Genomic DNA, 57,671 nt, shown 5'->3' on the forward strand with positions numbered 1-57,671 from the left:
GAAGCTTTTTCCGGCTCATTTAACCCGTTGTAAGTATTAACCAATTCCGAATAAAAACTGGTTTCCATTACACGGTCATCGATCAAATAATCCAATCCAAAAAGCAGACTTTCCTCGGCTTCCCGGTACTTCTTCAATTCATTCAGCGCTTTCCCTTTAAAAAGGTACAACATAGGTTGGGACGGAAAGATCTCCAGGGCTTTATCACTTAATGCCACCGCTTCTTCATTCTTATCGAATTCCAGTTGCAGTTCCAGCACGTCGCGGTAAAGACCAAAATTATCGGTTTCTGTCTCAAGCGCCAGTTCGAAGTACTTCAAAGCCTGTTCCTTTTTTCTCTTTTCAAGAAAAAAAGTTCCTAGTTGCCCATAAACCTTGGTATTATTTTCCTCCTCTGAAAAGATTCCAACGAGCGTAATAAGCTCATCCTCCAGCGTTGGGTTTTCTGAAACATACAGCAGAAAATCGTTCAACGCCTGATATTTAGTCGATTCATCTATTTCCCCACTGGAGAGCACGACCTTCATCGATTCAACGGCCTCTTCCGTTTCATTCTCATTGAGATGAAATTTATAAAGCGCCAGGTGCACCAATTCTGATTCGGGATCCATTTCAAGGAGTTTTTTGGCCGTTTCAAAAGCCTCCTCGGGGCGCCCATTCTCACTGTATACAAAAATGAGATTCAGATAACTTTTCTCATCGGTAGAATCTTTAGCGATGTTGTCCTGCAACTCTTTAAGTTGTGCATCTACATTATTGGTTTGGGAATATACCTGCCTTCTCAAACTATCGCGACTGGTACTGGAGCCTTTTTTCGCATCTAATGAATCCAGGAGTTTTATGGCGATATCAAAGTTTTCATTCAGAATTTGAAGGTTCACCAGGTCTTCGGAATAAGAAGTATCCAGAATGGCCAGGGTCTTCACTACCGGTAACGCTTTTTCGAAGCTCCTGCTTAAAAAATACGATTTATAGAGCTCCTGTAAAATCGCCGTATTCTTGGGAACTTTTTTGCGTCCCGTTTCAAGATAAGCAGCTGCTTCATCAAACTGCTGTAAGGCATTGAAGTTCTTTCCTAGCTCAAGGTAAACTACCGGTCTCGCCTCCAGAGAAAGGCTTTTAAGCAAGGCATCTATAGCCTTCCCGTAATTCTCGATTGCCTTTTGTTTAAGAGCTTCAAAAAAGTATTCCTGGAATGCATCTTCTACATCGCCCAGAGAATCTGAAGCAACTTCCACCACAGGTTTTCCCTTTTCCTGAGCATTGACTGAACCGGAAAAAGATAGCAAGGCGAAAAAGGTGATTATCAGGAAATATTTCTTCATACTTTTTTCGCCTTATGTTTTAATTATCTATTCTAAAACCGAATAATCGCCTATGCTGATCTCAGTAAACTCACCATTAAATTTAGCAAAGTTTCCTATCATGGCGTTCTTAAGTTTGGCATTTTCAACTTCCGAGAAGGTTTGGATCAAACTGTTCTCAATAGTCGAGTTCGTGATCTTACAACCATTTCCGATGGAAACATTCGGACCAATTTTCGCATTTTTAAGCACCACGTTCTCCCCAATAAAGCAAGGTTCAATGATCTCTGAATTTTCCATTTTCAGATCTTTAGAAACCAGTTCTTCCCCGTCTTCCTGAAGGAAATTGAGCATGCGGGTATTGGTTTCAACAGTCACCTGTTTGTTCCCGCAGTCCATCCACTCATCCACTTTTCCGGGAACAAAGATCTTCCCTTTCTGTTTCATGGCTTCGATCCCGTCATTGATCTGATACTCCCCGCCTCTTATGATGTTCTTATCCAGAACTTCCTGAAGTTCATTCTTCAGGACTGCAACATCTTTGAAGTAGTATATCCCGATCACAGCAAGATCTGAAACGAACTCAGATGGCTTTTCTACCAGGTCAACGATCTGTTTTTTGTCATTCAGCTGCACTACGCCATACGCTGAAGGGTTTTCTACCTGTTTTACCCATATCACCCCATCTGCATCTTTATCTAACGTAAAATCGGCTTTAAAAAGTGTATCTGCATAAGCGATCACCGCGGGACCCTCAAGTGAATCCTTTGCACACATGATTGCGTGACCGGTACCAAGGGGTTTGTCCTGGTAGTAAATGGTTCCTTTCGCACCCAATGCCTGGGCAATATCCTTAAGGTCTGATTCCACTTTTTCTCCGAAATCCTCCCCGATTATAAAGGCGATCTCATCGATCTTCTCATCCAATACCTTGGCAATATCTTCCACAAGACGGTGGACAATAGGTTTTCCTGCAATTGGAATTAATGGTTTAGGTACTGTTAGGGTATGGGGGCGAAGACGCGAACCGCGACCTGCCATAGGTACTATAATTTTCATTATTTCAGATTTGAGTATTTAGTCGTGAGAATTGAGTTGAATTTTTTAGCACAATTCTCCCGGTATATTTTTGTTAACTGTTAATTGATCATTGTTTATTGTTCATTGACCCTTGTTACTTTGTTCCGGTGCTGCCAAAGCCGCCTGCACCACGTGATGTTTCTTCAAGCACTTCAACCTCTTTCCAGAAAATGTGCTCATGACGTGCGATCACCAGCTGGGCAACGCGCTCTCCGTTCTCAACAGTAAAAGCATCATTTGAAAGGTTTACCAGGATCACCCCTATCTCACCACGGTAATCTGCATCGATTGTGCCCGGAGAATTCAGTACGGTAATGCCTTTTTTTGCTGCCAGTCCGCTTCTTGGTCTCACCTGGGCTTCATATCCAACTGGGAGTTCAATAAAAAGTCCGGTTTTGATAATGGCTCTTTCAAGAGGTTTTAAAGTCACCGGTTCAGAAAGGTTCGCTCTCAGGTCCATTCCTGCTGAACTTCCGGTCTCATATGCCGGCAAGTCGTGCTGGGACTTGTTGATAATCTTTACGTTCATGTGTTTTGATTTTCTTCGGAAGCTATGTTTGAGGCTTCTTCAAAAGTTGTTTTAATTGGTCTTTTTCAGCAAAATATATTAGGCCGAAAAAGATAAGAATTAATATACTGCCTAAATAATAATTATTTCTAAAAACATAGAAATAGACCGCCGAAAAAGTAATGGAAAGCAGCAGGTAACTGCCTATTCTTTTAAGGTCATAGGGAATGGGATAATATTTTCTTCCAAAATAAAAAGACAACAACATCATGCTGCCGTATGCCGCCATGGTGGCGATCGCCGAACCGACATAACTGAAATAAGGGATCAGCCAGAAGTTCAACACCAACGTGACCACCGCTCCGAAAATGGATATATAACCCGCGAACTTTGTACGATCACTCACCTTGTACCAAACCGAAAGGTTATGATAGATCCCTAAAAAAAGGTTTGCCATCAAGATCATTGGCACCACTTTCATCGCTTCCCAATAAGAGGAATCGCGGATCAATAAAAGTTTGAGCAGGTCTGAAAATACCGTGACAGTAATAAGGATGGCTGCTCCAAAGATCACAAAATACTTGGTGATCATTGCGTATGTTTTGGTAGCGTCCTTCTCTTTAGCATGACTAAAGAAGAAGGGCTCGATTCCCATTCTAAAAGCAGTTGCGAACAGCGTCATAAACAGGGCGAGCCTGTAACACGCGGCGTAAGCTCCCACTTCAGACTTTGCGATATCTTCAGGAAGCAGCTTACCTAAAAGGATCTTATCGAAAACCTCATTAATTACAAAACCAATCCCGGCGATAAGAATCGGGCTTCCGTAGCGAAGCATCTTTTTCCATAGCTGTGTATTGAATTGATATTTCAGCTTCAGGTAGAACGGAAGCATTACCAGTAAAGTAAGCGCACTTGCGATTAAGTTGGAGATGAAGATATATGCGATCTCAAAATCCGGTTTGTAGATCTTTTGAAGCATTGCGCTGTCTTCTGCCCAAATTGGGAGGAAAACGATAAAGAAAATATTCAGTCCCAGATTTACGGCAACGTTTCCAATCTTGACCAGAGCGAAAACCATGGGACGTTCTGTCGCCCGTAACCAGGCAAACGGAATTGTCACCAGGGCATCCAAAGCGAGAATCAATAATACATAGACGATATAATGCGAAGCGATATCGGTTGCTTCGGAAAGATCATCCTTCAGCAGAAAACCTAGCGCCAGAAATATTGTCGTGGTTCCAATTAGAGATATGGAAGAAGTGGAGACAACCTCTTTCCTGAAATCTTCCTGGTGGAAAAACCTGAAAAAAGAGGTTTCCATACCATAGGCCAGCAAGACATTAAATACGGCGATCCAGGAAAATACAATGGCTACTTCTCCAAAACCTTCGGTAGGCAGATAGGCGGAGTACAGCGGCAACAACAGAAAGGATAACATCCTTGGTACCACCGTGGCTACGCCATAAATAAAGGTTTGCTTAAATAGTTTTTGAAGGAGGGCCAATAGTAATTTGGTTGAGTTTTATCTCACAAATGTACTATAGGTGAGCTTAATGCCGAATATTTTCAGGCTTTTTTATTTTGACACCGGTTGAATCACGCTTCTTAATACCCGTGATCCTGAAATATTTCACCTTTCCGTGTTTTGTATAACGAACGACAGCCTCATCTTTTTCCATCCCAAAAGGCATTTTCTCAAGTCTCTCCGGAGCGGGGTTTCCAAATTCCTTTTTCGGGTCTTCATGCATGATCAATTCCGGAGCTTTTCCTTCCGCTGAAGGGATCTTAAAGGTCGCTATATAAAGATTTGGATGTTGTGAATCCTTCTGGAGTACCGCTTTTCTTCCGCGGAAATAAACCGTGTCCATATCGATCTTTGCACCTTTCTCAACCGGGATGAATAAATTAAATCCGGAATCGGCTCCTTTTACCCCACCGGTCCAGCTCGTATAATAAGCCTGTTCTAATGTGACAGGTGGTTCTTCCTGAAGCTTTTTGCCATTCGCGCAGTTGGCGAAAATGAATAAAAAAGTACAGAAAAACAGGATGTGCAAAAATGGTTTCATGAGCAGGGTTAGATTGGTTCATAAAATTGGAATCAAATTTAATACCAATTAAAAAAGAAAAACCCATACCAATCGGTATGGGTTTTCAAAAATCTGAATTTCAGACGATTATATTTTTAAAAGCCGCGCTTTTATTTATTTAAAGCTTCGGTTTTTTGATAATTTGACTCCGCTAACGCGTCGTCCAATTGATCTCAGCCCCGCTTTTATTTATTTAAAGCTTCGGCTCCACCAACAATTTCTAAGATCTCGTTGGTAATAGATGCCTGACGGGCTTTGTTGTATGATAATTTCAACGAATCACGCAATTCGGTCGCGTTATCGGTAGCTTTATGCATCGCGGTCATACGCGCACCATGCTCAGAAGCGAAGGAATCACGAAGAGCCTTAAAGATCTGCATTTTCAAAGACTTCGGGATCAATTCAAGAACGATCTCCTCTTTAGAAGGCTCAAAAATGTAATCAAGCACAGCTTCTTCATCGGTCTCAACAGGAACGATAGGTAGAAACTGCTCCTTCATCACGATCTGGGTAGCAGCATTCTTGAACTGGTTGTATACAACAACGATCTTGTCATATTTCCCGTCCACGAACTGCTTCATAAGATCTTCAGCAATGGCAGCCACGTTATCGTAGCTAAGATCGTCATAGATGGCATTGTCGTTCTTATAAACCTCAAAGGTCTTAGAAAGAATGTCATTCGCCTTCTTACCAATGGTCATAATCTCTACATTCTTACTGCTGAAATCCTCTGCAGCTAGCTGCTTGACAGCTTTAACAATGTTAGAGTTAAAAGCGCCGGCCAATCCTCTGTTAGAAGAAATAGCTACAATAAGGACATTATTGACCTCACGTTGCTCTGCATATTTACTGCTTTGATCACTATCTAAAGTAGCACTCAGGCTTTGAAGTAATTCAGAAAGCTTTTCGGCGTAAGGTCTCATCGCTGTAATAGCATCCTGAGCCTTACTCAACTTAGCAGCCGACACCATTTTCATGGCACTGGTGATCTGCATGGTTGAGGAAACCGATGTAATCCTACTTCGTAGTTCTTTTAAGTTTGCCATTTCTTAGTACTTGGTATTGAGAATTGAGTAGTGAGAAGATCCCACTACTCAACACAAACTTGTTTATTAGGCTTTAAATTTCGCTGAAAGTTCTTTAGAAACTTTAGTCAAGGTATCTGTAACCTCATCTGTAAGTTTTCCGGCTTTCAACGTATCAAGGATATCTCTGTGCTTAGCGTTAAGATACTCCAGGTAATCTTTTTCGAAATCTCTTACTTTCTCAACCGGCACATCTCTCAACAAGTTCTTAGAACCTGCATAGATGATAGCGATCTGCTCTTCAACCGGGTAAGGGTTGTTTTGAGCCTGCTTAAGGATCTCAACGTTACGTCTACCTTTCTCGATCACGCTTAAAGTAGCGGCATCAAGGTCTGAACCGAACTTGGCGAAAGCTTCCAATTCACGGAATTGTGCCTGGTCAAGTTTCAAAGTACCTGCAACTTTCTTCATAGACTTGATCTGAGCAGCCCCCCCAACACGAGATACAGAAATACCTACGTTAATTGCAGGACGAACCCCTGAGTTGAACAAATCTGAAGTTAAGAAGATCTGACCATCGGTAATCGAAATTACGTTAGTCGGGATATAAGCGGAAACGTCACCAGCCTGAGTCTCAATAAGCGGAAGTGCGGTTAAGGAACCACCACCTTTCACTTTATCTTTCAATACATCTGGAAGATCGTTCATGTTCTTCGCGATACTGTCATCAGCGATCACTTTTGCTGCACGCTCCAGTAATCTTGAGTGAAGGAAGAAAACGTCTCCAGGGTATGCCTCACGTCCCGGTGGACGACGAAGAAGCAAAGATACCTCACGGTAAGCTACCGCCTGCTTAGAAAGATCATCATAAACGATCAATGCAGGACGACCTGTATCCCTGAAATACTCACCGATCGCAGCACCTGCGAAAGGAGCATAAACCTGCATAGGAGCAGGATCTGATGCGTTAGCGGCAACAATAGTAGTATAAGCTAAAGCTCCTTTATCTTCAAGAGTCTTCGCGATACCGGCTACAGTAGAGGCTTTTTGCCCGATTGCCACATATATACAATAAACAGGTTCCCCTGCATCATAAAATTCCTTTTGGTTAAGGATGGTATCAATAACCACAGCAGTCTTACCTGTCTGACGGTCACCAATTACCAACTCCCTTTGTCCACGACCAATCGGCACCATGGCGTCGATCGCTTTAATTCCTGTTTGAAGAGGTTCAGTTACCGGTTGACGGTAAATTACTCCTGGAGCCTTACGTTCCAATGGCATCTGGAAAGTCTCTCCTTCAATAGGTCCTTTTCCGTCAATTGGCTGACCAAGGGTGTCAACTACACGACCAACAATTCCTTCTCCTACATTGATAGAAGCAATACGCTGTGTTCTTTTCACAGTTGCTCCCTCTTTCACATCCTTGTATGGACCTAAAAGTACCACCCCAACGTTATCTTCCTCAAGGTTAAGTACGATCCCTTCCAATCCGCTTTCGAATTCAACCAACTCACCGTATTGTGCGTTAGCAAGTCCGTAAACGTTGGCAATACCATCACCTACATTTAGTACAGTACCAACTTCATCCAATGAAGCTTTAGCTTCGAACCCGGAAAGTTGTTTTTTTAATATTGCTGATACTTCAGCCGGATTTATTTCTGCCATAATTATTTAGAATAAAATGCCACTTGACAAGTGACTGTTTTAATTAAATTTTTGAAACGTATGCGTTGTTTTTAAATTCCCTTTTCAGGTTGCTGAGTTGAGCTTTGACACTTCCGTTATACTGGATATCGCCAACTCTTAATATGAAACCACCAATGATGCTCTCATCAATGATGTTCTGGATCTTAGCCTCATTCCCGGTCAATTCCTTTACTTTCCCCTGAATCTTAGCTTCTAAAGCAGGGGTTAAAGGAAAAGCGGTAGTAACTTTGGCTACCTGTACATTGTTCATCTCATTATAAAGAGCTCTGTACTTAGAGGCCACCAAAGAAAGGATCTCAATCCTGTTATTCTCAATCAATAGTTTAAAAACCTCTACAGTAACCGGATTCACATTTTTAAAGATCTCTAAAAGAGCGTTCTTTTTAATGTCATTCTTGATAACCGGACTCTTAAGGAAAGTTCTCAATTCATCATTTTCTGAGATGGTCTCATTAATAAGCCCCATATCCTCATTGAGTTCCTTGGTAAGGTTTTTATCTTTCGCAAGGCTTATTACCGCCTTGGCATATCTTAAAGCTGCTTTGCTTCCCTGCATAATCTTAGTTTAAGGTAACGTCATCAAGCATGTCCTCTACCAACTTCTCTTGCTTGGCGTTAGAAGAAAGCTCTTCACGAACGACTTTCTCTGCGATCTCCACAGAAAGAGCTGCTACTTTATTTTTAAGCTCTGCTAATGCAGCATTCTTTTCATTTTGAATAGTGGCTTTAGCCTGTACAATCATTCTCTCGCCTTCTGCCTGAGCTTCTTCCTTAGCTTCAGCGATCATCTTGTCTTTGATCTCTCTGGCTTCTTTGATCATGTTGTCACGCTCAATACGAGCTTCCTTAAGCAACTTCTCATTATCAGCCTGAAGATTTTGCATCTCCTTACGAGCATTTTCAGCTGACTCAAGCGCATCCTGAATTCCTTGCTCACGTGCATTAAGCGCATCTAAGATCGGCTTCCATGCAAACTTCTTAAGTAAAAGAACAAGTACTACCAGAATGATGATCTGCCAGAAAAATAACCCAAAAGAAAAATCGTTAACTAACTTTTCCATATTCTATCTAATTTCTTGTATTGTTTAATTTTTTAATAATTCAAGCCTTGCAGCCAACCGCTGCAAAGCTTGAAGTTTCTCTGATTGATTAAACTGCGAAAAGAGCAGCAAAAGCAACACCTTCCAAAAGTGCAGCGATAATAATCATTGCAGTTTGGATTTTTCCGGCAGCTTCTGGCTGACGTGCAATTCCTTCCATTGCGGCGCTACCAATCTTACCTAGACCGAAACCGGCTCCAATAATAATTAAACCAGCTCCAATCATGTCTAAATTTAAGGCTTCCATACTTATTTATTAAAAATTAAACTTACTCTTATTTACGTTGATATATTATTAAATCACAGGGATATCTTCATTGTCTGCAGGGTGGTGATGATCGTGTTCTTCAACAGCCATACCAATGTACAGAGCACTTAATAAAGTGAAGATATAGGCTTGCAGGAACGCTACAAGCAATTCAATTACCGAAATGAAAATTGTGAATCCAAAGAAAGCAGGACCGGCGATCCAGTTCTGGAAGATCACGATCAATCCTAACAGGGTCATTACGATCACGTGACCTGCCGTCATGTTGGCAAAAAGTCGGATCATAAGCGCGAAAGGTTTGGTGAACATCCCCAGCACCTCAATTGGCGCAAGGATGATCTTCATCGGCACAGGCACTCCCGGCATCCAGAAAATGTGTTTCCAGTAATCTTTATTTCCGCTGAACTGAACGATGATGAAAGTTACCAGCGCAAGTGCGAATGTCACGGCGATATTACCGGTAACGTTCACCCCTAGCGGAGTCATCCCTAAAAGGTTCAGGATCCAGATGAAGAAGAATACCGTTAAAAGAAATCCGGTATACTTTCTATAATTCTTACCAATATTTGGTTTTGCTATTTCATCGCGAACATATAATACAAGCGGTTCAAGCACACGTCCAAATTTCTTCGGAAGTGGCTTATTTTTATATGTCTTAGCTAATTGAGTAAAAAGGACGAACATCAAAAGACTCACAAACAACATCATCACAACATTCTTAGTGATCGAGAAATCCCATGGTCTTTCATTACTTGGAAAACCAGCCTCATTGTAGTTAATTGTCCCTTCAGCATCGGTCTTATAAATGTGAGAGTGGTACAAACGATAAGTTTGTCCATCAACCTCAACTAAGTCCTCCCCGTGGTGGAATTTTCCGGAAGAAAATACTTTTAATCCGTTATCCCAAAGGATCACAGGAAGCGGAAAACCGTAGTGCGCACCGGTTTCACCATCTGAAAAGAAGTTAAAATAATAAGAATCCTGAAGGTGGTGGTCAATATAAGCCTGAACCTCTTCTTCTGTATTCACTTTAGCATCGCCTCCGGCTTGAGGTTCCTTAACGGAAAAAGCCTGTGAATTAAATGTCACAAACATTAAAAGGCAGGCTAACAAAAATTTCGCAACGTTTTCCTTTTGCATTTTCAGGTAAATTTCAGTCCTTTAATTTGGGTGCAAATGTACATAATTAAATAAAAAAACATACCCCTTGGGTCGGAATTGTTTTTTTCAGCCCTAAACCCAGTAATTACTTGTCTTTCCTAAAGTTAGCTCCGTTCAGGATCTTGATGACATAGATTATTTCAAGGACCACACACACCACATAAGGGATGAAAAAATGCAAAAACACAGATTTATCAATGGTGAAACCGGACGTTTTTATCAAAAATAGAAATATACCCAGTTTTACAAAGCCGCTTGCCATAAAAATAAAGCCTAACTGTTCCTTAAGTTGTTCGCTGGCGAGAATGATTGTAGTAGTAAACAAAAAAGTGATCCCTACATTGAATTTATAGGAAAATACCAGCAGGTCTAAAGGAGTTTCCGGAAAGAAATTAGTGACTGCAAGATAGTGAAGTAAATAGGTGATCCCTGCGGTTGACACCAACAGCAGGGAAAACCTTGATAAGTGTTTAAACATGAAATATTATTTATTGAAATGCTTTAACTGTCTAAGTACTACATAGACAGAAGCCACAAGCCCGAAAAGGACAAATCCAATAGTGAACCAATTCTTACCTGACGGATAGCGCTCATCAAGCTTTTTACCTATCCAGGCACAAACAAAGATAGTTGCTCCCATCTGGAAAGCAATACCCGAAAAGATAGCCCAGTTCTTAAGCTGACTTCTCTTCTTTTGGTCGTTGTTCTCCTTTTTCATTGTTTATGGCTTTCATAGCGCCTCTCATTGTACACGTAGCGTTAAAAGTCGCACCCGGTTCAACGGCCAGTTTTCCTACCACGGCCTCACCTTCAATATGAGCGGTACTTCTAAGGCTTAAAGTGCCTGAAATCTTCAGGGAGCCAGTAAATTTTCCTTCAATGTCGGCGTTTTCACATTCCAGGTCGCCATTTACAAATCCGTCTTTTCCAATGACCACCTTAGCCGGGGTCTTTATGGTTCCTTCAACGGTTCCGTCAATTCTAAAGCATCCTTCGGCTTCAATATCTCCTTTTAATCTGGTGCCGTGAGCGATCTTGTTCTGCTCCTTTGAAAGTTCAGAGGAGGGGCGGTTTTTCTTTTCTTGTGCAAACATTAGTAGTGGGGGGTTTGGGGGGTTAAATAATTTTCTAAGTTTTTATGGATCTGTATGATCCTGTAGTTTGGGGTCGTAATATAAAAAGAATTTTGCTTGATAAGATACTTCTTATTCACAGAAAGTAATTCTTTAAAACCTTCAGTCCGCCCCCTGGAGCTGAAACCGTGAACCACCACAAACACCTGCTCTGGATCGTAAACGTCAAATGACACTTTTAACTGCGTATAATCCAGTTCTTCAATGATCTCCTCCAATCTGTTTTCAAATTCAAGAGCATTTTCCCTTGCTGACACCTCAAATGGAAACACCAATTTAAATGAATTTGCAAGAGAATCAGGTGTGAATTCATTTGATGGCATGGCCGGGATCGAAACATTCAGGATCTCCTGTGCCTTTTTCCCTTCTTCAGTTTGAGGATAGTTCAATGACACAAAGTTCAGGCTTTCCTTATAGCCTTCCACACCGTAAAGCCTTCCTTTTGCCATAGCTTTCAAAAGTTCCAGTTTAGGAACGATCTCGTCTCCGGCATATTTTCGCCCTAGCTCGTTGCTTTGCACTATTACTTCGGAATAACGCTGCTTCTCAAAAAGTTTATATATTTCCTGGTAAAGGGTCGTCGGATTATTTTCATCCTCCAGTAAGCTTTCAGGGTTCTGAAGTATCGCCGCATAACGTGAATCAGGAGCCTGCGCAATTATGTCATTTTTGAGAGACTGTGCCCGCGCCAATTCTCCCATTTCCGAATAGATCTTATAAAGATTGTATTTCGCCGGAATCAATAATCGCTCCTCCGGATCATTGGCCAGAACCATTTCCAGTTTTTCGGCAGCCAGCTGGTTCTCACCGAATTTCTCGCGATAGATCAAACCAAGCTGGTAATTCGCGAAATTAAGGTCGGAAGATATACTATCGATCGCAGCTGGATCCTTCGGAATTCTTGCTATATACGTTTGCGGGTCAAATCGCGGATCGTCTTCAGAAAAACCTCCCGCACCGGTGGTATCGGTTACTGTCGCCAAACCTGACCCACCGCCTGTACGCCAGTTGTCGGTTAATTCCCTGTTGCCCCAAACTCTGAAGAATTCCTGTTTTCCGTACGCGACCGTGGTAGGATTATAAAAATAGAATGTCGAGCCAGGAGTTGGCATGCCCGGCATTCCGGTACGTTTCTTTTCGAAATAATTTTCAGCTACATTCTCTTCTGATCCTGCCTCGGTCTGTTCTAATATTTTAGTTTTCAGATCTTCAGTATAAGAATTGAAAAACGCGATTTGCTCCTCTTCGCTCATTGCCGAAAGTCTTAAAATACTGTCGGTCGACCTTGCTAAGTTCTCATAGTAGATCACGTCATCCAGGTTATCTCTCTTCCTTTTGATCTTGCGGTATTCCCTGGTATTGGGATCCAGTTTTTGAAGCGTGCTGTCGTAATAGGCTCCCGCAACTTCAAAAAGAGCGGCGTCAAAATTGATGTTTCCGAGGGTTTCATAATCCAGCGACTGCAGGTAAAGATCATTTGATGGAGCTTTAAGCGATCTATTGTAATAATCTACCGCGAGATCCAGGGAATCCATACTGTAATGGAATTCTGCCAGTTGAAAATAAACTTTATCCAGGTATGGCCTGTTCTCACGATCTTCAGCCAGATCATTCAGCCTGGCGAGCATAACAGCCTTTTCTGCCGGACTCACCTCCATATTGTTGATCTGGGCAAGATGGGCATTAATGAGATATATTCTGGGAGATCTTCTTTTAAGTTCGATCACCTCCTGAAAAGCCCAATTCGCACTGTCTTTTTTCTCAAGCAGGTTGTACAACTGCCCGGTTATGAAGTAATATCTCCCCTTATCTTTTTTAATATCGGTAAGCTCAGCTGCTTTTTTAATTTGGGTGACAGCACTATCTGGAGACGATATGTTCATATAGGCCTGACCTAACGTCGCGAGAGCCTCTGCCCTGTTCTCCTCTTCCAGCTTTTCGTTTTCGAGGATCTTTTTCAGGTTCTTGATTGCAAGCTCATTGAATTCGAGCCGCATGTTGGTCTTCTCCCGCCAGATCTTCGCTTCATTAATGGTATTTCCTAATGGATATTTGTGAAGTATGTAATTGAAAGCCTCAAGAGCAGGCACGAACCGCTGATCATAATAGCGAGCCTGTCCAAGCAATAGGTAAGCCTCGTCAATTTGAGGGTTTTTCTCCCTTTCATCGATCAACATGGAATGCCTCTGGATGGCTTTTACCGCTTTTTCTTCGGCAACCGCGAAATTTGGATTCTGATTTTCACCCGGAGCCATCACCTCTTCACTAACGTGCAGTCGTTCAACCGGCAAAATGGTCCAGTAATTATCTACGTAGGATTGCTGAAGTTCATCGATCCCTAGCTGTAAGGCAAGATTGCCATTATACAGCGTATTGTATTCAGCTGTGACCGCATGCCAGTTACGGTTGATAAAAGTGTTCTTTTTCCTTGAACAACCGGAAATAGCCGCCGCTAAAAACAGCAAACAAATAAATTTGGTTAATGCCTTCAAATCAATGCTTCATTGTTAGAAATAACTGAAAAACCTGAGATTTTAGTATAGTAAGAGTAAAAATAGGTAATTTTTCCCACCTTTAAACCCATTACCAAAACTCTTCTTTTCAATAATGAATTGAAGGCCTAATAAAGACTGAAAATAAGCGACAATTGTTCTAGGAAGATTTGAAATTAAAGATCTTTGACTTCCTGCCTTATTTGATCGCCAGCAAAATATTGTTCCAGCTCTTTTAAGGTCGCTTCGGAAGTTTTAATATCATTAACGATCTCTCCTTTGTCAAGCACCACAATCCGCTCACAAACTTCGGTCACGTGAATTAGATCATGACTGGAAATAAGTATGGTCACCTCAGGATTTTCAGAAAGCTCCCTGATGAGTGATTTCAACCTGATCTGCGTTGTTGGATCCAGGTTCGCGAAAGGTTCATCTAGAATGATCACTTCAGGATTTCCTATTAATGCGGCTACTATCCCGACTTTTTTCTGGTTCCCTTTTGACAGGTCACGAAGATATTTTCTACGACCAAGGATCTCACCATTAAAAAGATCTTCAAATTGCTCCAGGAATGAGGCCACATCGGCTTTATTTTGATTTCGTAACTCGCCTACGAAATTGAAATATTCTTCGGGAGTCAGGTATCCAATTAAAAAGCTTTCATCAATGAAAGAGGCAGTAAAAGGTTTCCATTCCTCACTTTCGCTTACGGTGATCTCATTATTAAAAACATTCCCGGTGGTAGGCTGAATAAGGTCCAGCAAGAGGCTGAAAAATGTGGTTTTCCCGGCCCCGTTATTTCCAACAAGCCCAAAGCTCTGGCCTTTCGGGATCTCTAACAAGGGAATGTTCAGAACACTGGTTCCGTTATATACTTTGGTAAGATTACTAGCTGTGATCATGTTTTTTAATTTGAATTATTCACCTGTCTGTTTAAAACCATTTATCATCGCATACTTGCTGCGTTTGTACGCTTGTTCAATTCCGTTCAATAAAGATTCTCTTATAAGGATTCCAATTGTTCCGCAGAGAAAAAGGATACCAACCGCAGCCGGGAACGACACGAATTTATAAAGTAACCAGAATAGTAAGATTGGGATCAACATCAAAGGCAAACTAATGATCCATTGCGTGGCTCCCGTCCCCTGGTAGTTCATAAAAGGACTTTTCTCCAGGTCTATTCTTTTTCGATTAAATGATCCAGCATATAAAAGTACCGGAACATTAACCCCAATATTGTAAACGGCACAGGCTATGTTTATCAATAAGATCTCCCATCCAAAATAGACGTAAGGCGTGGTCAGAATGGTTAAAACCAATATACTAAAGGTCATTAGTCCGGCTTTGGAGGCCAGGTACTTTTTAAGAGGAATGTTCTGGGACATCATCATGGAATAGTAAGATGCGTCCCAGGCCGGGATGAATTGACCAAAATTGATCATAAAGATCCCGGTCATAAAGATCCCTATGAACACGTAAAAGGCGGGCATGGTCGCATATACCTCCTGCGGATAAAAGATCATTCCATAACCCATTATCAAAAGGGAGATGAAAATGGTCGTCTTAGGGCGTTTATTACGCCAGATCAATTTGAGATCAAGCTGAAGGAAAGGTGCGATATCACCAAATTTCCGAACCCATTCAAAATCTCTGGTGTTGGCCTCCTCCACTTTTCCTTTTAAGGAACCATCCAGGTAGAACTTGCTCAATAAAGTTTTCTGGTTCCACATAAAAAGCGCAACAAGCAATATTATTGGGATTATTGCCAGCCATGGACTTAATAAGATCTCATCAAATATTCTTCCGAAGGAATCTGAAACACTAAATACTTCATAATAATCCAGACCAACAAGTGCCAGTACCATAACCACATAAGGAAGTAAAGCCTTCAGATTGTCAACAAATTTCTTCTTTAAAATGAAATTCGCGTAGTTCACACAAAGGTCGATAACATACACAGAAACCGTCCAGCCCAGCACCGAAAAAGCCGAAAATTCACCCTTATACCAGGTTATTATTCCAAAAGGAATGATCACAAGAAGTGGCAGAAAATTGAAAAAAGAAAAAAGTGATTTAGCCAGTACGTAATTGACAACTTTCACCTTTTTTATGGGTAAGCTCAATAATGGTTTGATGGAAATTACCGGCAGAGTCTGTAGCATGAACCGAACAATTAGTTCCATTGCGAACCAAATGATCAGGAAGTTGTTAACCATGTTAATTGGTGCCACATTTGGAAAGAGCTCCTTTAAAAGAGGATAGAGCCCTATCCCTAGAGAAAGAAACACTAAAGAAAAATAGATAGCTAAAAACCCCATCAAAATTTTCAAGCCCAGGCTTTTACCTAAGCTGGAAGAGCGAAAAAAGGCTTTCCACTGCAATGCAACAAAGTGTTTGAACATGCTTTTGGTTTGCTAATAGGTAGGGAAATTTACAATTTTGTTACAAATATTAAGTAGCAGACTTTGTACTTTTACGCCTAAACATTGAAATATGAGTAAGTTTTTTCCTCTAAAGATAAAAGATGTAATTAGAGAAACTTCTCAGGCAGTAAGCCTGGAATTTGAGATACCACAAGAATTAAAGTCAGAATTTAACTTTAAGGCTGGTCAATATATCACCATTAAAACACAGGTTGACGGGAAAGAAATAAGAAGAGCTTATTCGCTTTGCACTCCTCCTATAGATGAAACCTTTAAAGTGACTGTTAAGGAAGTGGAGAATGGTACATTCTCTGTGATCGCAAATAACAGGTTAAAAGCCGGTGATGTTCTTGAGGTACATCCTCCGGAAGGAAAATTCATTTTCGAACCAACAAAAGACGATCATCCTCATACATATATAGCTTTCGCAGCGGGAAGCGGGATCACCCCGGTACTTTCTATTCTGAAAACCATTCTTTCCGAGGAAAAATTCAGCCGCTTTGTTCTGGTTTACGGAAACAAAACTCCGGATGACACCATCTTTTTCAAGGAATTACTGGAACTGCAAATGAAGCATCCCGACAGGTTGTTCATTGAATTTATTTACAGCCAGGCTAAAGAAAGTGATTCTCACTACGGAAGGATCGATAAAAGCACTGTGAATTATGTCATCAAGAACAGGTTCAAGGACACCAATTTTACCAAATTCTATTTGTGCGGTCCTGAAGCCATGATCAATCACGTTACTGAAGTCCTTCTCGAAAATGGCATTCAAAAAGACCATATTTTATTCGAGTTATTTAATACCGAGGTGACCGGTGAAATAAAGTCTGATCTTTCCGGTAATACTGAACTTACAATTACAGTAGATGATGAAGAGGTTACTTTCACCATGGAGAAGAATACTACGGTACTTGAAGCTGCTTTAGACCATGGTCTGGATGTTCCTTACTCATGCCAGGGAGGAATTTGCAGTAGCTGCGTAGCCCGAATCATTGAAGGTAAAGCCGAAATGGAGAAAAATTCCATCCTGGTCGACAGTGAGATCGAGGAAGGTTTGATCCTTACCTGCCAGGCACATCCACTTACCCCTTCCCTGAAGGTGGATTATGATGATGTTTAAGATATTTTCAAAACAACAACACGCATTTAGCTGATTTTCAGGTTTTTGCATCCATCAGAATGATAAAAGTCACGTTCTAGGTTCAGAACAGATTTTATCTTTGATAAATGAAACACAACTACCTGAAAGCCAAATTATTAAACAATTTTGGCTGGGGCGCTATACTTCTAGTGCACCTGGTAGTCATTCTATTGAGATTGCTCTATGCGGTCAAGGCAGGCGTAGATCTGGATCCTGAAGAAGCCCAGTATTGGCTCTGGTCAAAACACCCAGATTGGTCTTATTATTCGAAACCCCCGTTGATCGCTTACATTAATGGATTCACCACTGGTATCTTGGGGAATTATGCCTGGGCCGTGCGACTAAACGCCATTTTATTGGGGAGCCTTATTGGTCTTCTCGTTTATCACATTACGAGAGACCTTTATAAAAGACCTAAGCTGGCCTTCGTAGTTTCAGTAGGCTTACTGTTATTGCCGGGCTTTCATTATATATCCCTCTTTTTCACCACAGATGTTCTGGCAGTTCTGGGTTGGCTGCTAACCACTTATTTATTCTGGAAAGCCATCAAAAAAGACAGTTTCAATTCCTGGGCCCTGGCTGGAGTTTTCTTCGGAATTGGACTGCTGGGAAAATATACCCTGCTTTATTTCATCCCATTTTCGTTTCTCTACCTGTTATTCACAAATCGGAGATTACTGAAAAAAAGCGGCTACTACCTTTTCCTGTTCACCGGTATATTTATCTTCCTCCCCGTTATCATTTGGAACCTTAAACACGGAATGTTAGGAGTTCTACACGTGGCACATCTTGCAGGCGCTGCAAATGAGTTTCCTGGCTGGAACAAAGTCCTCGCCTATCAAACCGAATTCTTTGGTGGACAATTGCTTCTAAACCTGCCCTTGCTATGTATTTTATTCTTCTGGAAAAAGTACGGGCTCCATGAGTATTTAAAAGGGGATTTTGAACGATACGTGCTCTCGGGGATCTTGTTTGTGGTCCTTTCCTTTACTTTCCTGGCCTTTTTTAAAAGAATTAGGATCAACTGGCTGCTTTTCTCCTATTTTCCATTGTATCTCATCCTTTTAAAAGCCATCTGGCAGTCCGGCCTGTTCAGGCGCGTAAAAGTATATATGAGCATCAGTTTTTTATTACTGGTAGGCCTCATCATCCAACCCATTTTTGCTACCCAGAGGGGGAAAGTGATTCCTGTGAAAGTAGATCCCTTCAGCAAACTTATAGGCTGGCAGCACCTTGCGGAATTTATTGACAGGGATATCAGGAAACAAACCGGAAATAAGGATTTTGTGATCCTGTCAGATAAATACCAGGTGGCAGCGCAGTTATCATTTTACACTCCCGGCCAGCCTACCACTTACTGCCTGCCGTATTCCAATAGGAGGATGAACCAATATGATGTATGGGGCATTCCGGAAGATCTTACAAATCATAACAAACCGGTGGCTTTTGTAAAAGACTTTCCGTTAGAAGATGATGAGGAACAGCATGAACTTATTAATTCCGGAAATGTGGTTTACAACACAACCTTTTCGATTAATTATAAAGGTGAAAAAGTGAAGACCTATTACATTTATTTACTGGAAAAAATGCCGGTGATCTCGAAAGAACAAACTTTGTTCGTGAGATATTAAAACAGGATCTCTTTGATCTTATCCACAACCTTGTGCGAAGGAATGCTTCTCATAACTTCCTCATAGCCTGCCGGGATATCTTTTCCGTAAATGGAAGTAGGAATTGCAGGATATTTGTCAAGGTCTGGAAGTAAAAAGTTTTCATCGGGCTGTCTGAAAGGGGCAAATCCGGTATACGGGTGTGTTAACCCCCATAAAGTGATCACAGGAACCCCAAAATTTGCTGCGAGATGTCCGTTTCCACTGTCCATAGAAACCATAGCATCTAATTGTGAGATCAGTGCCAGTTCCTCTTCAAAAGTGATCTTACCGGCAACACTTACCGCATTATCAAATTCCTCGTCCCATACCTCGAGTTCTTTTGTTTCCCGGGCGCCACCTCCAAAAAGAAAAATCTTAAGGTTGTTCTCCTTTTCAAGTTCTTTTAATACCTCTTTCATGAGGTCAACCGGATACGCTTTGGAATCATGCTGCGCAAAAGGTGCAATTCCCAGCCACTTTTTAGGCTCCTGACCGGTGATCTTTTTTACATTTTCAGAAAGCTTTCTCTTGTGAAGAACTTCCACTTCAAAAAGGTTGACAGGAAGGTTAAGAGCCGCGAAAACATCTGCATACCTTTGGTGGGTTGGCTTCAACCTTTTGAACACCTTATTGGTCTTCCTGGTCAATAACCTTCTTTCCTTCCGGCCTTTATCGATCTGTCGCACAGGAATTCCTGCCAGCTGAAAAAAGGCTTTTAAAATGTTAGATCTAAGTACATTGTGAAGATCTGCAACCGCATCAACACCCAGATTTTGAAGTTCCCTGGAGAGCTTTTTCAAACCAGCGATCCCTTTATGTTTCCCATGCACATCGGCTTCATACACCTCCAAATTCTTAATGTCTCTGAAAAGTGGCGCGAAGAATCTACGTGTCAGTACCGTGATCTTTACATCGGGATAGGTCTCGCTTACCCGTTTAATTACGGGAACGGTCATGGCAACATCCCCCATTGCCGAAAGTCTTATTACGAGAATGTGTTTGGGATGTTCCATTTTAGAGAAAGATTGAAATGAAAATGCGCTATTTTTTAGTCCCTCTAAGTACAGGGTTTAGCTCATCATCATTATACATCTTCATTTGCTTATAAACCTTCATGTACTTGTCACCATTCTCAATGTCCTGAAGTAGTTGATTGATAGCGGTAGAAAGATCTACACGTTGCTCTAAAAGTACGTCAAGTTTGGCCTGACATTTCATTTTGTGTTCTTGAGAAGCGTCCTCACGGTTCGCTTCCTCATTCATATGATAAATCTTTAAAGCAAGAATGGACAAGCGATCAATGGCCCAGGCAGGACTTTCAGAATTGATCGTAGCATCCTCTTTTGGAGTTACATCCTTGTATTTATCAAGAAAATAACTGTCAATATATTCCACCATATCAGTCCTGTCCTGGTTAGAGGCGTCGATCTGGCGTTTCAGCTTAAGTGCGGCAACAGGATCAATATTAGGATCACGAATAATATCTTCATAATGCCATTGTACGGTGTCGATCCAGCATTTTCTAAACAATAAATGTTCGATCAAATGCTCTTTTTCGTCATATGGGTTAGTGAATTCTTGTCCTACGGTGTTGATCACGTGGTATTTTTCAATTACCTCCTGAAAAACCTTGTTTGCCTTATCTGAAAACATATTCTATTTCTTTTAATAATGTGAACCGAAATACTTCCGAAGGAATCTTCGAAAAATTCGCGTTTTGCAAAGGTATTAGATTTTTAGCTTTTATACAGGTTTCTAAAGATTTTCAATTCCGTGGAAAAAAGAACAGGTCAAAAAAAGCTTACCAAAAAGACCGGAAGCAGTAGCAGTATCCACAATAATCCTTCCCTGAACCATTTGTCATCTGACACCTGAAAATAATTGGTCACTATAATAGCCAACGGTGCAAAAAAGAATAGCAGTTCACTACTGTTTTTTGTGGGAGCAACTATTGCAACTGTAATAGACAGAAGTGTGAATAAAAGGACCATAAACAAAGGAGTCTTATTCGTTGCACTGGATTTCTGGATCACACTCAGGTAGAAAAATGACGTCCATAGTGTTAAAGCCAGTAATAAGGCCAGGGGAATAAGGATCACAGGCTCACGATAAGCCGAAAAATCAAAATTACTGCTCTGAAACCAGGTTGAAAAAGTATAAAAACTGTCATAAATATAAAGATGAACCGAAGTTACAATCGATAAAAGGGTAAGAAAGGCAATGGGCGGAATCAGCCAGCTTTTAAAGCGATAGCCTTCGTGAACCAGCACTCCAAAGTAAACCAGGAACAGGAAAAGGATACTCCAAAAAAAGAACAGAGACGCTAAACAGATCCAGAAGGTAGCATCGAAGATCTTTTGGACTGTTTGTCGCTGGCTCTTTAGACTGATGATCCTACGGAGAGATAGCAATACCAGCAAGTTCGCGATGATAACGTCGTTGTTTTTCAAACTTGCCAGAAAGAGACAGGCAAAGACTGCAAATAAAATGGTCTTGTATGAATTGCGGCTGGTAAGCTCATTTCTTTTGGAAATAAAGTTGACCATCACCACACTTAGCAGTAATAAAACGAAGATCCCGGTTTCCTTGAAAAAGCTAAGCAGCGAAGTGCCAAACAGCTCGTTGAAGTTGGCGACCATAAAAAAACTCATCATGTAAACGGCCACGAGAACGAAGTTTATGGGCCTGGATTTGCTAAAAAAGCTTGTTAACATTATGGTTTTTTATATTTTTGTGGTTCTAAATATAACTACTATGAGGGATTTTTTCGAGGGTATACAGGCGTTTTTTGAGGATTTTGCATTTGCTCCTTTAGATTATTTAAGAACTCTGGAATTAGAAAGTTGGGCTTTGGCCAATATCGTGAACTGGTTGTTCATGCTAATTGGTTTTGTAGCATTCCTTTACTGGATGAAGCAATTGAAAGACATCAACGACCGTAACGAAGAGAACCGTGATTCTACGGCTCACTCGTTCTTAGGATAAATCAAATCCCAGGTCCTTTCTAAAATACATCTTATCGAAATGTAGTTTATCTGCATTTAGGTAAGATTTTTTTAGTGCCTGTTCGAAATCATTTCCAAAGGAAGTGATAGCCAAAACTCTCCCTCCACTGGTCTTGATCTTTCCATTCTCTTCGGAAGTACCCGCGTGAAAAACTATTGAATCCTCTACATTTTCAAAGCCGGTGATCTCCTTGCCTTTTTCATAAGCTTCGGGATATCCTCCTGAAACCAACATCACTGTAGCGGCAGATTCGGCTTTCAACTGAAGCTTCACTTCATTCAACTTTCCTTCAGAAACCTTTTCGAAGATCTCTACCAGGTCAGATTCTATTCTTGGCAAAACAACTTCAGTTTCAGGATCTCCCATTCGCACGTTGTATTCTATCACAAATGGATCCTCCCCTACTTTGATCAGGCCTATGAAAACAAAACCTTGGTAAGTGATCTTGTCCCTTTTCAAACCGTCTATGGTAGGTTTGATGATCCTGTTCTCGATCTTTCTCATCAAATCGGCATCTACGAAAGGTACGGGAGAAATGGCTCCCATTCCACCGGTATTCAGGCCGGTATCCCCTTCCCCTATTCTCTTGTAATCTTTGGCGGTAGGGAGAGTTATGTAATTTTTCCCGTCGGTCAACACAAAAACACTCAATTCAATTCCGTCTAAAAACTCCTCGATAACCACAGTAGCACTGGCTTCCCCAAATTTTTCATGGGCAAGCATGTTTTCCAGTTCAGTCTTTGCTTCCTCGAGATCTTTCAGGATCAAAACTCCCTTTCCGGCAGCCAGACCATCGGCTTTGAGAACATAAGGAGGTTGCAAACTTTCAAGGAATCTCTTTCCGGCATCCAGGCTTTTTTTCGTAAAACTTTGGTAAGCAGCAGTGGGAATATTGTTCATCGCCATAAATTCCTTGGCTCGCTCCTTACTTCCTTCCAGCAACGCGCCTCTTTTGGAGGGCCCAATCACAGCGACGTTTTTTAGAGCCTCATCTTCAGCAAAAAAGTCCTGGATCCCAAGAACCAAAGGATCTTCGGGACCTACCACCAGCATTTCGATGTTTTCTCTTAGTACCAGGGCTTTCACAGCCTCAAAATCGGTCACTTTTAATGCAATATTGTTCGCTATTTTTGCAGTCCCGGCATTCCCCGGAGCCACAAATAATTTATCGCATTTTGGACTCTGAGAGATCTTGTATGCAAAAGTGTGTTCACGGCCGCCCGATCCTAATATTAAGATATTCATAACTGGATTTTTTAGTTGTTGCGTCAAAAATAATTGTTTGTAAATTGAAGCGCCAATTAATTGGCATAAAAAACAAAGTATTTTAAGGTATTGAACTGGTTTAGCCTCTCTTTACAACTCAATAGATTTCCTATCAATAGGGCTAAAAATGCCCTATATGAGATCCTTCAAATTCCCGAATCGGAATTTGAGGACTATGTGGAGCGCAAAAAGAACGAGATCGTCACCTATCACCTCAATAACACTCCGTTTTACCGGGAATTCTTCGGAAACAGAGGTTTTGGCGACTGGGAAAACGTTCCCATCATGCAAAAAGCCGATCTGCAACGGCCTCTAAAAGGTCGTTTCAGCAAAGGGTTTTCCTCCAAAAACGTTTATGTAGGTAAGACTTCCGGGTCTAGCGGTCATCCCTTCATCTTTGCCAAAGACAGGTTTTGCCACGCCCTTTCCTGGGCCGAGTTCAATGACAGATACCAGTGGTATGGCATCAACCTGGACAGCTCTACCCAGGCACGGTTCTACGGAATTCCGTTAGATAGCTTCGGATATTTTAAGGAACGCCTTAAGGACCGCTTCGGATTCAGATACCGATTCCCGATTTTCGACCTCAGCGACCGAAAAATGGAAGAGTTCCTGAAGGATTTTCAGAACAAGAACTTTGATTACATCAATGGGTACACAAGTTCAATAGTTTTGTTTGCGAAATTTCTTCAGAAGAAAGGTATCATTTTGAAAGATGTAAACCCCAACCTGAAGTTGTGTATCGTGACCAGTGAAATGTTCTTTGAAGAAGACAAAAAGCTGCTTGAGAAACAATTTGGTGTGCCGGTAGTAAATGAATATGGAGCCAGCGAACTGGGATTATTGGCTTTTCAGAATCCACAAGGGGAATGGGTGCTCAACAGCGAAACCATGTTTGTGGAGGTAGTCGATGAAAAAGGAAAAGTTGTGCCTCACGGGGAACAGGGTCGTATCGTTATTACCTCACTTTATAACAAGGCCCATCCATTCATTCGCTATGAGATAGGGGATACAGGATCCATGTCACCTAAATCGACCTTCAAAAAACCGATTTTACAAGACCTACTAGGAAGGACCAATGATGTTGCGGTACTGCCCAGCGGAAAAGTGGTTCCCGGGCTCACATTTTACTACGTGACCAAGAGCGTGATCGAAAAAGATGGTTTTGTTAAGGAATTCATAGTCCAACAAACAGCTCCAGGCGCATTTAAAATAAGCTATGTATCAGAAGATCCGCTTTCTGCTGATAGGCTAAGAAAAGTAGAAAAAGCCATGGAAACCTACCTGGAAGAAGGGCTCGATCTCACCTTTAATCATAAGCGTACCCTCAGCCGGAATAAAAGAGGGAAATTAAAGCAGTTCGAGATCCTATTTTAAGCTCACTTTTTGACGGCTTTTCACGAAGAATTGCTCCCATAAGAACAACAACATCCTAAATCCGCTTTTTAGAGCAGAGAATCCCAGCACCTTTCTATAGACTTGATAATTGTAACTTAGCATTTCCCACTTGTTCCCTGAAATGGAATGCTTTCTCATTCGGTAATAAGCCAGGGGCTTTGAAATTCCCTTAGCATTCCCGGCCTTTTTGGTGGCTAGCAGCCACAAGCCCCAGTCCTGTCTTTTCCTAATTAGCGGACAATAGATCTTGCCCAGCTTTTTGGCATTATAGATCCCCGTAAGGTTGCCAACATAATTGGCTTTCAGCAATTTTTTAAAAGGAAGGTCAACAAGAGCCTTGATCATTTTGTGGAGGCGTTTTCCCTCTTCGTTTATAAGTTCATAGCTGGCATAACATACCTCAACATTATTCTTGTTCATAAAATCAAGTTGCACTTCCAGTTTTTCAGGTTTCCAAAGGTCATCAGCATCCAGGAAACAAATGTAATTGCCTTCAGAGGCTTTGATGCCTATATTTCGGGCAAATCCCGCCCCTTGATTAGTGGGTAAGGGATGTAGTCTGATCCTTTCGTCCTTTTCAAGCAATGCCTTAACGATCTCTATTGTCCCGTCTTGAGAAGCATCGTCGATTACCAGTAACTCCCAGTTTTCAAAGGTTTGTTCCTGTACGGACCGAATACTTTCAGAAATAAAATGAGCCGAATTATAGGCCGGCATCACAATAGAAACTAGAGGATTATTATTCATTAAATGAGTTTTGAGTTCATTCCCTGCTTCTATTATAAAAATATCTTTTGAACGACCAAATTCCCTCGGAAGGATCCCATAAACTTGTTATTTCCTGATGTGTTCTGAAAAATCCTTGTGAGCGCTTTTGTGAAGTTCTTCTTCAGTAAGCCCTTTAAAATATTCGTAGGTCTTCTGCATACCTTCACTTCTGGATACTTTCGGTTCCCATCCCAGGATGTCTTTTGCCCTTGTAATATCAGGTTGACGCTGCATAGGGTCGTCTTCCGGAAGCGTTTTATAAACCACCTTTTGATCTGTACCTGTAAGTTTGATGATCTCCTCTGCAAAATCCCTGATGGTGATCTCATGAGGATTACCAATATTTATAGGATATACATAATCGCTCAATAACAAACGGTAAATACCGTCTATTTGATCATCTACATAGCAGAAGGAACGGGTTTGAGAGCCGTCCCCAAAAACAGTAAGATCTTCCCCTCTTAAAGCCTGACCAATGAAAGCGGGGATCACCCTTCCGTCATTCAGCCTCATTCTTGGGCCATATGTGTTAAAGATTCGAACGATCCTTGTTTCCAGTCCGTGATAACGGTGATAAGCCATGGTAATGGATTCCTGAAAACGCTTGGCCTCATCATAAACTCCGCGGGGACCAATGGTATTCACATTCCCATAGTAATCTTCATTTTGAGGATGTACCAAAGGATCTCCATATACTTCCGAAGTGGAGGCAATAAGAATACGGGCATTCTTCTCCTTTGCCAATCCCAGCAGGTTATGAGTTCCAAGAGAACCAACCTTAAGGGTTTGAATTGGAATTTTAAGATAGTCAATCGGGCTGGCTGGAGATGCGAAATGCAGAATATAGTCCAGTTTTCCGGCCACATGCACGAACTTAGTCACATCATGGTGGTAAAATTCAAATTCCGGAAGTTTAAATAGGTGTTCAATGTTTCTTAGATCACCCGTAATAAGGTTATCCATTCCTATTACTTCATAGCCTTCCTGAATGAATTTATCACAGAGATGGGAGCCTAGAAAACCCGCGGCTCCGGTAATTAAGATCCTTTTTTTCATGGATTATTTTTAACAGTCTGAAATTAATCAATTTTTAAAGGCCTGCAAGACTTTTCCACAAATCGGAACCTGTAAAAATTGATTTAAGAATAATTTAACCCAAAATAAGCACTATATAAAACTCATTCCGCAGCTTAATGACTAAATTTAATAGGGAATTAAAAAAATTGTGCGGATATGAAGAATAGATTACCCCATTTTCATGTAAATGTAAGTCCCACAGAACGTGCGATATCGCTTTTCTCGGGGGCATTTTTCCTGGTTGATGCCTTTAGGGGAAATAAGAAAAGTATTCTGGAAACTGCTTTGGCCGGCTATCTGCTCTACCGGGGTGGCACAGGAAACTGTGCTATTTATAACGCCCTGGGAAAAACCAAACCTGATAATCGCAGCCGAAATGTAAACATTCAGGTGAGACAGCTCGTCAACCGACCCCGGAAACAGGTGTATGAATTCTGGAAGAACTTTGAAAACCTGCCCCTGTTCATGGAACACCTTGACAGCGTAAAACACCTAAATGATAGTATCTCTGTTTGGGAATCAAAAATTCCGGGAGGACTGGGCACACTGCGCTGGAAAAGTGAGATCGTAAAAGACAGGCCCTATGATCTCATTGGATGGCATTCGCTACCCGGATCTTCTGTGGTGAGCGCAGGGAAAGTTGAATTTAAAGAAGTGATAGAAGATGTTACCGAAGTACACGTAGTTATTTCATATCACGCTCCCGGTGGTATTCCCGGGGAAAGTGCCGCCAGAATGGTCAATCCCATTTTTGAAGAAATGGTTAGGGAAGATGTCAGAAATTTTAAATGGTATATGGAACTCAATACTCCGTTAACCGAGATCTGAAATTAGCTTCTCCAAACTAACTTTCCAGTCCTCTACAGGAGTGCTGAAAGCATTCTGTAACTTCTCCTTGCTCAAAACGCTGTATTCTGGTCTTGTGGCGATCGTTTGAAAATCGTTGTTCACCTTAAGTTGAGAATTGGTTTTCATGTGCTTTAGGATCTCTTCGGCAAAATCATACCAGGTGGCCTCACCCAGGTTACTATAATGATAAGTTCCGAAGTTTTGATTGTCATTAGCGATCAATTCAAGTATAAATTCAGCAAGATCATATGCGTTCGTAGGAGTTCCTTTTTGGGTGGTGGTAATGTTCAATTCCTCCCCTGCTTCAGCTTTTTTGCGAATGGTATTAAAAAAATTATGTCCGATGTCTGAATAAAGCCAGGAAGTCCGGAAAATAAAATAATCCTCCATCAATCCTCGGATATATTCCTCTCCCATAAGTTTAGAAGCCCCGTAAACATTGAGCGGACAAGTCTCGTCATCCTCGGTATAAGGAGTTTCCTGCTTACCGTCAAAAACATAATCGGTTGAAATGTGAATCAAGACACAGTCATTTTCCGCGCAGTTGGCAGCAAGGTTCTTCACCGCTTCGGCGTTTATAAGATAGGCCATCTCCTGCTCTTTCTCTGCCTGCTCAACTTTGGTATAGGCTGCGCAGTTTATACAGTAATCGAATTCGTGTAATCTCAGGTAGGCACTTACAACTCCAAAAAGTGTAAGATCCAGATCATCTGAAGATGCGAAAGTGAATTCCAATTCCTGGTATCTCGAAGACAATCGTTTAACGCACTGCCCCAACTGCCCAGATGCACCCGTTACCAGTACCTTTTTCATAGACCTAGTTCTTTAAAAGTGGGTAATTGAGCGTCCTTTTCGGAAAGCTTGATCTCTTCTTCAGGAAAATCCCAGTCAATGTTCAGGGTTGGATCATTCCATATCACACCGCCATCTGCTTCCTTGTTGTAATATTGGTCACATTTATATGCGAAAACAGAGGTTTCCGAAAGCGTTATGAAGCCATGAGCGAATCCGGCAGGTACAAATAGTTGGAATTGGTTTTCATCGCTTAAAACCACTTTAAATGACTTTTTAAAGGTCGGAGAATCAGGTCTCAGGTCTACAACTACATCCATTAATTCTCCAACCACAGCTCTCACCAGCTTTGCCTGGGCATGATCCCCGATTTGAAAATGAAGCCCTCTTAAAACCCCTCTTTCAGAAGTTGACTGGTTATCCTGTACAAAATGAATGTCCAGGCCTGTGGTATCCTTAAATCGCTTTTCATTGAAACTTTCCATAAAAGTTCCCCTTGCGTCGCTAAACACAGCAGGCTTCAGAATAAAACAATCTTTTAAGGGTGTGTTTTTGAGCTCTAACATTAATCCAGTTCTAATAAATATTCACCATAGCCACTCTTCAACAAAGGTTGAGCAAGTTCATGTAATTCTTCTTTTGTAATATAGCCCATTTTAAAGGCTGTTTCTTCGATAGCTCCTATCTTCAATCCCTGGCGTTCTTCGATCACCTGTACGAACTGAGATGCTTTCATAAGCGAATCAAAAGTTCCAGTATCAAGCCAGGCTGTACCTTTATCTAAAATACTGACCTGTAATTTGCCTTGTTTCAAATAGGCATTATTGACATCTGTAATTTCCAGTTCATTCCTGGAAGAAGGCTTAATGCCGCGAGCTATTTCAACTACCTCATTATCGTAAAAATAGATTCCCGGCACCGCAAAATTAGATTTTGGGGCTGAAGGTTTCTCCTCAATGGAGATCACTTTGCCAGTGGAATCGAAGTCAACCACTCCATAACGCTTTGGATCCTGCACATGATAGGCATAGATCAAACCTCCATCTGGATCATTATTGCTTTGCAACAAAGTATCCAGCCCGGAACCGTAAAAGATATTATCACCCAGTATAAGGGCAACTTTTTCTTTTCCGATGAAATCAGCGCCAATAATAAAAGCTTCTGCCAGTCCGCGAGGTTCATCCTGAACCGCGTATTCAAAGGTGCAGCCGAATTTGCTTCCGTCACCAAGCAGTTCCCTGAACAGCGGCAAATCTTTTGGCGTAGAAATTATAAGAATTTCCCTTATCCCGGCCATCATGAGGGTTGACAGCGGATAATAGATCATAGGCTTGTCGTAAACCGGCATCAGCTGCTTGCTGACCGCGAGTGTTAACGGGTGTAACCTGGTTCCGGAGCCGCCTGCTAGAATAATTCCTTTCATTTCTTATATTTTTCAAGATACCATTGAATGGTCTTTTCAATTCCGGTTTCAAAATTCTCATCGGCCTTCCATCCAAGTTCATCCTCAATCTTTGAAGCGTCTATGGCATATCGCCGGTCGTGTCCCGGCCTGTCATTCACAAAAGTTATCAATTTAGAATAACTTTTGCGATTTTTTCGAGGCTCCAATTTATCTAAAAGATCACAGATCTTTTGCGCTATATAAATATTCTCCCGTTCATTACGACCGCCAATATTATAAGTTTCGCCCAACTTCCCTTTTTCAAGGACCAGGTTAATACCCTTGCAATGATCTGAGACGTATAACCAGTCGCGTACATTCTTTCCGTCTCCGTAAATTGGGATTGGTCCTTCATTTAAGGCTGTCCTGATGATAGTTGGAATAAGCTTTTCATCATGCTGATTCGGCCCGTAGTTATTGGAACAATTGGTCGTGACCACCGGCATTCCGTAAGTATGAAAGTAACTTCGGACCAAGAAATCTGAAGCTGCCTTAGATGCCGAATACGGACTATTAGGAGCGTACGGAGTCTCTTCGGTAAAAAGTCCTTCTTTGCCCAGGGTTCCGTAGACCTCATCTGTAGAAACATGTAAAAATCTGGCACTTTTGAATTCCGCTTTCAGACTGAATGGTTTTTCCATCCAAAGCTTATAGGCATTCTGAAGCAGGTTAAATGTTCCCGAAATATTGGTCTCAACAAAAGCTGAAGGATCCAGAATAGAATTATCCACGTGAGATTCCGCAGCAAAATTGATCACCTGCTGAAAACGGTATTTTTCAAAAAGCTCCTTTACCAGAACCTTGTCACCAATATCGCCTTGCACAAAGGTATAATTGGAAGCATTTTCAACCTCCAGGTTATCCAGATTCCCAGCATAAGTAAGTTTATCAAGATTGACGATATGAATATTCTCTTTGGTCGCATACATGTTGATATAATTGGACCCGATAAAGCCGGCACCTCCCGTCACCAAAATATTCTTTATGTCATTCTTCATATTACTTCGGAAGTTTTATGATTTGAAAATTTGTTCCAGGATCTTTTCAGTGATCAGGTAAGTAGGTTTCACCCCTGTGGTACCCAAACCACCAGAAGCTAATGTGCTTCCTGTTTCCAACGGATTATCTGAAGCGTAATATGCGTACCTCACTTTCACCTCATCACTAATGCTGCCTCGTAATTTCGCGGCCGCCTGAATGGCTTTCTGGTAATGCACTCCTTCCATTTCAAGACCTACCACATTCCAGGTAGACTCATGGAAGAACTTTAGAATATCCTTATTCTGAAGGGAAGTACCCAGAACAGTGATCATGGAACCGTCACAAACATTGATGCCGTGACCTTCAAGATCTGCTTTGGTCAATTCATTTGTAAACGGGTAGTTATCTGCAGTACCTTCAAAAAGGTGTGCAGATGGTATCATAATATCCCCTTTTCCGCCGACCAGGATTCCCGCTTTCCCCATGATAGAAATAGACGCCACATTCATAAGAATGTTTCCGTCTTCAGTTTCATAAGGTTTCAGCATTTCATCCATGGTCTCATAAGCCTGTTCCCCAAATGCGTAATCCATGACCATAAGAACCGGCTTTTCTTCGTCTTTCAGGTTCTCATTTAACTTGAACTGACTATTCAGGGATTCCAGTTTGGCCGTATCAAAGATCTGTACGTCAATGTTCGTTCCACTGGTGTCATTTATAAAGGTCATTCCTTCTTCACCGGCCAGTTTCATCACTTTCATTCGTAACTTCCCGTTGGCACTGTTGCTAAGGTCCTCGTAAATAGAAGAAATTGATTTCTTTTTAAGTTCGGTTTTGAGAGCTTCCGGCGCGTACAAGGTGTTCATCACACTGTGCATGTTGGCACTGATGATATGTAAAGGCCTGTGCAAAAGATCCTTTTCAAGAAGGACCTCTTTGATCTTGTTCGCCCAGATCTCCCCGTGAATATGGTGTCCCAATCTTTCCCTTAAAACCGGACTAAAGGTCACTATACGCTTATTATTATTCAGCATCTCATCCATGGCCAGTTTTCCTAACCAGTAAACAATGTGAATAAAACGTTCGTTATTTTCCTTAATGCTGAACATTGGGTATATCGTGGTCACCTCCCTGAATGTTCTACCAAGAATATTAGCGGTATGTGTCAAAGCAACCTCTCTCTCAGCCTGGCTAAGAGGTTCCTCACTAAGAACCGCTCTTTCAAGCTTTTCCCAGTCTCTTGAGACTCCTCCTTCTTCATCGATCAACACCCTGCGCATGATCTTATGGGATTCAATGAACAGGAAGGTAAGGTGAGTCAGGATATCATAGATCTCAGATCGCCCGCGGGTGATCTCAATGTTCATTTGTTCATCGTCGATCCTGTAACAATTGCGGCGTCTCTTTGGAGGGACAATAGGTTTAAAGTGTGAATTCCCGTAACCTTCATCACTGGTAAGGTTTATAAAACGGCATTCCTCAAGGCCAATTGGTAGACGATCGATCACGTAAAGCAATCCGTTCAATTCCACCTTTTCTTCAGCTACAGACCCATAGATCTCAGGTCTAAGGATCAATAAAGCTTCCCTTAAGGTCTCTCCCGAAACCCCCATCGGTTTATAAAATCCACGATTAAACAGGTGGCGCATGGTGATGTACATTCTTTCAATGGCATTGGAACTCTCCTGAGCTCTTGTGCGTCCCTGTAATTTTATCTTACTCATATATTCTAAAGTCTTTTTTATAGTTTTTCGAGGACCTCAGCGATCTTACGATCATTGGATAGTCTCGGTAATTTATTTTGTCCTCCCAGTTTTCCGATTGATTTCATATACTCCTGAAATCCTCCTTTAGGAACCGGGGTTATTTTTAATTTCTGAAGCACCTTCCCCTCAATAAGATCAAAGTAATAGGAGTTTTGCTTCTGAAGCGATTCATCCAGATCTCTGGCTAAGGCATTGATATCTTCCGGTTCTTTTTCGAATTCTATGAACCATTCATGATACGGCAATTGCTCTCCTTCGGGAGTGATCTGTGGAGCAACAGTGAATTCGGTTATTCGCACATCTGTATCTATTGTGGCTTCCTGCATAGCCTGTTCTACCTCCTTGGCGATCACATGCTCTCCAAAAGCCGAAATAAAGTGTTTGATCCTTCCGGAAACGATCACTCTGTAAGGCTTTAAAGAAGTGAATTGTATGGTATCTCCCAAATTATAAGCCCATAATCCTGCATTGGTCGATATGATCATCACATAGTTAGTGTGAAGTTCCACCTCTCCAATGGTCAATCGCTTCGGATTTTCACTGAAGAATTCATCAGCCTTTACAAATTCATAGAAAATACCCGAATCGAGCTGCAGCAGCATTCCTTTCTCATCCTGTTTGTCCTGAAAAGCAAAGAATCCTTCCGAAGCAGGAAAAAGCTCAATACTATCCACTTTCCTGCCTATAAGATTTTCAAATTTTGCGCGGTACGGTTCAAAGTTCACCCCGCCATAAATAAACAGATTAAAATTAGGGAAGATCTCCCCTACTTTTTTACCGGTCCTGGCCTGTAAACGCTCAAAATACATCTGTACCCAGGAAGGAATTCCGCTAATCACGGTCATATCTTCATTTACGGTCTCACCGACAACAGCTTCTACTTTGGTTTCCCAGTCTTCAATACAGTTGGTTTCCCAGCTAGGCATGCGGTTTCTTTGAAGATATCCAGGCACAAAATGCGCGACGATCCCAGATAAGCGTCCTAGTTTGATGCCATTCTTCTCATCTAGCTCAGGACTACCCTGTAAAAAGATCATTTTCCCGTCTACAAAATCAGATTTTCCGGTGTTATGGATATAGCAAAGAATAGCATTCCTGGCCGCGTTGATATGCGTGGGCATTGATTCCTTGGTAAGCGGAATATATTTCGCACCACTGGTGGTTCCTGAAGTCTTGGCGAAATACAAAGGTTTTCCAGGCCAAAGTATATCTTCTTTCCCCGCAACCATTTGGTCAACATACGGTTTTAATTCCTCATAATCCCTGATAGGAACTTTACTGGCAAATTCTTCGGAAGAAGAAATATTACCGAAATCATGATCCTTCCCGAACTCTGTGTTTTTCGCTTTCTTGATCAGTTCCCTGAATACCTTCTGCTGAGTTTCTTCAGGTTTTGAGGCCCAAGAATCTATTTTCCGTTGGATATAGGATGCAAATATTTTAGCTGAAAATGACTTTATAGACATAAATATTATTGAAAATCAATGAAATCTGTAGGGTTAACGGGGTGTCCTTCACTCCATAACTCAAAATGCACGTGCGGCCCGGTCGAAAATTCTCCTGTTGATCCTGCAGTTGCGATCACCTCACCTTTCAAAACCCGCTCTCCCTGTTCTTTGGTAAGGGAAGAATTGTGTTTATAAGTTGAAATAAGTCCGAAGCTGTGTTCTACTATGATAACGTTCCCCGTGGCCGAAGTCCAGCCTGCAAAGATAACCGTTCCGTCTGCAACAGATTTTACGGGTGCGTTATTGGTCGCGACTATATCAACTCCAAAATGTTTCTTCTTAATATCGTAACCTTCAGAAATAGGTCCTTTAATTGGAGGGAACAATGCATAATTAGCTTTAGTAGTAGCCGTTTCCAGGAAATTGTATTTGTCCTCCTGCACCACTATATCTCTTAATAACGAGTCTTCCTTAGAAGGAGCAAGATCAATATCCTGCGGATCTATTCGCTGACTCTCCAGAAGCGAATCCCTGTTGAACTCAACAGATTTCACATCACCTGAAAGCACCCTTTTTATAGAGTTAAGATATTGATTATTCACATTCACCACATTTTGAAGCGAATCGGTCTTATAAGCCAGAGCTACTGCTTTTTGTTTCAGCTCGGTTGATGAATACCCTGGGATATATTCCCTAAGGCCGGTAAATGCAATTAGAACAGTTGTTCCTGCAATAAGCAAGATTCCTGTTACACTAGCCACAACAAACACATTTAGGCGGGTAAGTTCGAAGGATAATTTCTCTTCAAAAGTATCCTCATTAAGGATCACCAGCCTGTACTTGTGGAGTAGCTTTTCTGAAAATTTCTTTTTATGTTCTCTATTCTCATCCATAGTTAAGGGGCTAAGGCAAAGATAGGATAAAGTTAAATTTAATCTGCTTTTCTATATACAGAAACCATTGATTTAAAGTTTTATTGCTAACTTTGCGGCACAAAATTTATCGTTATGAACGCAGTTATTTTACCATGGGTTATTGGAACACCGCAAATTATATTTATAGTTATTGTGGTGTTGTTATTATTTGGCGGAAGAAAAATTCCTGAATTAATGCGTGGATTAGGAAGCGGAATCAAAGAATTCAAAGATGCTTCTAAAGAAGATGAGCCAGCAACCAAGCCTGAAGAAGATCAGAAAAGATTGTAATATTTTATTACCTTTTGAATAGTAAAAAACCCAACTTTCGTTGGGTTTTTTCTTTTGGTATTATTTGATCTTCGCCGATTTCAGAATGGCTTCGAGCTCCTGCATATGATCCCGTTTACTGGCTGAAGGTTTGAACGTAAAGCCTTCAAGAACAACATAACGGTTATTCTCTTGATCTAGTACTGCATAGTTTACAAAAGGGCCTGCCATAAAAGCACCTTTTACTTCCCAGGTTCCTTTAGTCTCCCACGCGAACTTCCCGTCAATTTGTGATTCAAACAAATAAGGCGCATAAGCCTCCTCAGTTATCATGTAAGTTCCCTCCAGTGGTCCCGGAATATGCGCTTTCCCAATGGAATCACGCATTGCAATGATATTTCCAATTACATTAGTATCCTTTTGAATGGTTCCTAAAGGGACTTCATACACAAGGATCTCAAGACTACCGTTAGGGATGTCTTTTCTGATCCAGTAGAAACCATCCTCCTCTTTCGCATATCTATAAGCTGTCGGGAATTTTAGAGATATTCCCAACTCTTTTTCAAGGCGTGTATCATCTTTTAAAGACTTCTTGATACGACGTTGTTTTTCTTTGATCTCGGTCGCCTTTAAAGTGCTGATTATTTTTTCGGAATGTTGCTCCAATTGGTCAATGATCTCCTGATCTGTTTGTCCGGAGATCTTGATCCCCGTTTGAGGCCTTGCATATGGGTTTTCTGCCACTTTTACATTCGCTTCTTTTCCTTCTTCGACCTTCAAGAAGATCCTGTTCTTTCTAACAAAGCCTGAAAAAGCTTCGGGCGGCATCTGGCTAATTGAGAACAATGGCTCTTCCTGAGGAAGACCGTCTACCGGAGCCGCAAGGATCCTTCTTATGGCCTCTCCTACTTCTCCGTTCCAGAGATCATTTTCAATGATCACAGAAAGATTATTGATGTTTCCGGAAGAGTTTGACAAGATTACTTTGTTTTCCTTGTCATCTCCACAGGAGGTTAGAACAAATAAAAAGCTGAATAAAAAAATGGTTATTTTTCTCATATTGGTCAATTTAGGAAGGCCTAACCTTCCGAAAGTTTAAGTTTCATACCAGGTTTAAGACTGCTGCCACGCATGTTGTTCAGGTCTTTGATCTTTTGTACCGTCACTCCCGGGAATTTTTTCGAAATACTCCACAAAGAATCTCCCTTTTTAACGGTATAGAACTTTGGTGACGAACTACTGCTTGAAGAAGAACTACTAGATGCAACCACTTTTCTTGGATAAATGGTCAATCTCTGACCGACTCTAAGGTTATTGCTTCGCAAGTTATTCCAGCGCTTGATCTGGCTTACCCCTACACCATATCTCTCTGCAATACGGCCCAGATAATCGCCATTTTTAACCCTGTATCGAATCCGTGAATCGGTATCAACCAGCTGTGGTAACGGTTTTTCCCTTTCCTCCAGTTTTGCCTGAGCATATTGATAGATCGCTTCTTCATTATTTACAAAGAAACCCGATCTATTACGAGGTAAACGCAAACTGTAGTCCTCGTCTGCGATATAAGGAATGATATCCAGTTTGTAACTTGGATTTAGGAACTGTAAAAGTTCTTTTTCCACCCCCGTTACTTCTGAGATCTGGTCAAAGGTCAACAGCTTTTTGGTGTGAATCGTATCTGTTTCAAAGTAAGTTGTGGCAGGCCTTTCGGGCTGAAATCCATGTTCTTCGGCATATTCAAATATATACATGGTAGCCAAAAATGCAGGCACATATCCCGCTGTTTCACGTGGAAGATATGGTCTAAGATTCCAGTAATTGTTGGATCCGCCGCTTCTTCTAATGGCTTTTGAAACATTTCCGGGTCCTGAATTATACGACGCCAGCACAAGGTCCCAATCCTCAAAAACCCGGTAAAGGGTAGACAGGTACTGGGCGGCTGCTTCCGTAGACATCATTGGGTCCATACGTTCATCAACATACGAACTTACATCCAGACCGTGCATCTTTCCGGTTGCAAACATGAATTGCCACAAACCGGTTGCTCCAACCCGCGAACGAGCCCTGGGGTTCAAAGCAGATTCAACAATAGCAAGGTATTTGACCTCTAAAGGAATATTATACTTATCGAGTTTTTGTTCAAACATCGGGAAGTAATAGTCACTTAAGGACATAAGTCTCTCCAGTCCTTTCTTATTTCTTTTTAGATAGGACTTAATGACATTCTCAAGTATTGGGTTGTATTCAACATTGAAGGGTGTCTTAGCGTTGAGCTTCTCCAGTCTCATTTTGAGAGTATCTGTAGGCAGTTCATCAAAAACCACTTCGTTGTACTCTGAGTTTACAAGCGAATCCTGTAAACCGTCATAAAGACTGGATTGAAAAAGCTCTTTTTGCCATAGAGAGTCGATCATCGCGGCTCCCGGATCGTCTAAGAGTGCATAAACAACAGAATCTTTTATAATTTGGTGGATAGGAACATTGTTAGCGATCTCTACGTCATCACTGTTCATTAATAAGAAGAAATCCTGTTCGGGTAAACGAATAGTATCTGTGGTCTCCTCTGTATCCTGTTTCTTTTCATTATTCTCTTCGGTTCCTTTTTGCTGACCGAACAGGGTTACCGTCGTCAGCAAAAGTGCAAAAGGAAGAACTTTTCTCATCATAGGATTTTGTATTAATTTACATCAATAACGTACAGGCCTTCAATTATCGTACCTCTTTACTTTTTCATGGCCTCAATTCCAGGAAGACTTTTTCCTTCTAACATCTCCAACATAGCGCCACCACCGGTAGACACATAGCTTACCTTATTTTCAAGATTGTATTTTTTAACAGCTGCGACAGAGTCTCCTCCACCTACCAGTGAGAAAGCTCCTTTTTCGGTTGCCTTCACAATATGGTCTCCTATGGCGATAGTTCCTTTAGCGAAAGGATCCATTTCGAAAACTCCCATTGGACCGTTCCAAAGAATGGTTTTTGATTCTTCAAGAACCCTCCCGTAATTACTAATTGTTTCAGGACCAATGTCAAGGCCCATCCAGCCATCAGGGATTTCATCTACAGGAACAACTTCAGTATTTGCCAATTCAGAAAAACTATCGGCTATTACCGAATCTACCGGTAAATGTACTTTCACACCTTTATTCTTCGCAGATTTAAGGATCTTTAAAGCAAGTTCCTGCTTGTCATCTTCCACCAAAGAACTTCCAATCTTTCCGCCTTGAGCTTTAATAAATGTATAGGTCATCCCACCTCCAATGATCAGATGATCGATCTTTTCAAGAATGTTCTCAATAACGGTGATCTTGGTTGAAACTTTTGCGCCTCCCAGCACTGCTGTCACAGGTTTTTCAGAATTACCCAGTACCTTTTCGATACTTTCAATTTCCTTAGCTAACAGATAACCAAAACACTTATCATCAAAGTATTTTGCGATTATAGTGGTAGAAGCGTGAGCACGGTGAGCCGTTCCAAATGCGTCATTCACATAAATATCCCCTAATTTAGAAAGGTCTTTTGCAAACTCATCATCTCCCTTTTTTTCCTCAGAATGGAAACGCAGGTTCTCTAAAAGTAATACTTCTCCCGGCTGCAATTCATCGGCAGCATCTTCGGCTACATCTCCCACACAAGCGGGGACGAATTTTACACGCACTCCAAGAATTTCAGAAACCTTGCTTACAATGTTCTCAAGGGAATACTTTTGTTCCACACCTTCGGGTCTACCCAGGTGAGACATTAAGATGGCACTTCCGCCATCCTCCAGAATTTTGATGATGGTTGGTTTTGCAGCTTCGATTCGGCTGGTATCCCCAACTTCAAGTTCGTCGTTCAACGGCACGTTGAAATCAACTCTGATTAATGCTTTTTTATTTTGAAAATTGTAGTCATCTATAGTTTTCATAGCGTAAGTTTTGATCAAATTAAAATTTTCTCTAAGATATAAAAGTGTAGATAAATTTTATCTTTGCTTATGCTATTTTCTCAAGTATTAGGCCTTCCGCACATAAAGAATCACCTGACCACGACCGCTGATAAAGGCCGGGTTCCTCACGCGCAACTTTTTGTGGGTTCTGCCGGAAGCGGCACTTTGCCCATGGCGATCGCTTACGCACAGTACCTACTATGCAGGAACACAGGAGGTGAGAATAATTCAGGCCTTGAGGCCTGCAATATTAAAATGAACAAATTGTCGCATCCCGATCTGCATTTTGCTTTCCCGGTTGCTGCCAATGATAAGGTCAAAAAAAATCCGGTTTCGGGGAATTTTTTAGAGGATTGGAGACAATTTCTGGAAAATGAACCCTACGGAAGCCTTTTTGACTGGTACCAAAAGCTCGGAATTGAAAATAAGCAAGGGCAAATTGGTGTAAATGAAGCACAGGAAATCGTAAAATCACTTTCCCTGAAGGCATATGAAGGAGGATATAAAGTGATGATCATCTGGATGGCCGAAAAGATGAATACAGCAGCTTCAAACAAGCTTCTTAAATTGATCGAGGAACCACCGAAGGATACACTGTTCATACTTATTACCGAAGAAGAGGAAAGCATCATTCAAACCATTCGTTCCCGGTGTCAAACTCTACACTTCCCCCCTCTCAATGAGGCTGTGATAGCCGATGGTTTAATGGCCAACGAAGGCAGTGAACAATCTGAAGCATTGAAGATCGCACACAGGGCAAACGGGAATTATACCAGTGCACTAAATATCCTGCGACATAATTCGGGAGATGAACAATTTGAAGAATGGTTCGTAACCTGGGTTAGAAGCGCTTTCAAGGCAAAAGGCAATAAAACAGCGATCCAGGATCTTATTAGCTGGAGTGAAATGATCGCTGCCACCGGAAGGGAAACTCAAAAGAAGTTTCTTCTGTTCTGTCTGGATTTTTTCCGACAGGCATTGCTTCAGAATTATCATGCGAAAGAACTCGTTTTTATGGAACCCCAGGTGAAAGGTTTCTCTCTTGAAAAGTTCTCTCCTTTTGTGAGCGGGAACAATATCATGGGGATCACCAAAGAACTGGAGGACGCCATTTATCATATTGAAAGAAACGGAAACGCTAAGATCATACTAACAGATCTATCAATTAAACTAACCCGATTATTACATAGTAATTAAAATTTATGGAAACAATCAACACCAACATTCCAATCTTATTAATTCTTCTTTTTACCGTAATCACTTTTTTACAGTCCGGGCTGGATAAGCTTATGGACTGGAAAGGAAATGTAGCCTGGCTAAAAGGGCATTTTGGAAATACATTTTTAAGTGGCATGGTACCGCTACTGGTTATAACCATTTTAATTTTGGAGGTTATTGTAGGATTCATGGCCATTGGAGGATTCTATTCCCTTCTAATTAACGGGGAATCCTTCCTCGCACTTTGGTCACTAGTGCTTGCCGCTATCACCTTATTGATGCTACTGTTTGGACAGCGTGTAGCGAAAGATTATCCCGGAGCCTTTACTATCACGGGATATTTCATGGTCGTCGTCTTCGGGCTGTATCTTATCACCGCATAAAAAAAGGGTTCCGTTCGGAACCCTTTTTAAATTGTAAATTTTTGGAATCTTATTCCTCTACTTCAGCTGTTTCTTCTTCAACTTCCTCAGCTTCTTCTGAAGTAATTTCTTTTCCTTCGTTCATCTCAGCAAGGATCTCCTCGGTAATATCAAGACCTTCTTCGGCATACATGATGTTAGCAGACTCATTAGATCCAAAAATGTAAGTATAGTCATTCTCTTCACCGTAAGCTTTTACAAAGTCTTTAACCTTGGTAATAAGTGAATCAACAACCTGGTCGCTTTCCTGCCTTAGCTGTCCGCTTTTCATTTGCTGTTGCTGCTGAAGGATCTGTTGCTTTTGCATTAATTCCTTTTCAGTAGCCTGTCTTTCTGCCTGAGACATGGTAGCCATGTTCGCTTGGTATTCCTGAACTTCCTGCTGAAATCCTCTCGCTGCTGAATCCAATTCCTGTTTCAGTTTGACAGATCTCTCATTGAATTCTGCTTCTACCGCTTTCATTTCTGAAAACTCCTGGATCAATTTTGTAGTATCCACATAAGCGGTCTTATCATTATTACAACTTGTAAACACAACTCCTAAAAAAAGAGCCACAAATAATTTTTTCATCTCTCTGGTTTTTGATTTGAGCAAAAATAAGAAAGGAATTGGTTTCTTCCTCTTAAAGTACCGAAATGTCAACCTATTAGATAAATCAATAGATACTTCACTTCCTATAACAAATTACTATCTAAAACAGCTTTATTAGGCGGAATTTAAGCCCGGGAATAAAAAACAGCAAGGTAAAACCTTGTCAAGCTGCCTTAAATAGGCTCAAAAGGCTTTAAAATGCGAAAATCAGGAATTTTTAAGGAAATAGACCAGGGAAGAATACTCTCCGGTTGAAAAAGCTTTCAAATTAGAAATTAGACCGGTGAAAACCCCTTTTACCGGATTCGGTTTTCCGGATTTATATTTTTCAGAAAGAAGACTTACATAAAAAGAATCGAACATCAATCCTTTTCTAAATTTCAATGTAAAACCAAATTTTCCAAAGATCTTACTGATCGAAGATTGGGAAAAATGATAAAGGTGTCTTGGAACATCATAAGCTGCCCAATTTTCTTTGTACACCTTTGCATCGTAACTTTTGAAATTAGGAACCGCAATAACTAAAAGTCCATCAGGTTTCAAAAGTCGTTTTAATTCCTTGATCTGTACTTCAAGATCGGGTACATGTTCTAGAACATGCCACATGGTGATCACGTCAAATTTACCATTTTCAAATTCTGAAGAATCTTCTCGCAACTCCAGTCCTTTTTTCGAAGCAAGATTTCTTGCATTTGAATTTGGTTCCACTCCAAAAACTTCCCAATTATTTTCTTTGGCCTTCAATAAAAAATCTCCGGTTCCTGCTCCTATATCCAAAATTGAACCACTGGATTTTTTCTCTTGTTGAATCCAGTTCATTTTCTTCTGAAGCATATAAGATTTTACAAGCTGGTAGATCTTATCAAAAAGTGATTCTTTAGAATCGGTGTGAGAAATATAATTTTCGCTTTTATAATACTCCGAAAGTTTGTCTTTTTCCGGACGCGGAAAAGTACCCAAAAGATCATATTCCTCATCTTTATATAATTCAAAAAAACGACCACTTACGGTATGATCTTTACAAACCAAAAAAGGTCTGTCTGAAAATTCAAGTGCAGGTTTAATATCCAAAAGTAATTGCGAAAATTAAAAATTTATAGAATTGTTCCACGTGGAACGTTGAAAATTTACCGTCCCATATATACCAGCAAAACCGAAATATCATTTGGACTCACACCACTAATTCTTGAAGCTTGTGAAACAGATGTAGGTTTAACCTTTTTCAATTTTTCACGTGCTTCGTAAGACATGGATTTGATCTTCGAGTAATCAAAATTCGATGGAATTTTGATACCCTCCAAACGGTTCAATTTATCGGCGTTGTTTTTTTCCTTTTCGATATAGCCGGAATATTTGATCTGAATTTCGGTCTGTTCAAGTTCCTCTTCCTTTAGATTATTTTGTTCGATAAATTCATTTACACCAGAAAAATTCCGGACATCTTCCATGGTGATATTGGGCCTGGAAAAAACCTTGAAAATTTTATCGGATTGTTTCATGGGAGAAGAATTCTTTCCCTCCAAAACAACATTTGCTTCTTCAGGAACAACACTTGTATCTTTCAAGAATGAAACGAACGAAGAAGATTTTTCTTTCTTCTCCTCCATTTTTCGAAGCCTCTTTTCCGAAGCTAAACCTATATCAAATGACTTTTGTGTCAGTCTGAAATCGGCATTATCCTGTCTTAATAAGGTTCGATATTCTGCGCGAGAAGTGAACATTCTATATGGCTCCTCTGTTCCCTTTGTAATAAGATCATCGATCAAAACACCAATATAAGCTTCGCTTCTTTGCAGTACGAATTCATCCTTTTCCTGAACTTTTAGGGCGGCATTTATACCAGCCATCAAACCTTGAGATCCTGCTTCTTCATAACCGGTTGTACCGTTGATCTGTCCGGCGAAATACAAACCTTCTATCAATTTGGTCTCTAAGGTGTGCTTCAATTGTGTAGGCGGGAAATAATCATATTCGATCGCGTAACCCGGTCTGAAGAACTTCACGTTTTCAAATCCGGGGACAGATCTCAAAGCTCTAAACTGAACATCTTCCGGAAGTGAAGTTGAGAATCCGTTTATGTACATTTCCACCGTATTCCAACCTTCAGGTTCAATGAATAATTGGTGACGATCTTTATCTGCAAAACGGTTGATCTTATCTTCTATAGAAGGACAATATCTGGGACCAATACTTTTAATTCTACCATTGAACATCGGGGACCTGTCAAAACCTTCTTTCAGCAATTCATGAACTTCAGGAGAAGTATAACTCATGTAACAGGACCTTTGTTTTTTCAATGGTGAAGTTTCATCCAAATAAGAAAATTTAGCAGGAATATCATCACCCGGTTGCTCTACCATTTTGGAATAGTCCAAAGATCTTCCATCGACTCTTGGAGGAGTTCCGGTCTTCATTCTTCCCGACTCAAAACCTATCTGAACAAGCTCTTCCGTAATTCCTGTAGCAGCTCTTTCTCCTGCCCTTCCACCTCCAAACTGTTTATCTCCAATATGGATCAAACCATTCAAAAAAGTTCCGTTGGTAAGGATAACAGATTTAGCTTTAATTTCAATTCCCAGAGAAGTTCTTACACCAACTACTTTGTCTTTTTCAATGATGAGACCGGAAACCATTTCCTGATAAAAATCAAGATTCGGAGTATTTTCCAAACGCAATCTCCAATGCTCAGCAAACATCATTCTGTCACTTTGAACCCTCGGACTCCACATTGCAGGTCCTTTGGATTTGTTCAACATTTTAAATTGAATTGCACTGGTGTCACTCACTAATCCGCTGTATCCTCCAAGGGCATCGATCTCGCGAACTATTTGTCCTTTTGCGATTCCGCCCATAGCAGGATTACAACTCATTTGAGCGATATTTTGAAGATTCATTGTAATAAGCAAGGTGCTGCTGCCCATGTTTGCAGCTGCTGCTGCAGCTTCACTTCCGGCGTGTCCCGCACCTACTACAATAACATCGTATTTCTTTTCAAACATAAATTTTCGGTCTATTGTTCCACGTGGAACATTTTCATTTTTTCCTCTTCCTTCTCTCTCATTAATTCCTGTTCTTCGGTAGTCTTGTCCTTATATCCACTAAAGTGTAAAATACCATGAACAAGCACTCTTTTCAATTCTTCTGAAAATGGAACCTTGAAGGTTTCGGCGTTTTCCTGAACCCTTTGTGTGCTGATAAAAATATCACCGTTAAGAATATTCCCAACCGTATTATCAAAACTTATAATATCTGTATAGGTATCATGATCCAAATAATCCTGATTGATCTTAAGCAGATATTCATCATCACAGAATATAAAACTTATCTCTCCGGTCTTTTTACCTTCAGAAAAAATAACTTCTTTTAACCAGTTTTCATAGAGGGTTTGATCCTCCAGTTCAAAACTATTTTCAGAATAAAAATTAATGATCTCCTCGTTCAAAATAATGCTTTACTTTTTGTCTGTAAATTTGGCGCAAAGGTAAGCTTTGTCTGTTTAAAATTTCAGTCGTATTAAAATATTCTTTGGCCTTAATAATTTGAACCTTAGTCTTATTTTCAAACCCTTCCTTACCTCTATTTGATTCCCTTTCTGGTTTTTCTCCCTGTTCTATTTCGGCATCCTCCAGATCAAGCAAATTATGTTCCAATCTTTTCATTCTTTCATAAGTCTTCCTGTCAAAACCTTTTTCCAAAAGTTGCTTTTCGATCTGTTCCATTTCCTTTTGAATTTTTCCGGATCCTGAACGACCCTCTTCCTTCAATCGTTCTTCCAGGGCTTTCCTTAATAATTGCTGTTCCTGGAAGATCCTGAAAAGTTCCTCACTGGATTCCTCAGACTCCCCTTTGGATCCCTCAGGACCTTCACCTTCCCGCTCACCCTTTTCAACACCTTTTTGCATTTGCTCGTTCAATCCTTTTTGCTTCTGAATGATATCGGGCAACTGCATTCCCTTACCGTCACCTCCTTTTCCTTTACCCATTGCCTGGGCCATCATTTGTTCCATATTTCCGAGTACACTGCTAAGAAGATAAGCCAGGTCATTGGCCCCGGTAATGACATATTGCTGACTACCGACACCTCCCCGAATTTCACTTTGAGACAATCTTTTTAAAGCCTGGTCAATATTGTAGTCAATGTCTCCGAGTTTGGAATTGATGGTCTCAGTGATCATAGGATTTCTAAGCGCTAAAGAAAACAGACTATCATCTATGTGTTCAAAATGTTCCCTTAAAACATTCTGTCTTTTCAAACTCGACGAGAAAGTCGGACTGTTTTGTCCCATTTTTCTGAAGGCTTCCATAAGTTCCTCCTGCTCGAATGAAAATGTGATCAGATTATCCAGAATTTGCCGCAGCATATCCGCGTCCTCCTGCATCTGTTCCATGCCTCCCATTTGCATTTGTTTTTTCATTTCACTGGATAGGCTTTTCATTTTTTGAGATGCGTCCTTTTGCTTTTGATTAGCATCTTTTGGTTTACCATTCTTGATATCCTCGGAAGCATTTTTTTGATCCTGCGGAATTTCTTTTTCAGAATCTTCATTCCTGCCAAGTTCCATGGGTTTCTTTAAACCTTCATTTTCATCACTTAATTTTTTAAGTTCCTCCAGAGCTTTTTCAGTTTCATTGGAAAGTGAATCCTGGGTTTGTGAAGTCTCACTATCTTCCTTCGAAAGTTCCTCTTGTTTATCGGCTAATTTTTGGAGGTCTTGAGAGATCTGTTGAAGTTTTTCCTGCACATAATATCTCTTGGTGAGTTCCAAAAGTTGTTCCAGATTTTTCTCTCGTGTCTTTGCTCCTTTTGAAAGTTCTTCCAGTTTTTCGCTCAATCCTTCTTCCTGGATCTTTTCTGAATACTTTTCGAGCTCTTTTAATAATTCCTCATTTTCCTTTAATTCCTCTTCCCTATTTTCAAGACGCTCCTGAAGATCCTGTTTCAATTCTTCATTAAAAGAATTCTCTTCCTCTTCAAGCGTCTTCTTTAATTTGTCGGTATAAGATTCCATGATCTTATTTTGCTGTTTTTGACGTTTCAAAAATTTTTCCAACCGTTTACGATCGTTAAAATTTAGTTCGGAACGTTCATTTTGCAGCCGGTTCAGTTTTTCAAGTTCCTTCTCAGATAGCTTCAGTTCCTTAATGCTTTCATCTAACGCTTTAATGGACTCTTGTTGATTTTCCAGCCTGTCGATCTTTTCTTCCTCTAAGGTTTTCCGTTTATAGCTAAAAACAGAACTTTTAGTAGATTTATAACCGTTAAGTACGTCATTATCAGTTACTTCAAAGTAAATTTGATACTCTAAACCTCTCTGAAGCTGAATAGTATCTGGAAAAACGCTTAAAAATTCCCCTACAGCCCCTTTTCCCGTCGGAATTTGCCTAACAATAGAGTTTTTAGGCTCTTCTAACGTATACGCGATCATTCGTACACGGGAAATTCCGTAGTCATCTGAGAATTTTCCGTAGAAATAGTGATCTTCCTGTTCAAGCGAATCGATCTTATGTTCTAAAGAAAGCTTCGGAAATTCATCTTTTACAACCCTCATTTGAAAGGCAAGATTTTCAAAATCTTGGACCTCACGGTTGGAAGTACTTATTTCATAATTCAGGTTATCAAACACCCTTTTTCCAATATAGAAATTATCTCCTTCCCTTTCAAAACTGACCAAGGAATCCGGCAGTTTCAAATTGACTTCTTCAGTTGAACTGGTTTGCACATACCATTCAACTTTAGTTCCTTCAGGAACGATGGCATCACCTGTTCCCTGGATCACCTTATTCTGTAAACCGGTGTGTTTCGGAAAAAGCAATTCCATCTTCAAATTTCTTATTCGCGGAACATTCACAACTTCCACGAAATAGGGTTTTGAAACTACCTTATTTCCGAAGAGATTAAATTGAAAGGATTCTGAAATATTATCGAATGTATATTTGAATACACCCGGGGAGATCCTGGTCAAAAAATAGGTTTGCCCCAGATAATTTATGGAAACATTCTCAGGTACCACCTCCCCTTCCGTCATTACATTAATGGTCAACGATTCATTCTCCCGAACCTTCAAGTTTTGATCTTTGAGATTAAAATAAAAAGGAGACGGTGGTTCATAAGCGGTTTTATAATGCACCACTCTTTCGTAGCTTCCCGAGATGACTTCTTCCCTACCGGAAATGAAAAGCAGACCGAGGATAAAAATGGGAATTGCTGCATACTTCAAATAAGGAAGATTCTTTTTGAGATCAATGGCCATTGAAAATGGTACTGGCCGTAGTTCCTTTGCCTTTTGATCGATCCCGGCAAGCAATAATTCGGTTTGACGGGAACTGTTCTTAAGCTGAAGAACATTCAGAAGTTTATCACTTACTTCAGGAAAATGATTCCCGATGATTTTAGAAGCTTCGGTATGATCGATCCCTTTCGAGATCCTGAACATCTTCAGCAGCGGGTAGACGATAAATCTTCCGAATAAAAAGACCTCCACCAGAATGAAAGCCCAGAACAAAATACTGCGTCCAGTTTGATCCAGCCAGAAGATATGCTCAATAAAAAGAGTAAGCAAAAAATACAGCAAGCCAATGGCTATAAACAAAATGAGGCCTTTCAAAAGTTCATTTAAATAGTACCTTTTTATAAAAGCCTTTAGCTTACCCGTTAAGATCTCAAAATTATCCATGCCCCCTCCTGAATTCCAATCTATTAAAAATACAATTTAAATTTCAAAGTTAAGAATACAAAGCTGAGACCAGCCTGTTTCTAAAACCTAAAGAAACCATTACCTTTGCGCTTAAAATCAGCATTTATGTCTACAGAAAAAGTTAGGGTGCGATTTGCGCCAAGCCCAACAGGCCCTTTACATATTGGAGGAGTGAGAACGGCTCTTTTCAACTACCTATACGCCAAGAAACACAAAGGGGATTTCATCCTTAGGATCGAGGATACAGACCAGGCCAGATATGTAGAAGGTGCAGAAGATTATATAGTAAATTCTCTTAACTGGTGTAACATTCCTTATGATGAAGGTCCCGGTAAGGACAAAGGTTTTGGACCTTACAGGCAAAGTGAGCGAAAACATCTTTACAGGGAATATGCTGATAAATTGATCGCTTCCGGAAATGCGTATTACGCCTTTGATACTTCGGAAGAATTGGATCACCACAGGCAGGATCATGAAGCCAACGGGAAAACATTTATATATAACTGGCACAACCGTTTGAAGCTGAATAATTCCCTTTCTCTTTCCGAAAAGGAGGTGAAACAAAAACTGGATTCCGGAGCACCTTATGTGATCAGGTTCAAGGTTCCGGAAAATGAAACTCTTCCCCTACAGGACGAGATTCGTGGCGACATGGTCATTGAAACTAAAGTTCTTGACGATAAAGTACTTTTCAAAAGCGATGGTATGCCTACTTATCACCTTGCTAACATTGTGGATGACCACCTTATGGAGATCTCACACGTAATTCGCGGAGAAGAATGGTTGCCTTCATTGGCCTTGCATGTTTTATTGTACAGAGCATTTGGATGGAAGGAGCCTAAATTTGCTCACCTTCCATTAATCCTGAAACCTCAGGGAAAAGGAAAATTAAGTAAAAGGGACGGTGATAAACTCGGATTCCCGGTATTTCCTTTACAGTGGAAAGATCCGAAATCTGGAGAGATCTCTGCAGGATACAGGGAAGATGGTTATTTCCCGGAAGCAGTCGTGAACATGCTGGCTTTGCTAGGATGGAACGAAGGTGGCGGAAGCGAGCAGGAAATGTACAGTTTAGAACAACTGGTAAAAGCATTTAGCCTGGAGCACGTTTCTAAAGGAGGTTCCAAGTTTGATCCTGAAAAAACAAAATGGTTCCAGCATCATTACATGCAGGAAGCTAACGACGACGAACTTACCGAAGAATTCAACCGATTCTTAAAAGAAAAAGGTCTTGAATTCGATAAAGCATATATTCTGAAGGTGATACAGCTTTTAAAGGAGCGTGCGACCTTTGTAAGCGACTTTTGGGAATTAGGAAGCTACTTCTTTACCGCACCTGAGAACTACGACGAAAAAGCCGCTAAAAAAGCCTGGAAAGATGATACAAGCGATATCATTGAACAGGTAAAGAACATTCTTAAAGAAACGGATGATTTCTCTGCAGAAAACATTCAGGATAAAGTAAAATCCTGGATCACTTCTGAAGAAATTGGATTTGGAAAGGTCATGCAGCCATTCAGACTTTCTCTTGTGGGAGCCATGCAGGGACCTGACGTATTCGAAATAGCATCAGCTATTGGGAAAGAAGAAACTTTAAAACGTCTGGAAAAAGCTCAGCAGACTTTATAAAATCCACTGTTTTTAAATTAAAAAGGGCCGAAAAAATGAATTTTCGGCCCTTTATTTTTGTGAGATTAATTACAAAAAGACGATCAATCCGCCGGTGACCATACTTATATGTCCGGTAAGGTTTTCAAGTTTTGGGTCCTTCTCCCCCAGTCCGTCATCGGTAAGTTTCTTAAAAATGTTATTGACTCCGTATTGATATTGAACCCATAATTTGACTTTTTCCAGTCCCCCGGCAAGGCCTATTGCCAGGTTAAAATTCAGTTTTGAAATTTCTTCCAGGTCAATAGGATTGGCTTCAAATCCTTCAATAGTAAAATATTCAGCATCCTGCCGGGCATCAAATTTTCCATTGAGTTGCAAGATGGGACCTGCATGAATGCTTAAATAATGATCTACGATCTTATAACTTCCGAAGAAATTGGCTTGAACTCCCAACATGGTAAAGGGTATTTCAGCATAAGGAGAATCGGGATCTTCATTTTCACGGCCATCCATGGTTAACTTAAGGTCATAAAAATTGATTCCGTAGATGAACATAAAATCATTGTAAAATGAATCCCAGGTAGTAAAACCTGCCGTCCAGCTGATACCCGAGGAAATTGGCAATGGTTCAGATGTTTGAATAGTAAAATGGTTAATACCAGCCTGTAAGCCCAACCGGTTGTATTCACCGTCCCAGAGCCTTTGCCCGGAGCTCATGAATGGAAGACATAAAATACCGGTCAAAATTAGGAATCTCTGTAGGTTCATGTGATGGTGGCTTTAAAATTATTAAACTAAATGTAGGAGTTTATTTATTATCTTCCCGTTAAATTAAAAAATCACCACATGATTACTACCATTTTATCAATTTTTTTGGTTTTTATTGGCTTTATAATCCTCATTTCGGGAATATTTACCGTAAAACAACAAACCGCGGCTATTTTAGAACGCTTCGGAAAATTCAGGCGGATCAGCAACAGCGGTCTGCATTTTAAAATACCTATCATCGACCAGATCGCCGGTCGTATCAACTTAAAAGTTCAGCAATTAGACGTACTGGTCGAGACCAAGACTAAAGATGACGTTTTTGTAAAATTGAAGGTTTCAGTACAATTCCAGGTTATAAGAGACCGGGTGTATGACGCTTTCTATAAGCTTGAAAACTCCCATGACCAGATCACTTCATATGTATTTGACGTGGTTCGCGCCGAAGTGCCTAAAATGAAACTGGATGACGTTTTTGAAAGAAAAGATGACATCGCAATCGCGGTGAAAAGAGAACTGAATGAGGCCATGCAGGAGTACGGATATGATATCATTAAAACCCTTGTAACCGATATAGATCCCGATATCCAGGTAAAGGCAGCAATGAACCGTATTAACGCTTCAGAAAGAGAAAAAGTAGCGGCTGAATATGAAGCTGAAGCTGAACGTATCAAGATCGTAGCCAAGGCACGTGCCGAGGCAGAAAGTAAAAGATTACAAGGTCAGGGTATTGCCGATCAAAGAAGGGAAATTGCCCGTGGACTTGAAGAAAGTGTGGATGTATTGAACAATGTAGGGATCAATTCGCAAGAAGCTTCGGCTCTTATTGTGGTGACACAGCATTACGATACGTTACAGTCTCTTGGAGAAGAGACCCAAAGTAATTTGATCCTGCTCCCAAATTCTCCCCAAACAGGAAGTGATATGTTGAACAACATGATCGCATCTTTCACGGCTTCAAATCAAATTGGGGAAGCAATGAAAAAAGATAATGCGCTCAAAGAACAAAAAAGGAAGGAAAGAATAGAGAATAAGAGAAAAAAGGATCGAGAATCGAACGAACCTAAGGATGACCAGGAAGGAGAAGAAAGGTTTTAACCGGTTCTATTTCCATTTATCTCCAATATAGCCTAAAATGGTTGTAGCACCCTTCAAAATAAGGGCATTTTTAAAGATACTTCCGGCGGCACTTTTAAGGATCCTCTTTGGCGACAAACTCTCTTTAGTTTGATTGTAGCTTAAGAGGATCATTTCTTTATCAATCTCCTTCTGAAGTTTCAATAATTTGAGATCCCGTTCTATTTCTTTAAAATTCTTATATTCTCTCATCTTCTTCAGTTATGATTTCTTCGGAAGTTAATACTGGTTCTTCTTTTACTTCTACCCTTTCCTTTTGATCAGGTTTATCGTCATTAAAGAATTTTCTGGAAACAGGTTTCAACATCATCTTATTGATGATAGAGCTTCCAAAAAAGATTATGAAGATGCCTATAAGCAGGTAGATTCCTCCTACAATAAAAAAGCCGCTGCTTGGAGAGTCCAGCCAATTACTGAGTGCTACCGAAATAGCAATAGAAAGGAACAGGATAGCGAAAAGAATAAAAAAAGCTATTGCCACAGTTTTAACTGCTGCAGTAGCTCCTTTCATCGTTTTATTAAACAGATCAAGTTTATAGTACTCCGCACTGCTTTCAGCAAAGGAGCGAATGTTCTCGTTTAACCTGTGTAAGTTATCGGATATTCTTTCGAACGCCATATTGTAATTATACTACAATATTATCTGAAGTTGAATCGGTCTCCCCTTTTCTGTCTTTTTGAAACTTTGCGTTCTGTTTTCTAAGTTCTTCCAGTTTTGCTTCAAGTCCGCTTAGGATCTCATCTGCTTTAGAACTAGCGGAAGACAGCGTCTCTTCAAGTCTGTCTTCGAAGTCCATTTTAGCTTTTTTGGCTTTCTGGCTTAGGTTAGAAGAAGTTTCCTTGTACCGTCTGTTAAGATCATCCTGAGTTTTGCGGGCGTTCTCACCTAGTTTTCTTCTGGTTTCCTCACCGCTGTCAGGTGCATATAATAATCCCAAACCTGCACCAATTGCAGCTCCGGTTAATAATGCTAAAAAGGTACTTCCTGAATTTGCCATAATATTGTTGGTTGTTAAGGTTAATACTATACTCAAATATAGAATAATGCACTCTGTCGCGCTGTTAACAACCGGTTAATATCCAAATTCCAATGCTAAAGTATTCTTAAATGGAAAAAAGTGGCAAGCTTCTAATTTTTTCCTCCGCCCCACGAATCCCTCAATGTTACCGTACGGTTGAAAACAAGCTTTTCTGGAGTGCTGTCTTTATCAACGTTAAAATATCCTATTCTTTGGAACTGAAATTGATCCAAAATTTTAGCATTTTCCAAACTTGGCTCTAAATACCCTTTTATAATCTTCAAAGATTCAGGATTCAGGAATTCGGTAAAATCCTTTTCCTTATCTGAATCTGGAGCCTCAACGGTAAACAGGCGATCATAAAGCCTTACTTCAGCTTCAATAGCATGTTTGGCCGATACCCAGTGAAGCGTTCCTTTCACCTTACGCATGGATTCTTCGGTACCACTTCCGCTTCGGCTTTTTGGATCATAAGTACAGTGAATTTCGGTAATCTCTCCGTTCTCATCTTTCACAACACTCTCTCCCTTGATGATATAAGCGTTTTTAAGACGTACTTCTTTACCCAAAGTAAGCCTGAAGAACTTGCGGTTCGCTTCTTCCTTAAAGTCCTCTCTTTCGATGTACAATTCCTTCGAGAAAGGTACTTTTCTGGACCCTGCAGCCTCATCCTCAGGATTGTTCTCTGCTTCCAGCCATTCTTCTTCCCCTTCAGGATAATTCGTGATCACCAGTTTAACAGGATCAAGAACTGCCATTACCCGCGGCGCAGTTTTATTCAGGTCTTCTCTGATGCAATATTCCAATAAGGAAACATCAACTATATTTTCCCTTTTTCCGATCCCGATGGTTTCAGCAAATTTTCGGATGGAAGCCGGCGTATATCCTCTTCTCCGAAGGGCAGAAACGGTAGGCATTCTTGGATCATCCCAAGAGGAAACAATTCCTTTCTCTACCAAATGAAGCAATTTTCGTTTACTAACAATGGTATGACTCAGGTTCCTGCGTGCAAATTCCCTTTGCTTAGGTCTGAAATCTTCAGGAGTGCTCACCTTTTCAAGGAACCAGTTATATAATTCCCGGTGAGGCAAAAATTCTAATGTACAGAAGGAATGTGAAACCGATTCAAGGTAATCACTTTGCCCATGTGCCCAGTCATAAAGCGGATAGATCATCCAGTCGTCACCGGTACGGTGGTGCTTTTTATGTAAACTTCTATACATCACAGGATCCCGCATCAGCATGTTCTTGGCAGCCATATCGATCTTGGCTCGTAAAACATGTTCTCCTTCTTTGGTTTCCCCGTTCTTCATTTTTTCAAACAGCTCCAGGTTCTCCTCTACAGATCGATTTCTGTAAGGACTGTTCTTTCCTGGTTCGGTTGGAGTTCCTTTTTGCTCTGCGATCTCAGCGGAAGTCTGACTATCTACATAGGCAAGGTCGTTCTTGATAAGGTCTACCGCCCAATCGTATAATTGCTGAAAATAATCTGAAGCGTAACATTCCTTGGCCCATTTAAATCCGAGCCATTCCACATCCCTTTTAATTGCGTCAACGTATTCCTGCTCCTCCTTAATAGGATTGGTATCATCAAACCGAAGGTTTACCGGGGCATCATACTTCTCACCCAGTCCAAAATTCAAACAAATAGAAGAGGCATGACCAATATGTAAATACCCGTTAGGCTCAGGTGGAAACCTGAATTGCAGGTCTTCCCTGTTGTAATCGTTTTTAAGATCTTCTTCTATGATTTGCTCAATAAAATTGAGAGAACGCTTTTCTTCAGACATATTTTTTTTCTTTCTGCTTTGCGGCTCAAAATTAAAGAAAATAAACATCAAAATAGCTTCTCAAAAAGATCAATAAGTTCAGGGCTTTAAGTAAAGTCTTCTCAATAGTTTTTATCTTCGCAAAAAACAGGATTATGGGAAGTATTAAGCTCAAAAATATAAAGGTCTTCGCCTACCACGGTTGTATGGATGAAGAAGGAAGAATAGGAAGTGATTATAGGGTAGATCTTACGGTTAAAGGTGATCTTTCAAATTCAGCGAAGTCAGACGCTTTAAAGGATACTATAGATTATGTACATTTAAATAAGATCGTGAAAGAAGAGATGGCAATAAGGTCAAAACTTCTGGAAACGGTGGCCGAACGTATCTTGAATCGGGTACTGGACGAGTTGTTACTGGTACAAAAAGTAACGGTTGATGTTTCAAAGATCAATCCGCCGATTGGTGGAAATGTTGAAATGGTGACTGTTAGACGCTCAAAAAGCCGATAGAATTCAATTTTCTCAATGCTTTCTAAAAAGGTAGTCTGAAAAAAGAAATTTTATTACATTTGCCTTCCCAGAAATACTGGCATCGTGGCCGAGTGGCTAGGCAGAGCTCTGCAAAAGCTTGTACAGCGGTTCGAATCCGCTCGATGCCTCAACAAAAAGCCTCCTAAAAAGGAGGCTTTTTTTGTACTTATATTTTCTTTAAAAAGTAGAACCTAAAAGGTCGTTCGGCAGTTCGCCGATTTCTAGAAGGCTATTTTGTAAGTTCTCTTGAAGTTTCTTCGGAAGGAGTAATATTATCTATCTGGTCCTGGATCTGGGATATTTCCTGAGGTACCAATCCCTGTCCTATTAAAAAGATTCCGAAGACCATCAGGATCACACTGATACCTTTTTTAACCCGGTAAATCCGGATAGGAGTTAACTTTCGGTTGAGTTTTTTGGCGGCCAGAATTTTAAAGATATCAACCACAAGATAAGTTCCTAAAACACTGCTGAAGAACACCGTGATCCTGTCAGTTTCCATTTCCATTTGCGGACCAAAAACGATGATCAATCCCAACCAGAATCCAAGGACCCCAATGTTGATGAAGTTCAGTAAAAAACCTTTAGCTGCAAGCCCCAGGTAATCTCGTTTGTTGAGCTTTTGAATCTCGGGAACTTCCTCGTGCTGCAGTACAGGCTTGGTTTGAATAAACTGAATGATTCCGTAGGTAACCAGAATACCACCTCCAAAAATAAAAAGAGCCGGATCATCTTTGATCCGGTTCAATAATTTTGTGGTACTGAAATAAGCTATTAAAAGAAAAATGATATCTGCGAAAATAACCCCTATGTCAAATGAGATCGCTGCCCTAAATCCTTTTATTGCGGCGGTTTCTAACAGAACAAAAAAAACAGGACCCAATAGAAAAGCCAGAAACAATCCTAGCGGTAGGGCTGCCAGTATATCTTGAAACATCAGGAGTTTTTAATTTTCACAAAGGTAGTATTTTACTTTATTTATAAAATTTTACCTCCTAATGTGGTTTTGTAATCTACTTTTTCAGGATTACCAAGGATCTCGATCTGTCCTCCCAGCTTTGCTGTAGCCTTGCAATAATCTGACACATGTATTTCTATCTTGGCAGCGCTACTGGCGGTTACTACGGTTTCTTTGGTCTTGAGGTTCTTACCATTAAATTGACCTGCGGTATTGGCTTCGACTTCTAAACTTTCGGATTTTCCCCTAACATTGACAATGCCCCCAGTAATGGCCTTGGCCTTAATGTTTTCAGACTTTACTTCCGCATAAATGGCTGCACCTTCCTGGGCTCTTAATTCCGAAAAATCTGCTTTTAAGGTACCTTTCGTTTTTACGATTGATCCCTCATTAGCGTCGATAGTTTCAATTGTATTCCCGTAAACCGTGATCAAGGTATTGTCATTTGACCAGATATTGTCCAGGGTCAACCTGATCTCTAATCTGTCTTCTACCACCTGGTACTTCACTTTTTCCTTGCTGTGACCTGTAATTTCAATTTTGTTTTCTGAAGCAGGTACAACGATGACCTCAATTCCGTTAAAGGTCTTTACTTCAGTAAAATCATTTAAATCATCTGTGATCTCTTGTGCAGCCAGCTGTATGCTAAAAAGCCCAAATATCAACAGGCTTAAAAATGTCATTTTTCTATTCATTCTCAACTTCATGTTTTGATCCAATTAGATTAAAATCAAGGTGTCTTTTCACAAGGTCTGCATTCTTTACACGCACATAGACCTCATCACCTAATTGATATACTTTTTTAGTTTTTCTACCTACAATGGCGTAATTGTCTTCATCAAAATCATAATGATCCTCCCTGATATCTCTTAGACGTACCATTCCCTCACATTTATTTGAAATGATCTCAATATAAATACCCCATTCAGTTACGCCCGATATAACGCCGAGGAATTGTTCGTCATTGTGATCCTGCATATATTTAATCTGCATGTATTTGATGGAATCACGTTCTGCGTTGGTTGCCAGGCCTTCCATCTGACTACTGTGCTGACATTTCTCCTCATATTCTTCCTCTTTAGCCGAATCATTACCATCCAGATAATGCTGTAAAAGGCGGTGAGCCATAACATCAGGATAACGACGTATAGGTGAGGTAAAATGAGAATAATGACCGAAAGCAAGCCCGTAATGACCAATATTCTCGGTGCTGTAATACGCTTTGCTCATGGTCCTGATCGCTAAAGTGTCAACAAGATTTTGCTCTTTGGTTCCCTGTACATCTTCTAACAGTTTATTCAGGGATTGACTCACGCTTTTATGATCTTTCAAATTCAGTTTATGCCCAAATTTAGAAACCAGGGATTGTAAAGCGGCTAGTTTTTCATCATCAGGATCATCGTGACAACGGTAAACAAAGGTCTTTTTCGGTTTCTGTTTTCCAATGAACTCAGCCACTTTTTTATTTGCAAGCAACATGAATTCTTCAATTAGCTTATTGGCGTCTTTTGAAGTCTTAAAGAAAACTCCAATAGGTTCGTTATGAGCATCCAACTGGAATTTAACTTCCACTTTATCAAAGGAAATGGCACCATCTTTCATACGTTTTTTACGCATGATCTTGGCCAAATCATCCATTTTCAGTACTGCAGATACGATGGCATCATCTGCCCTGTACGTTTCACCGGTTAAGGAGATGTCGGCAGGAATTTCTCCGCCTGTAGTTTCAATGATGTACTGTGCTTCTTCATACGCAAAACGAGCATCGGAATAAGTTACTGTCCTCCCAAACCACTGGTCCAGGATCTCAGCTTTATCATTGATTTTAAAAACAGCGGAAAAAGTGTACTTCTCTTCATTTGGTCGAAGAGAACAGGCATTGTTGGAAAGAACTTCCGGAAGCATTGGTACAACCCTGTCTACTAAATAAACCGAAGTAGCCCTGTTATAAGCCTCCT

Annotated in this window: 57 protein-coding genes and 1 tRNA gene (2 of these 58 running past the window's edge); 12 read left to right on the forward strand and 46 right to left on the reverse strand. The window is 40.7% G+C overall.

What is annotated here, in order from left to right:
* From ACFQ1G_RS10345 to ACFQ1G_RS10425, 17 genes are all read right to left on the reverse strand, one after another.
* Positions 1–1,325 carry the 5' portion of a tetratricopeptide repeat protein gene (locus ACFQ1G_RS10345; RefSeq protein ID WP_380739268.1) on the reverse strand. Its footprint begins 37 nt before the window's first position, so only the first 1,325 of its 1,362 coding nucleotides appear in the window; its start codon is at positions 1,323–1,325; its stop codon lies beyond the left edge, outside the window.
* Positions 1,326–1,352: 27 nt separating this feature from the next.
* A complete protein-coding gene (locus tag ACFQ1G_RS10350) occupies positions 1,353–2,363 on the reverse strand; it encodes a sugar phosphate nucleotidyltransferase (protein ID WP_380739270.1) in 1,011 nt (336 codons plus the stop codon).
* Positions 2,364–2,478: 115 nt separating this feature from the next.
* Positions 2,479–2,913 carry a dUTP diphosphatase gene (gene dut, locus ACFQ1G_RS10355; RefSeq protein WP_380739272.1) on the reverse strand — a complete coding sequence of 145 codons (435 nt, stop codon included), beginning with the start codon at positions 2,911–2,913 and terminating at the stop codon, positions 2,479–2,481.
* 22 nt (positions 2,914–2,935) lie between these two features.
* Positions 2,936–4,396 carry an oligosaccharide flippase family protein gene (locus tag ACFQ1G_RS10360; RefSeq protein WP_380739274.1) on the reverse strand — a complete coding sequence of 487 codons (1,461 nt, stop codon included), beginning with the start codon at positions 4,394–4,396 and terminating at the stop codon, positions 2,936–2,938.
* 46 nt (positions 4,397–4,442) lie between these two features.
* Positions 4,443–4,958, reverse strand: coding sequence for a hypothetical protein (locus ACFQ1G_RS10365; RefSeq protein ID WP_380739275.1), 516 nt, complete (start codon positions 4,956–4,958; stop codon positions 4,443–4,445).
* A gap of 206 nt (positions 4,959–5,164) precedes the next feature.
* Positions 5,165–6,025, reverse strand: a complete 861-nt coding sequence (atpG, locus tag ACFQ1G_RS10370) for an ATP synthase F1 subunit gamma (protein WP_380739277.1) — start codon at positions 6,023–6,025, stop codon at positions 5,165–5,167.
* Positions 6,026–6,091: 66 nt separating this feature from the next.
* Complete coding sequence (gene atpA, locus ACFQ1G_RS10375; RefSeq protein WP_380739279.1) at positions 6,092–7,672, reverse strand: F0F1 ATP synthase subunit alpha; 1,581 nt, start codon at positions 7,670–7,672, stop codon at positions 6,092–6,094.
* Positions 7,673–7,715: 43 nt separating this feature from the next.
* Positions 7,716–8,270, reverse strand: coding sequence for an ATP synthase F1 subunit delta (gene atpH / locus ACFQ1G_RS10380; RefSeq protein WP_380739281.1), 555 nt, complete (start codon positions 8,268–8,270; stop codon positions 7,716–7,718).
* 4 nt (positions 8,271–8,274) lie between these two features.
* Positions 8,275–8,775, reverse strand: coding sequence for a F0F1 ATP synthase subunit B (locus ACFQ1G_RS10385; protein ID WP_380739283.1), 501 nt, complete (start codon positions 8,773–8,775; stop codon positions 8,275–8,277).
* An 88-nt stretch (positions 8,776–8,863) separates the two neighbouring features.
* Complete coding sequence (gene atpE / locus ACFQ1G_RS10390) at positions 8,864–9,061, reverse strand: ATP synthase F0 subunit C (RefSeq protein ID WP_380739285.1); 198 nt, start codon at positions 9,059–9,061, stop codon at positions 8,864–8,866.
* 48 nt (positions 9,062–9,109) lie between these two features.
* Positions 9,110–10,222 (reverse strand): F0F1 ATP synthase subunit A, encoded by a 1,113-nt coding sequence (gene atpB / locus ACFQ1G_RS10395; protein WP_380739287.1) that lies wholly within the window; start codon positions 10,220–10,222, stop codon positions 9,110–9,112.
* Positions 10,223–10,328: 106 nt separating this feature from the next.
* Positions 10,329–10,721 (reverse strand): hypothetical protein, encoded by a 393-nt coding sequence (locus tag ACFQ1G_RS10400; protein ID WP_380739289.1) that lies wholly within the window; start codon positions 10,719–10,721, stop codon positions 10,329–10,331.
* A gap of 6 nt (positions 10,722–10,727) precedes the next feature.
* Positions 10,728–10,961, reverse strand: a complete 234-nt coding sequence (locus ACFQ1G_RS10405; RefSeq protein WP_380739290.1) for an AtpZ/AtpI family protein — start codon at positions 10,959–10,961, stop codon at positions 10,728–10,730.
* Positions 10,918–11,337 (reverse strand): bactofilin family protein, encoded by a 420-nt coding sequence (locus ACFQ1G_RS10410; protein ID WP_380739292.1) that lies wholly within the window; start codon positions 11,335–11,337, stop codon positions 10,918–10,920. The genes ACFQ1G_RS10405 and ACFQ1G_RS10410 overlap by 44 nt, the downstream gene beginning before the upstream one ends.
* Entirely contained in the window at positions 11,337–13,841 is a 2,505-nt protein-coding gene (gene porW, locus ACFQ1G_RS10415) for a type IX secretion system periplasmic lipoprotein PorW/SprE (RefSeq protein ID WP_380739293.1), read from the reverse strand. The genes ACFQ1G_RS10410 and porW overlap by 1 nt, the downstream gene beginning before the upstream one ends.
* 203 nt (positions 13,842–14,044) lie before the next feature.
* The gene (locus ACFQ1G_RS10420) at positions 14,045–14,770 is read right to left on the reverse strand and encodes an ABC transporter ATP-binding protein (RefSeq protein ID WP_380739295.1); all 726 of its coding nucleotides are present in this window, start codon (positions 14,768–14,770) and stop codon (positions 14,045–14,047) included.
* Positions 14,771–14,785: 15 nt separating this feature from the next.
* Positions 14,786–16,270 carry a DUF5687 family protein gene (locus ACFQ1G_RS10425; RefSeq protein WP_380739297.1) on the reverse strand — a complete coding sequence of 495 codons (1,485 nt, stop codon included), beginning with the start codon at positions 16,268–16,270 and terminating at the stop codon, positions 14,786–14,788.
* 91 nt (positions 16,271–16,361) lie between these two features.
* Between ACFQ1G_RS10425 and ACFQ1G_RS10430 the strand changes: the two genes are divergently transcribed.
* Both ACFQ1G_RS10430 and ACFQ1G_RS10435 read left to right on the forward strand, forming a co-directional pair.
* Complete coding sequence (locus tag ACFQ1G_RS10430; RefSeq protein ID WP_380739299.1) at positions 16,362–17,414, forward strand: 2Fe-2S iron-sulfur cluster-binding protein; 1,053 nt, start codon at positions 16,362–16,364, stop codon at positions 17,412–17,414.
* Positions 17,415–17,521: 107 nt separating this feature from the next.
* The gene (locus tag ACFQ1G_RS10435; RefSeq protein WP_380739301.1) at positions 17,522–19,066 is read left to right on the forward strand and encodes a glycosyltransferase family 39 protein; all 1,545 of its coding nucleotides are present in this window, start codon (positions 17,522–17,524) and stop codon (positions 19,064–19,066) included.
* On the opposite strand, the gene ACFQ1G_RS10440 is transcribed toward ACFQ1G_RS10435, so the two are convergent.
* From ACFQ1G_RS10440 to ACFQ1G_RS10450, 3 genes are all read right to left on the reverse strand, one after another.
* Positions 19,063–20,100: a glycosyltransferase family 9 protein gene (locus ACFQ1G_RS10440; RefSeq protein WP_380739302.1), complete on the reverse strand. Its 1,038-nt coding sequence runs from the start codon at positions 20,098–20,100 to the stop codon at positions 19,063–19,065. The genes ACFQ1G_RS10435 and ACFQ1G_RS10440 overlap by 4 nt on opposite strands.
* A 28-nt stretch (positions 20,101–20,128) precedes the next feature.
* Complete coding sequence (locus tag ACFQ1G_RS10445) at positions 20,129–20,740, reverse strand: DUF4254 domain-containing protein (RefSeq protein ID WP_380739303.1); 612 nt, start codon at positions 20,738–20,740, stop codon at positions 20,129–20,131.
* A 137-nt stretch (positions 20,741–20,877) separates the two neighbouring features.
* The gene (locus ACFQ1G_RS10450; protein ID WP_380739305.1) at positions 20,878–21,801 is read right to left on the reverse strand and encodes a DUF6427 family protein; all 924 of its coding nucleotides are present in this window, start codon (positions 21,799–21,801) and stop codon (positions 20,878–20,880) included.
* A 40-nt stretch (positions 21,802–21,841) separates the two neighbouring features.
* Here ACFQ1G_RS10450 and ACFQ1G_RS10455 point away from each other — a divergent pair, with 40 nt between their 5' ends.
* Entirely contained in the window at positions 21,842–22,072 is a 231-nt protein-coding gene (locus ACFQ1G_RS10455; protein ID WP_380739307.1) for a DUF6341 family protein, read from the forward strand.
* Here ACFQ1G_RS10455 and purD read toward each other — a convergent pair.
* Complete coding sequence (purD, locus tag ACFQ1G_RS10460; protein ID WP_380739309.1) at positions 22,064–23,338, reverse strand: phosphoribosylamine--glycine ligase; 1,275 nt, start codon at positions 23,336–23,338, stop codon at positions 22,064–22,066. The two genes, ACFQ1G_RS10455 and purD, sit on opposite strands and share 9 nt — an antisense overlap.
* Before the next feature lie 90 nt (positions 23,339–23,428).
* On the opposite strand from purD, the gene ACFQ1G_RS10465 reads away from it, so the two are divergent.
* Complete coding sequence (locus ACFQ1G_RS10465) at positions 23,429–24,736, forward strand: phenylacetate--CoA ligase family protein (protein ID WP_380739311.1); 1,308 nt, start codon at positions 23,429–23,431, stop codon at positions 24,734–24,736.
* On the opposite strand, the gene ACFQ1G_RS10470 is transcribed toward ACFQ1G_RS10465, so the two are convergent.
* Together ACFQ1G_RS10470 and ACFQ1G_RS10475 are read right to left on the reverse strand one after the other, a co-directional pair.
* A complete protein-coding gene (locus ACFQ1G_RS10470) occupies positions 24,728–25,504 on the reverse strand; it encodes a glycosyltransferase family 2 protein (protein WP_380739313.1) in 777 nt (258 codons plus the stop codon). The two genes, ACFQ1G_RS10465 and ACFQ1G_RS10470, sit on opposite strands and share 9 nt — an antisense overlap.
* Before the next feature lie 87 nt (positions 25,505–25,591).
* A complete protein-coding gene (locus tag ACFQ1G_RS10475) occupies positions 25,592–26,581 on the reverse strand; it encodes a UDP-glucuronic acid decarboxylase family protein (RefSeq protein WP_380739315.1) in 990 nt (329 codons plus the stop codon).
* Positions 26,582–26,758: 177 nt separating this feature from the next.
* On the opposite strand from ACFQ1G_RS10475, the gene ACFQ1G_RS10480 reads away from it, so the two are divergent.
* A complete protein-coding gene (locus ACFQ1G_RS10480) occupies positions 26,759–27,430 on the forward strand; it encodes an SRPBCC family protein (RefSeq protein ID WP_380739317.1) in 672 nt (223 codons plus the stop codon).
* Here ACFQ1G_RS10480 and rfbD read toward each other — a convergent pair.
* The 7 genes from rfbD to ACFQ1G_RS10515 are packed head-to-tail and all read right to left on the reverse strand — an operon-like array spanning position 27,416 to position 34,775.
* Positions 27,416–28,264: a dTDP-4-dehydrorhamnose reductase gene (gene rfbD / locus ACFQ1G_RS10485; RefSeq protein ID WP_380739319.1), complete on the reverse strand. Its 849-nt coding sequence runs from the start codon at positions 28,262–28,264 to the stop codon at positions 27,416–27,418. The two genes, ACFQ1G_RS10480 and rfbD, sit on opposite strands and share 15 nt — an antisense overlap.
* Positions 28,261–28,809, reverse strand: a complete 549-nt coding sequence (gene rfbC, locus ACFQ1G_RS10490) for a dTDP-4-dehydrorhamnose 3,5-epimerase (protein WP_380739321.1) — start codon at positions 28,807–28,809, stop codon at positions 28,261–28,263. The genes rfbD and rfbC overlap by 4 nt, the downstream gene beginning before the upstream one ends.
* On the reverse strand, positions 28,809–29,666 hold the full coding sequence (rfbA, locus tag ACFQ1G_RS10495) for a glucose-1-phosphate thymidylyltransferase RfbA (protein WP_380739323.1): 858 nt from the start codon (positions 29,664–29,666) through the stop codon (positions 28,809–28,811). Before rfbA ends, rfbC begins: the two co-directional genes overlap by 1 nt.
* Positions 29,663–30,673 (reverse strand): dTDP-glucose 4,6-dehydratase, encoded by a 1,011-nt coding sequence (gene rfbB / locus ACFQ1G_RS10500; protein ID WP_380740797.1) that lies wholly within the window; start codon positions 30,671–30,673, stop codon positions 29,663–29,665. The genes rfbA and rfbB overlap by 4 nt, the downstream gene beginning before the upstream one ends.
* A 27-nt stretch (positions 30,674–30,700) precedes the next feature.
* Positions 30,701–32,392, reverse strand: a complete 1,692-nt coding sequence (locus ACFQ1G_RS10505) for a DUF6909 family protein (RefSeq protein ID WP_380739325.1) — start codon at positions 32,390–32,392, stop codon at positions 30,701–30,703.
* Between the two features lie 17 nt (positions 32,393–32,409).
* On the reverse strand, positions 32,410–33,900 hold the full coding sequence (locus ACFQ1G_RS10510; RefSeq protein WP_380739327.1) for a GH3 auxin-responsive promoter family protein: 1,491 nt from the start codon (positions 33,898–33,900) through the stop codon (positions 32,410–32,412).
* A gap of 5 nt (positions 33,901–33,905) precedes the next feature.
* The gene (locus ACFQ1G_RS10515; RefSeq protein WP_380739329.1) at positions 33,906–34,775 is read right to left on the reverse strand and encodes a M23 family metallopeptidase; all 870 of its coding nucleotides are present in this window, start codon (positions 34,773–34,775) and stop codon (positions 33,906–33,908) included.
* 114 nt (positions 34,776–34,889) lie between these two features.
* On the opposite strand from ACFQ1G_RS10515, the gene ACFQ1G_RS10520 reads away from it, so the two are divergent.
* Positions 34,890–35,087, forward strand: a complete 198-nt coding sequence (locus ACFQ1G_RS10520) for a Sec-independent protein translocase subunit TatA/TatB (RefSeq protein ID WP_380739331.1) — start codon at positions 34,890–34,892, stop codon at positions 35,085–35,087.
* 60 nt (positions 35,088–35,147) lie between these two features.
* Here the strand turns inward: ACFQ1G_RS10520 and ACFQ1G_RS10525 are convergent, their stop codons facing one another.
* From ACFQ1G_RS10525 to ACFQ1G_RS10535, 3 genes are read right to left on the reverse strand one after another with little or no spacing between them, the layout of a single operon-like run.
* Entirely contained in the window at positions 35,148–36,125 is a 978-nt protein-coding gene (locus tag ACFQ1G_RS10525; RefSeq protein WP_380739333.1) for a DUF4837 family protein, read from the reverse strand.
* A 20-nt stretch (positions 36,126–36,145) separates the two neighbouring features.
* Positions 36,146–37,732, reverse strand: coding sequence for a lytic transglycosylase domain-containing protein (locus tag ACFQ1G_RS10530; RefSeq protein ID WP_380739335.1), 1,587 nt, complete (start codon positions 37,730–37,732; stop codon positions 36,146–36,148).
* A 56-nt stretch (positions 37,733–37,788) separates the two neighbouring features.
* Positions 37,789–38,973: a phosphoglycerate kinase gene (locus ACFQ1G_RS10535; protein WP_380739337.1), complete on the reverse strand. Its 1,185-nt coding sequence runs from the start codon at positions 38,971–38,973 to the stop codon at positions 37,789–37,791.
* 69 nt (positions 38,974–39,042) lie between these two features.
* Between ACFQ1G_RS10535 and ACFQ1G_RS10540 the strand changes: the two genes are divergently transcribed.
* A complete protein-coding gene (locus ACFQ1G_RS10540; protein ID WP_380739339.1) occupies positions 39,043–40,191 on the forward strand; it encodes a DNA polymerase III subunit in 1,149 nt (382 codons plus the stop codon).
* 5 nt (positions 40,192–40,196) lie between these two features.
* Positions 40,197–40,595 carry a DoxX family protein gene (locus ACFQ1G_RS10545; protein ID WP_380739341.1) on the forward strand — a complete coding sequence of 133 codons (399 nt, stop codon included), beginning with the start codon at positions 40,197–40,199 and terminating at the stop codon, positions 40,593–40,595.
* A 49-nt stretch (positions 40,596–40,644) separates the two neighbouring features.
* On the opposite strand, the gene ACFQ1G_RS10550 is transcribed toward ACFQ1G_RS10545, so the two are convergent.
* From ACFQ1G_RS10550 to ACFQ1G_RS10570, 5 genes are all read right to left on the reverse strand, one after another.
* On the reverse strand, positions 40,645–41,205 hold the full coding sequence (locus ACFQ1G_RS10550; RefSeq protein ID WP_380739343.1) for an OmpH family outer membrane protein: 561 nt from the start codon (positions 41,203–41,205) through the stop codon (positions 40,645–40,647).
* Positions 41,206–41,433: 228 nt separating this feature from the next.
* A complete protein-coding gene (locus tag ACFQ1G_RS10555) occupies positions 41,434–42,297 on the reverse strand; it encodes a class I SAM-dependent methyltransferase (protein ID WP_380739345.1) in 864 nt (287 codons plus the stop codon).
* 56 nt (positions 42,298–42,353) lie between these two features.
* Positions 42,354–44,225, reverse strand: a complete 1,872-nt coding sequence (gene mnmG / locus ACFQ1G_RS10560; RefSeq protein ID WP_380739347.1) for a tRNA uridine-5-carboxymethylaminomethyl(34) synthesis enzyme MnmG — start codon at positions 44,223–44,225, stop codon at positions 42,354–42,356.
* A gap of 11 nt (positions 44,226–44,236) precedes the next feature.
* Positions 44,237–44,668 carry an rRNA maturation RNase YbeY gene (ybeY, locus tag ACFQ1G_RS10565; protein WP_380739349.1) on the reverse strand — a complete coding sequence of 144 codons (432 nt, stop codon included), beginning with the start codon at positions 44,666–44,668 and terminating at the stop codon, positions 44,237–44,239.
* A complete protein-coding gene (locus ACFQ1G_RS10570; protein ID WP_380739351.1) occupies positions 44,649–47,831 on the reverse strand; it encodes a hypothetical protein in 3,183 nt (1,060 codons plus the stop codon). Before ACFQ1G_RS10570 ends, ybeY begins: the two co-directional genes overlap by 20 nt.
* 195 nt (positions 47,832–48,026) lie before the next feature.
* On the opposite strand from ACFQ1G_RS10570, the gene gltX reads away from it, so the two are divergent.
* Entirely contained in the window at positions 48,027–49,550 is a 1,524-nt protein-coding gene (gltX, locus tag ACFQ1G_RS10575; protein ID WP_380739353.1) for a glutamate--tRNA ligase, read from the forward strand.
* A 69-nt stretch (positions 49,551–49,619) separates the two neighbouring features.
* Here gltX and ACFQ1G_RS10580 read toward each other — a convergent pair whose 3' ends face one another.
* Positions 49,620–50,300: a hypothetical protein gene (locus ACFQ1G_RS10580; RefSeq protein WP_380739355.1), complete on the reverse strand. Its 681-nt coding sequence runs from the start codon at positions 50,298–50,300 to the stop codon at positions 49,620–49,622.
* 78 nt (positions 50,301–50,378) lie between these two features.
* On the opposite strand from ACFQ1G_RS10580, the gene ACFQ1G_RS10585 reads away from it, so the two are divergent.
* Complete coding sequence (locus ACFQ1G_RS10585) at positions 50,379–51,395, forward strand: SPFH domain-containing protein (RefSeq protein WP_380739357.1); 1,017 nt, start codon at positions 50,379–50,381, stop codon at positions 51,393–51,395.
* Between the two features lie 6 nt (positions 51,396–51,401).
* Here the strand turns inward: ACFQ1G_RS10585 and ACFQ1G_RS10590 are convergent, their stop codons facing one another.
* The 4 genes from ACFQ1G_RS10590 to ACFQ1G_RS10605 form a co-directional block, all read right to left on the reverse strand.
* Positions 51,402–51,626, reverse strand: coding sequence for a DUF6327 family protein (locus tag ACFQ1G_RS10590; protein ID WP_380739358.1), 225 nt, complete (start codon positions 51,624–51,626; stop codon positions 51,402–51,404).
* Positions 51,613–52,053 (reverse strand): phage holin family protein, encoded by a 441-nt coding sequence (locus ACFQ1G_RS10595; RefSeq protein ID WP_380739360.1) that lies wholly within the window; start codon positions 52,051–52,053, stop codon positions 51,613–51,615. Before ACFQ1G_RS10595 ends, ACFQ1G_RS10590 begins: the two co-directional genes overlap by 14 nt.
* A 7-nt stretch (positions 52,054–52,060) precedes the next feature.
* On the reverse strand, positions 52,061–52,432 hold the full coding sequence (locus ACFQ1G_RS10600; RefSeq protein WP_380739362.1) for a YtxH domain-containing protein: 372 nt from the start codon (positions 52,430–52,432) through the stop codon (positions 52,061–52,063).
* Between the two features lie 131 nt (positions 52,433–52,563).
* On the reverse strand, positions 52,564–54,243 hold the full coding sequence (locus tag ACFQ1G_RS10605) for a glutamine--tRNA ligase/YqeY domain fusion protein (RefSeq protein WP_380739364.1): 1,680 nt from the start codon (positions 54,241–54,243) through the stop codon (positions 52,564–52,566).
* 134 nt (positions 54,244–54,377) lie between these two features.
* Here ACFQ1G_RS10605 and folB point away from each other — a divergent pair, with 134 nt between their 5' ends.
* Together folB and ACFQ1G_RS10615 are read left to right on the forward strand one after the other, a co-directional pair.
* A complete protein-coding gene (folB, locus tag ACFQ1G_RS10610) occupies positions 54,378–54,734 on the forward strand; it encodes a dihydroneopterin aldolase (protein ID WP_380739366.1) in 357 nt (118 codons plus the stop codon).
* A 78-nt stretch (positions 54,735–54,812) separates the two neighbouring features.
* Positions 54,813–54,883: transfer RNA gene (locus ACFQ1G_RS10615), tRNA-Cys, on the forward strand.
* A 101-nt stretch (positions 54,884–54,984) separates the two neighbouring features.
* On the opposite strand, the gene ACFQ1G_RS10620 is transcribed toward ACFQ1G_RS10615, so the two are convergent.
* The 3 genes in view from ACFQ1G_RS10620 to rnr are tightly spaced (at most 41 nt apart) and all read right to left on the reverse strand, a layout consistent with a single transcriptional unit that may run on beyond the window.
* Positions 54,985–55,692: a LysE family translocator gene (locus tag ACFQ1G_RS10620; protein ID WP_380739368.1), complete on the reverse strand. Its 708-nt coding sequence runs from the start codon at positions 55,690–55,692 to the stop codon at positions 54,985–54,987.
* 41 nt (positions 55,693–55,733) lie between these two features.
* Positions 55,734–56,408, reverse strand: a complete 675-nt coding sequence (locus ACFQ1G_RS10625; RefSeq protein WP_380739370.1) for a head GIN domain-containing protein — start codon at positions 56,406–56,408, stop codon at positions 55,734–55,736.
* Positions 56,401–57,671, reverse strand: the 3' portion of a protein-coding gene (rnr, locus tag ACFQ1G_RS10630; RefSeq protein ID WP_380739372.1) for a ribonuclease R. Its footprint extends 934 nt past the window's final position; the window shows 1,271 of its 2,205 coding nt (coding positions 935–2,205); its start codon lies beyond the right edge, outside the window; its stop codon occupies positions 56,401–56,403. The genes ACFQ1G_RS10625 and rnr overlap by 8 nt, the downstream gene beginning before the upstream one ends.

It is taken from the genome of Salinimicrobium gaetbulicola (genome assembly GCF_042676025.1).
GTDB classification, from domain to species: domain Bacteria; phylum Bacteroidota; class Bacteroidia; order Flavobacteriales; family Flavobacteriaceae; genus Salinimicrobium; species Salinimicrobium gaetbulicola.

Coding starts and splice junctions, on each gene's coding strand:
- ACFQ1G_RS10550 (WP_380739343.1), bottom strand. CDS start 41,205: ATGAAAAAATTATTTGTGGCTCTTTTTTTAGGAGTTGTGTTTACAAGT.
- ACFQ1G_RS10530 (WP_380739335.1), bottom strand. CDS start 37,732: ATGATGAGAAAAGTTCTTCCTTTTGCACTTTTGCTGACGACGGTAACC.
- ACFQ1G_RS10600 (WP_380739362.1), bottom strand. CDS start 52,432: ATGGCAAATTCAGGAAGTACCTTTTTAGCATTATTAACCGGAGCTGCA.
- ACFQ1G_RS10475 (WP_380739315.1), bottom strand. CDS start 26,581: ATGAAAAAAAGGATCTTAATTACCGGAGCCGCGGGTTTTCTAGGCTCC.
- ACFQ1G_RS10445 (WP_380739303.1), bottom strand. CDS start 20,740: ATGTTTTCAGATAAGGCAAACAAGGTTTTTCAGGAGGTAATTGAAAAA.
- ACFQ1G_RS10525 (WP_380739333.1), bottom strand. CDS start 36,125: ATGAGAAAAATAACCATTTTTTTATTCAGCTTTTTATTTGTTCTAACC.
- ACFQ1G_RS10535 (WP_380739337.1), bottom strand. CDS start 38,973: ATGAAAACTATAGATGACTACAATTTTCAAAATAAAAAAGCATTAATC.
- ACFQ1G_RS10385 (WP_380739283.1), bottom strand. CDS start 8,775: ATGGAAAAGTTAGTTAACGATTTTTCTTTTGGGTTATTTTTCTGGCAG.
- ACFQ1G_RS10505 (WP_380739325.1), bottom strand. CDS start 32,392: ATGAGTAAGATAAAATTACAGGGACGCACAAGAGCTCAGGAGAGTTCC.
- ACFQ1G_RS10430 (WP_380739299.1), top strand. CDS start 16,362: ATGAGTAAGTTTTTTCCTCTAAAGATAAAAGATGTAATTAGAGAAACT.
- ACFQ1G_RS10410 (WP_380739292.1), bottom strand. CDS start 11,337: ATGTTTGCACAAGAAAAGAAAAACCGCCCCTCCTCTGAACTTTCAAAG.
- ACFQ1G_RS10440 (WP_380739302.1), bottom strand. CDS start 20,100: ATGGAACATCCCAAACACATTCTCGTAATAAGACTTTCGGCAATGGGG.
- ACFQ1G_RS10400 (WP_380739289.1), bottom strand. CDS start 10,721: ATGTTTAAACACTTATCAAGGTTTTCCCTGCTGTTGGTGTCAACCGCA.
- atpB (WP_380739287.1), bottom strand. CDS start 10,222: ATGCAAAAGGAAAACGTTGCGAAATTTTTGTTAGCCTGCCTTTTAATG.
- atpH (WP_380739281.1), bottom strand. CDS start 8,270: ATGCAGGGAAGCAAAGCAGCTTTAAGATATGCCAAGGCGGTAATAAGC.
- ACFQ1G_RS10590 (WP_380739358.1), bottom strand. CDS start 51,626: ATGAGAGAATATAAGAATTTTAAAGAAATAGAACGGGATCTCAAATTA.
- ACFQ1G_RS10605 (WP_380739364.1), bottom strand. CDS start 54,243: ATGTCTGAAGAAAAGCGTTCTCTCAATTTTATTGAGCAAATCATAGAA.
- ACFQ1G_RS10435 (WP_380739301.1), top strand. CDS start 17,522: ATGAAACACAACTACCTGAAAGCCAAATTATTAAACAATTTTGGCTGG.
- ACFQ1G_RS10450 (WP_380739305.1), bottom strand. CDS start 21,801: ATGTTAACAAGCTTTTTTAGCAAATCCAGGCCCATAAACTTCGTTCTC.
- dut (WP_380739272.1), bottom strand. CDS start 2,913: ATGAACGTAAAGATTATCAACAAGTCCCAGCACGACTTGCCGGCATAT.
- ACFQ1G_RS10620 (WP_380739368.1), bottom strand. CDS start 55,692: ATGTTTCAAGATATACTGGCAGCCCTACCGCTAGGATTGTTTCTGGCT.
- ACFQ1G_RS10625 (WP_380739370.1), bottom strand. CDS start 56,408: ATGAATAGAAAAATGACATTTTTAAGCCTGTTGATATTTGGGCTTTTT.
- ACFQ1G_RS10420 (WP_380739295.1), bottom strand. CDS start 14,770: ATGATCACAGCTAGTAATCTTACCAAAGTATATAACGGAACCAGTGTT.
- ACFQ1G_RS10480 (WP_380739317.1), top strand. CDS start 26,759: ATGAAGAATAGATTACCCCATTTTCATGTAAATGTAAGTCCCACAGAA.
- rfbC (WP_380739321.1), bottom strand. CDS start 28,809: ATGTTAGAGCTCAAAAACACACCCTTAAAAGATTGTTTTATTCTGAAG.
- rfbA (WP_380739323.1), bottom strand. CDS start 29,666: ATGAAAGGAATTATTCTAGCAGGCGGCTCCGGAACCAGGTTACACCCG.
- ACFQ1G_RS10520 (WP_380739331.1), top strand. CDS start 34,890: ATGAACGCAGTTATTTTACCATGGGTTATTGGAACACCGCAAATTATA.
- ACFQ1G_RS10595 (WP_380739360.1), bottom strand. CDS start 52,053: ATGGCGTTCGAAAGAATATCCGATAACTTACACAGGTTAAACGAGAAC.
- ACFQ1G_RS10470 (WP_380739313.1), bottom strand. CDS start 25,504: ATGAATAATAATCCTCTAGTTTCTATTGTGATGCCGGCCTATAATTCG.
- ACFQ1G_RS10585 (WP_380739357.1), top strand. CDS start 50,379: ATGATTACTACCATTTTATCAATTTTTTTGGTTTTTATTGGCTTTATA.
- ACFQ1G_RS10425 (WP_380739297.1), bottom strand. CDS start 16,270: ATGTTCAAACACTTTGTTGCATTGCAGTGGAAAGCCTTTTTTCGCTCT.
- atpE (WP_380739285.1), bottom strand. CDS start 9,061: ATGGAAGCCTTAAATTTAGACATGATTGGAGCTGGTTTAATTATTATT.
- ACFQ1G_RS10540 (WP_380739339.1), top strand. CDS start 39,043: ATGCTATTTTCTCAAGTATTAGGCCTTCCGCACATAAAGAATCACCTG.
- ACFQ1G_RS10455 (WP_380739307.1), top strand. CDS start 21,842: ATGAGGGATTTTTTCGAGGGTATACAGGCGTTTTTTGAGGATTTTGCA.
- ACFQ1G_RS10580 (WP_380739355.1), bottom strand. CDS start 50,300: ATGAACCTACAGAGATTCCTAATTTTGACCGGTATTTTATGTCTTCCA.
- ACFQ1G_RS10545 (WP_380739341.1), top strand. CDS start 40,197: ATGGAAACAATCAACACCAACATTCCAATCTTATTAATTCTTCTTTTT.
- ACFQ1G_RS10510 (WP_380739327.1), bottom strand. CDS start 33,900: ATGTCTATAAAGTCATTTTCAGCTAAAATATTTGCATCCTATATCCAA.
- ACFQ1G_RS10405 (WP_380739290.1), bottom strand. CDS start 10,961: ATGAAAAAGGAGAACAACGACCAAAAGAAGAGAAGTCAGCTTAAGAAC.
- folB (WP_380739366.1), top strand. CDS start 54,378: ATGGGAAGTATTAAGCTCAAAAATATAAAGGTCTTCGCCTACCACGGT.
- ACFQ1G_RS10365 (WP_380739275.1), bottom strand. CDS start 4,958: ATGAAACCATTTTTGCACATCCTGTTTTTCTGTACTTTTTTATTCATT.
- rfbD (WP_380739319.1), bottom strand. CDS start 28,264: ATGAAAAAGGTACTGGTAACGGGTGCATCTGGGCAGTTGGGGCAGTGC.
- mnmG (WP_380739347.1), bottom strand. CDS start 44,225: ATGTTTGAAAAGAAATACGATGTTATTGTAGTAGGTGCGGGACACGCC.
- ACFQ1G_RS10350 (WP_380739270.1), bottom strand. CDS start 2,363: ATGAAAATTATAGTACCTATGGCAGGTCGCGGTTCGCGTCTTCGCCCC.
- atpA (WP_380739279.1), bottom strand. CDS start 7,672: ATGGCAGAAATAAATCCGGCTGAAGTATCAGCAATATTAAAAAAACAA.
- atpG (WP_380739277.1), bottom strand. CDS start 6,025: ATGGCAAACTTAAAAGAACTACGAAGTAGGATTACATCGGTTTCCTCA.
- ACFQ1G_RS10515 (WP_380739329.1), bottom strand. CDS start 34,775: ATGGATGAGAATAGAGAACATAAAAAGAAATTTTCAGAAAAGCTACTC.
- gltX (WP_380739353.1), top strand. CDS start 48,027: ATGTCTACAGAAAAAGTTAGGGTGCGATTTGCGCCAAGCCCAACAGGC.
- purD (WP_380739309.1), bottom strand. CDS start 23,338: ATGAATATCTTAATATTAGGATCGGGCGGCCGTGAACACACTTTTGCA.